A 57,671-nucleotide genomic window follows, 5' to 3' on the forward strand; every position below is an offset into this window, starting at 1 on the left:
AACCTGGCGCTGTGCGTGTACGGCGGCAACGACCGGCGCCAGGGCGTGGCGCTCCTCGCCGACCTGCGGGAACGCAGTGAGCGTGTCCTGGGGGAGACCCACCCCTACACATTGATCATCACCACCGGGCACAGCTGTTTCGCCCGTCGCGACGGTGACATCGACGAGGCGCGCGCCGCCAGCGAGTCCGTGATCGCCCGCTACGAGGTGATGCTCCCCGAGGGCCACCCCTACATCGCGGGATCCCGGGCGAACCACGCGCTGATCCTCCACGACGTGGGTGAACGCGAGCAGGCCCACGAACTCGCCGAGCAGGCGCTGGCGGGCCTGACGGCGGCCGTGGGCAGGGACCACCCCTGGACACTGGGCTGTGCCGTCAACGTCTCCGCCGTGCGCAGGACCATGGGCAACTTCGACGGGGCCGCCGAGCTCAGCCAGGCCACCGCGTCCAGGGCCACCGCGGCCCTGGGGCGCACCCATCCGCTGACGCTCTGCGCGCGGGTCGCCCTCGCGGACGACCTGCGGGGACTCAGGAGCAGCCAGCAGGCCGACAAGATCGAGCAGGAGGCACTGACGGACCTGACCGCCACGTTCGGCTCCCAGCATCCCCAGGTCGTGTCGGCCCGTTCCCGCAGACGGCCCTTCTGGGACTTCGAGCCGCACACCACCTGAGCCGGGGAAGTGGGCTCGCCGACGTATACCTTCGAGCGCACCGGGGAATGAAGCCAGTTCCCGTCCAACAGCCGCAGAAATCCGGAGAGTTGAACCGGGGGGACGTGTGGTGATTCTGGTGGGGCCCGTGCCGGAGGGCGCGGACGGGCCGATCCCCGTCCAGATCGAGACGGACCGGGATCAGGGCACCGACGACGGCCTCGGCGCTGTCTACGGTGACGTGAAGGTCAGGGGGCGGGCCACCCAGCGGGTCGTCGCGGTGGCCCATGACGCGTACACGGACGGGCTGGAGCTGGCCAGACGATGCGCCGCGCAGGCCGTCAGCCGGTTCGGTGAACTCACCGACGACCTGCGCCCCGACGAGATCGAGATGCAGTTGTCGATCAAGATCGACGCGGGCATGGCGGCGCTGGTCACCAGCAAGGCCGAGGCACAGCTGCAGGTCACGTTCCGGTGGCGGACCGCCCCCGAGACCGGGACGTCGCCGGACAGCGGAGGGGGAACCGACTCGTGAGCCGTACGACCGGAGCCATACGCATCCTTCCCTACAGCCGCGTGGTGGGGCAGAACGACCTCAAGCTGGCACTGGAACTGAACTACGTGGCACCGCGCATCGGCGGTGTCCTGATGGCCGGGGCCCGGGGCACCGCCAAGTCCACCCTGGTGCGCGCCTTCGCCCTGATGGCACACGCGGAACTGCCCGTCACCCTCCCCATCAACGCCACCGACGACCGGGTGGTCGGCGGCTGGGAGCTGGAGGCGCTGATGCGCGGCGAGGCCCGCCCCCAGCCGGGACTGCTCGAAGAGGCGGCGGAGAAGGGGCTCCTCTACATCGACGAGGTCAACCTGCTCGACGACCACCTCGTCAACGTCATCCTCGACGTCGTCTCCACCGGGGTGCTGTCCGTGCAGCGCGAAGGGCTCGCCACCGCCAAGCACGTCTCCTTCGGCCTGGTGGGCACGATGAACCCCGAAGAGGGCTGGCTGCGGCCGCAGTTGCTGGACCGCTTCGGGCTCATGGTCACCGCGCAGCAGCAGGACACCGACACCCGGCATCGGACGATCAAGACGGTGCTCACCTTCGAGGAGGAGCACGAGAAGGAGCAGTCGCCCTGGCTGGAGGACGCCGAGCGGGACAACTCCGCGACCCGTGACCTGCTGGAGCGCGCCAGGAGCCGGGTGGCCACGATGAAGGTGCCGGACGAGGTGGTCCAGCTGTGCGCCCAGGTGGCCCAGCGGGTGGAGGCCGTCGGACAGCGCGGCGAGATCGTCGCGACCCTGGCGGCCCGCGCGCTCGCCGCCCTGGAGGACGCGGACGGCGTGGAGCCCGGCCATCTCCACCGGGTCATGCCGATGGCGTTCCGGCACCGCAGGCCGGAGACCGCCCACGGCGGCGCCTTCGACTGGACCCCGGACGACGAGGCCCGTGTCAGGGACCTCTTCGACGCGGGCTGAGCCACGCCATGTCCGAGGAACCTCCGAGCGACGTCGTCCCGGGCGCCGACGCCGGCGCCGTACCGGATCCCGGTGTGTCCCGCGCACCGCGGGAGGAGCCGCCGGATCTCGCGCTGCGCCTGTGCCGGGCGCTCGTCTGCGCCGCGGTCGACCCCGCTCTGGGCAGCGTGCTGCTGTTCGACCTGGAGCCCCAGCTGCTCGATCCGGTGGCCCGGCTCTTCGGCCGGATCCTGGCCGGGCCCCGGCAGCCGGCCGCCCCCCTGGTCATGCTGGGCGCCACCAGCAGGGACGAGGACCTGTGGACCCGGCCCGTCCTGCGGCAGGAGACCGACGGCATCGCGTTCCGCGTGGAACCGGGCCCGCTCATCCAGGCGGACGACCGGCCGGGAGCGGTGCCGCCCGTGGTCGTCGTACCGGACCTGTGCCGGCTCAGCGTCGCCGGAATGCGCGGAGCCGTCCAACTGCTGGGCGCCGACGTGGCCGTGGTCGAACAGGCGGGACTGCGCCAGGAGGCCAGGCCCCGGGCCCGCTGGCTGGCCGCCTGCGGTTCGGCCGAGGCGGGCCGGCTCAGCAACCACCTGCTCGACCGGTTCGCGATCCGGCTGCCCGTCGGTGACCTGCGGACCTTCGGACCCGAGCGGCTGCTCGCCGCCTTTCCGCCGGCCTGGCTCGACGCCGCCGCCCGCGCCGTGGACGGCACCGGCGCCCCGGCCGTCACCGTCACCGACGAGGCCGTCACCCGCGTCGGCCGCCTCCTGGGCCCGGACACGGGGGTCCGCAGACAGCTCGCCCTCGCCCGGCTCGCCCGTGCCCTCGCCGCACTGGAGGGCGAGCACACGGCGACAGCCGCACACTGCGACGCGGCAGCCCGGCTGATGGGGCTCACCGTCGTCGAGACACCCCGGGCCTTCGAACCGGCTCCGGACACGGCGGAACCCGCACCGCCGCCGCCACGCGTCGCTCCGAGTCCGCGCCGTGACGCCGCCCGGCGCGGTCCGGGCGACCAGGCCGAACGCCGCCGCGCGGAAGCCGGACAGACACTCCTGGAGACCGAGCCGGCCGAAGGCATCGGCAGCGCGCCCGGCGGCGCCCCCGCCACCCCGGCCACCCCCTACCCCGAGGACCGCGCCGACGTGCTGCGCGACTTCGCCCCGCTGCGCAGCCCGTGGCAGCGGACGGCGGGAACCAACTCCCAGCGCGGAGTGGTCATCGGCTCGCGGCGAGCCAGGGACCTGAACGACCTCGCCTACGTGCGCACCGTGCGCGAGGCGGCCGTACGGCAGCGGGTACGCCGAGCCGACCGCTTCACCGTCTCGGCCACCGATCTGCACGGCTACGTCCGGACCGGAGCGCCGGAGCACATGCTCGTGCTGGTCCTCGACCACACGTGCCGGGGCGGCTGGGACTGGGACTGGCAGGACACCCTCGACCCGTACCTGCAGTGGGCCTACACCGCGCGGGCCGCCGTCCACGTGGTGGAAGTGGGCGGCGCGCGGACGGCGGACGAGCGGCGGGCGGAGTCCTTCGCCCTGCGCAGCGTCCGCGACCAGCGGCTCCTCGCGGCGCTGTACCGGCCGGCGGGCCGCGCCAGCCCGCTGGCCCACGGCATCGAACAGGCGGCGCGTGCCCTGCGCCGGGCCTTCCGGCAGCACGGCAGCGGCCTGGCCGAGGCCTGGCTGGTCGTGATCACGGACGGCCGCGGCAACATCCCGCTGCGGGCCAGCCACACCGGGCGGCTGACCGGCCCGGTCGGAGCGGCGGGCGTGGAGGACGCGCTGCTCGCCGCGGCGGACATCCGAGCCATGGACCGGACCCGGCTGCACGTCGTCGTGGTGGACGCGGGCCGCGAGCCGTACGGGACCCTGCCGTTCACCCTGGCGGAGACGCTGGGCGGCATCGTGATCGACGGACGAGGCGGGGGCCCGGACGTGGACGGAGGAGGAGACAGCGGTGAGTGGTGAGCCGCAGCGCGGCCCCCGCTGGCTGACGGGAGCGGGCAACGTGATCCGCCGGGCGCCCCTGCCCCGCCCCAAGACGGCCATCCGCCAGGAACTGCCCGCGCTGCTCCACCTGCTGCGTCCCCAGGAGGGCCCGACCGGGACGGGCCGGGTCGAGGCCAGGCTCCACGAACGCCTGGAGGAGGGGTACGCGCTGCTGCGGGTGTTCCGGGCGGCCGGGGTCGGCGGACAGGACGGCTACCGCTTCCAGGGCTGGTGCGGCGACCTCAAGGTCGCCTGCGCGGCCGGGCCGACCCGGCTCACGGCCCCCGCCGTGGGACTCGGCAACCTCGCCCCGAGCGGCGAGTTCCCCTCCGAGATCCTGCGCGGGATCCAGCACTGGTCGGGCAACCAGGGCGAACTGGCCGACTGGATCAACCGGGCGCGCGCCCGGCACGGCGACGTGCTGCGCCTCATCGTGTGGGACGACACGGGGTACGAACTGCCGTGGGAGGCGTTCTGGGTGCCACCGGACCATGAACACGGCCTGCCGGGCGGCCTCCTGGGCGCCCTGCTGGTCCTGACCCGCTGGACCACCGTGCACGAGGGCAGCCAGGGGCTGCCGCGCGCCACCGGCGAGTGCCGGGGCAACGTCCTGGCCTACCTCCACGAGGACATGGCGGACGACTCGCACATCTTCGCGCCGTACGTCCACCGCACGCATCCCGAGATGACGTCCTTCCTGCGGGCGCTCGACGCCACGGAGCAGGAGGACCCCACCGGCCTCGTCTACATGGGCTGCCACGGCACCTACGGCGACGCCGTCATGCGCCTCACGCTGGCGCAGCGCACCTGGGCCGAGTACAACGGCCAGGCCATGCACGTCCTGAACAGGGACCGCTCCATCGTGTGCCTCAACGCGTGCCACTCGGGACGCTTCGTGGACAACCGGAGCCAGGGCGAGAACGTCCTGCGCGGATTCGCCGAACTCTTCCTGCGCAAAGGCGCGAGCGGCTGCATCGTCACCGCGGGGGAGGTCGGCGACCACGAGGCGCGCGTACTGATCCGGCGCCTGGTGCGCGAGGTGACCGGCCGTCCCGACCACCCGGTCCCCGAGACGCTGCGGGCCTTCCGGGCGGGCGCCCTCCGGGACTTCGGCCCTCTGGCGGCCATCCCGACAACGCGCAACGATGACGGTCAGGTGGACGAAGTCGGTCAAAAGCGCGTCATGAGGTTGCTGTACGCCTTCGCCTTCCAGTACTACGGACATCCGCTCACCACACTGCGACTCATGACCGAGAAAGGGCACAACGCCTGGGGAGGGAGTCCGTGACGAACCTCGACGACCACACCCTCCTGATCGAACCCGTCGTGGCCTGGCCGCGGACCGCCGAGACGGAGTGCGAGTACCTGGTCACCGTCGACCTGCGAGGTCCCCTCCCCGAGGACGAGGACACCGCCGGGAGCTGGCCCTACCCGGACGAGGAGTTCACCTTCACCGTCACCCTCGACGGCTCCCCCTACTTCGTCTGCACCGCGCTCGACGAACCGAGCGTCGTCCTGCACCGGTTCGGCGGCACGTACGGCCCCGCCCACTTCCGGGTGTCGACCGGACGCGCGACCGGCCACGCGTCGCTGTGGCTGACGGTCAACAACCAGTGGGGCGTGCCGGTCCGCAAGGCGGAACTGCACTCCGAGATCCGGGAACGCGTGTCCGGCAGCGCACCCGCCGCGCGCCTCGCGGAGGTCATGCGCCAGCGGGCCGCCACCGCCGACCACGTGCTCACCCCCCGGACGCCGGAACGCCTCGGCGACCTGCCGGGGGACGCGGAGCGGCGGGCCGTGGACCACCGCACGTCGGGCCGGCAGGCCCCGGACGGCGGTCTGCCGGAGCTGGTCCCGCGGCGCAGCCCACCACGGCGGCTGCGGACCGGACGGCAGACCGTGACCCTCAGCTTCGCCGGGGTCCACCGGGCCTGGGCCGTCTGGATCGGCCACCACCTGGAACTGCGCGGTCACCGTGTCGTGCACCAGCGGTGGGACCCGCCGTCCGGCGCGTCGGTCGAGGAATCGCTCCGTGACCTCCTGCTGGCCCCGGGACCCGTCCTGCTGCTCCTCAGCGACCAGTACTTCCGGCTGGACGCCCATACGGCCCAGGAGTGGAGCCAGGCCCTGCACCGGGTCGTCGCACCGAACCTGCGGCGGATCGCGGCGGTGACGGTGGCGCCCTCCGTCCCGCCCCCTGCGGCAGCGGCCGTGCTCGACGCGGTCACCCTGCACGACGTGGGCGCCGAGGAGGCGGAGCGCCGCTTCCTGGACCGGCTGGACCTGCCGTCGGAGCCGCTTGCGGAACAGCCGAAGGACACCCGGCCGGGCCCGCCCTTCCCGGTGCACACCCTGCGCGTCTGGGGCCGGGTGCCTGAGCGCAACGACCGCTTCACCGGCCGCGTACCGCTGCTGAACACGGTCTACGAAGGGCTCCAGCGCGAGAGCCGGATCATCCTGTACGGCATGTCGGGCGTCGGGAAGACCCAGCTGGCCGCCGAGTACGCCTACCGCTTCGCCTCCGGATACCACGTGGTGTGGTGGGTGCACGCGGGCAACAGGGCGGCGTTCCGGCAGGGCCTGGCGGAGCTGGCCCCGGCCCTGGGACTGCCGACGGGGCTCCAGTACGGCGAGCGGCTGCGGGCCGTCCGGGACGCGCTGGCGCAGGGCGAGCCCTACCCGCGCTGGCTGCTCGTCGTGGACGGCGCCGACGAACCGGACGAGATCAGGGACCTCCTGCCGACGGGCACCGGGCACGTCCTCATCACCTCCTGCAACCCGGACTGGAACCCCGTGCCCGGCGCGCTCGTGGAGGTCTCCGGCTACGACCGTGCGGAGTCGATGGCGTTCATCCGGCGCCGCGCGCCCCGGCTGACCGAGGAGGACTCCTGGCAGCTGGCCGAGGCGCTGGAGGACCTGCCGCTGCTCCTCGACCAGACCGCGGGCTGGCTGGAGGAGTCCGGCATGCCCGTGGCGGAGTACCTCAGGGAACTCCTGACGGGAGACGTGGACCGGGACGCCCTGGTCCAGGTGTCGGCGGACTTCCCGATGACCTTCCGTACCGCCTGGGCGATCCTGCTCGACAAGTTCCGTACCACCTCGCCGGAGTCCGTGCGGCTGCTCAGGCTGTGCACGTTCTTCGCCCCCGACGCGGTGCCCGTGCGGCTGCTGAGGGGGGCACCCGCCGAAGGACTGCCGCCCGCCGTGGCGCACCTGCTGGGCGACGACGCGACCTGGGACCGCGCCGTGGAGCAGCTGCGGAAGTACTCGGTGGTCCATGTCGAGCACCCGCCGCAGGACCCGTCGAGCGAGTTCCTCTCCCTGCACCGGATGGTCCACCGGACGGTCCGGCACGACATGACCCCCCAGGAGTACGAGAGCTGCGCCGAGGCGGCGAGGTACGTGCTCGTCGTCTCCGACCCGGACGACCCCAGCCGTGCCTCCCTGTGGCACCGGTACGCCGAACTCGTCCCGCACCTGGAGCACGCGGACCTGCTCTCGTCCATCGACCCGCCCACCCAGCGGCTCGTCCTCAACTGCCTCCGCTATCTCTACCTCTCGGGCGAGTACGCCACCGGCGTGCGGTTCGCCGAGCGGGCCCTGGCGGCCTGGCAGGGGCGCCAGGACGAGCACGCCGACCTGCTGTGGGACCTCGGCCACCACTACGCCAACCTGCTGCGCAGCATGGGCGCCTACGAGGACAGCGAAGCGGTGAGCCGGGCGGCCGTCGAGGAACACCGCGCGAAGGGCGGCGCCCGCGACGAGCGGTATCTGCGCGCGGTCAGCAGTCTCGCCGCCGACCTGCGCGAACTGGGGCGCTACGAGGAGTCGCTGAGGCTGTCGCAGGAGGTCTGCGACGGATACGCGGCACTCTCCGGCGACCAGGACCCCTGGACCCTCGCGGCGCAGAACAACAAGGCGTCCTCGCTCAGGCTGCTCGGCCGCTACGAGGAGGCTCTGGAGATCGGCCGGCGCGTGCTCGACAGCCGCAGGGACGTCCTGGGGCCGCGCCATGTCTGGACGCTGTACAGCGAGATGTGGTGTGCGACCGACCTGCGGCTCCTCGGCCGCTACGAGGAGGCCCTGGACCTGCAGGCGCGCAGTGTGGCCCGGCACAAGGACGCCCTGGGAAACGATCACCCCCAGACCCTGCAGGCCGACTACAACCTGGCCCAGTGCCTGTACCGCACGGGCGACCGCGAAGAGGCGGGAGAACTCTTCGACACCGTACGGGCCAAGAGCGAACGGGTCCGCGGCAAGCGCAACTCGTTCACCCTGTTGTTCGCCGTCGCGCACAGCTGCTTCATGCGGGAGCACGCCGACATCGACCAGGCCCACGCGCTCAGCGAGCGGGTCGTCGCCCGCTATCTGCGGCTGCTCGGGCCTGCCCATCCGTTCGTCGCCGGAGTACGGAGCAACCAGGCGCTCATCCTGCGCGCGGTCGGCGAACGGACCCAGGCCCGCGATCTCGCCGAGCGGGCCCTGGCCGACATGACGCGTGCCGTCGGGCCCGACCACCCCTGGGCGCTCGGCTGCGCCGTCAACGCCGCGATGGCGCGGCACCTCACCGGCCGCGTCGAGGGGGCCGCCGAGCTGAGCCGGGACACGGTGGAGCGCGCCGGCCGGATCCTGGGCCGGGGCCATCCGCTGGCGCGGGTTGCCCGCCGGGCCCTCGACACCGACCTGTCGGCGCTGCGGGACGAGCACACGCCGGCGCCCGGGGACCGGGCACGCCTCTACTGGAACTTCGAACCCCACACGAGCTGACCGGGGGAACAACACGAAGGGCCCGGTCGTGAGCCGTACAGCGCTCACGACCGGGCCCCACCCGCACAGAGGCGTGGTACTCCGTGTCCGTCCGGGCTACGCGTCGAACACGTCCCGCACGAGCTGCTCCTGCTCGGCCTGGTGGCGCTTGGCGGAGCCCACCGCGGGGGACGAGCCCGCCGGACGCGAGATGCGCCGCAGCCGCTCCCCGTGGGGGACGTCCGCGCCGACCGCCAGGTCCAGGTGGTCGATCAGGTTGAGCGCGATGAACGGCCACGCTCCCTGGTTCGCCGGCTCCTCCTGGGCCCACAGGTACTTCTCGGCGTTCGGGTACTTGGCGATCTCCGCCTGGAGCTCGGCACCCGGGAGCGGGTACAGGCGCTCGATGCGGATGACGGCCGTGTCCGTGATGCCGCGCTTCTTCCGCTCGGCGTCGAGGTCGTAGTAGACCTTGCCCGCCGTGAAGACGACCTTCTTCACCGCCGCCGGGTCGACCGAGAAGTCACCGATGACCGGACGGAAGCCGCCCGTCGTGAACTCCTCCGCCTTCGACGCGGCCGCCTTCAGCCGGAGCATCGACTTCGGGGTGAAGACCACCAGCGGCTTGTGGTGCGGGTTGTGCACCTGCCACCGCAGGAGGTGGAAGTAGTTCGACGGGAGCGTCGGCATGGCGACCGTCATGTTGTTCTGCGCGCACATCTGGAGGAAGCGCTCCGGGCGGGCGGACGAGTGGTCCGGGCCCTGGCCCTCGTAGCCGTGCGGGAGGAGCAGCGTGACGCCGGACGTCTGGCCCCACTTCTGCTCCGCCGACGAGATGAACTCGTCCACCACCGTCTGGGCGCCGTTGACGAAGTCGCCGAACTGCGCCTCCCACATCACGAGGGACTCGGGACGCGCCAGCGAGTAGCCGTACTCGAAGCCCATCGCCGCGTACTCGCTGAGCAGCGAGTCGTAGCAGTTGTAGCGGGCCTGGTCCTCCGAGAGGTACTGCAGCGGGGTGAAGTCCTCGGCCGTCTCCCGGTCGATGAGGACCGCGTGGCGCTGGCCGAACGTGCCCCGCCTGGAGTCCTGGCCCGAGAGGCGCACCGGGGTGCCCTCCAGGAGCAGGGAGCCGATCGCGAGCGTCTCGCCCATGCCCCAGTCGATCGTGCCGTCCTCGACCATCGACGCGCGGCGCTGCAGCTGGGGCAGCAGACGCGGGTGGATGGTGACGCGCTCGGGGATGTTGACCTGGGACTCGGCGATCCGCTTGACGACCTCCTGGGAGACGGCCGTGGTGACCGCCACCGGGAACTCGGGCTGCACGTCCGGGACATGGGCCTCGGACGAGGCGGACGTCGCCTCACGGACCTCCGTGAAGACCTTCTCCAGCTGGCCCTGGTAGTCCTGAAGGGCCTGCTCGGCCTCTTCCAGCGTGATGTCGCCCCGGCCGATCAGCGACTCGGTGTAGAGCTTGCGCACCGAACGCTTCTTGTCGATCAGGTCGTACATCAGCGGCTGGGTGAAGGCCGGGTTGTCGGACTCGTTGTGACCGCGGCGGCGGTAGCAGATGAGGTCGATCACCACGTCCTTGTTGAACGCCTGGCGGAACTCGAAGGCGAGGCGCGCGACCCGCACCACGGCCTCCGGGTCGTCGCCGTTCACGTGGAAGATCGGGGCCTCGATCATGCGGGCCACGTCGGTGGCGTACATGGACGAACGCGAGGACTCCGGTGCCGCGGTGAAGCCGACCTGGTTGTTGATGACCACGTGGACCGTGCCGCCGGTGCGGTAGCCCCGCAGCTGCGACATGTTCAGGGTCTCGGCCACCACGCCCTGGCCCGCGAAGGCCGCGTCACCGTGCAGGGCGACGGGCAGGACCGTGAAGTCCGTGCCGCCCTTGTTGATGATGTCCTGCTTGGCGCGGGCGATGCCCTCCAGGATCGGGTCGACCGCCTCCAGGTGCGAGGGGTTGGCGGCCAGCGAGACCTTGATCTGCTCGCCGTCCAGACCCGTGAAGACGCCCTCGGCGCCCAGGTGGTACTTGACGTCGCCGGAGCCGTGCATCGACTTCGGGTCGAGATTGCCCTCGAACTCCCGGAAGATCTGCGCGTACGACTTGCCGACGATGTTCGCCAGGACGTTCAGCCGGCCGCGGTGGGCCATGCCGATGACGACCTCGTCCAGACGCGACTCGGCGGCGGAGTCGAGCACCGCGTCGAGCAGCGGGATGACGGACTCGCCGCCCTCCAGGGAGAAGCGCTTCTGGCCGACGTACTTCGTCTGCAGGAACGTTTCGAAGGCTTCCGCCGCGTTCAGCCGCCGCAGGATGCGCAGCTGCTCCTCGCGCTCCGGCTTGCTGTGCGGGCGCTCGATGCGGTCCTGGATCCACTTGCGCTGCTTCGGGTCCTGGATGTGCATGAACTCGACGCCCGTGGTGCGGCAGTACGAGTCGCGCAGCACACCGAGGATGTCGCGCAGCTTCATCAGGGACTTGCCCGCGAAACCGCCGACCGCGAACTCGCGCTCCAGGTCCCACAGGGTGAGCCCGTGCTCGGTGATGTCCAGGTCGGGGTGCTTGCGCTGGCGGTACTCCAGCGGGTCGGTGTCGGCCATGACGTGGCCGCGGACCCGGTAGGAGTGGATCAGCTCGAAGACGCGGGCGGCCTTCGTGACGTCGTCGTCGTGCGAGGCGTCGATGTCCTTGAGCCAGCGGACCGGCTCGTACGGAATGCGCAGGGCCTCGAAGATCTCGTCGTAGAAGCCGTTCTCGCCGAGGAGGTAGTTCGCGACGACGCGCAGGAACTCGCCGGACGCGGCGCCCTGGATGACCCGGTGGTCGTAGGTCGACGTGAGCGTCATGACCTTCGCGATGCCGAGCTTGTTCAGGGTGTCCTGGGACGTGCCCTGGAACTCCGCCGGGTAGTCCATCGAGCCGACGCCCATGATGACCGACTGTCCGGGCATCAGACGCGGCACCGAGTGGACGGTGCCGAGGCCGCCCGGGTTGGTCAGGGAGACCGTGACGCCCGAGAAGTCGTCCATCGTCAGCTTGCCCTCGCGGGCCCGGCGGACGATGTCCTCGTAGGCCTGCCAGAACTCGAAGAAGTTCAGCGTCTCGGCCTTCTTGATGCCCGCGACGACCAGCTGGCGGTCGCCGTTGGGCTTCACCAGGTCGATGGCGAGGCCGAAGTTGATGTGCTCCGGCTTGACCAGGGTCGGCTTGCCGTCCTTCTCCACGAAGGAGTAGTTCATCGACGGCATGGCCTTGATGGCCTGCACCATCGCGTAGCCGATGAGGTGGGTGAAGGAGATCTTCCCGCCCCGGGCACGCTTCAGGTGGTTGTTGATGACGATGCGGTTGTCGAAGAGCAGCTTCACCGGGACCGCGCGCACGGACGTCGCCGTGGGGACCTCGATGGAGGCGTTCATGTTCTTCGCGACCGCGGCGCTCGGGCCGCGCAGCGTCACGTACTGGGGCCCGTCCGAGGACGCGGTGGCCCCGGACGCCGGGGCGGCCTTGGCGGCGGCCGGCTTGGCCGCTGCGGGCTTCGCGGGCGCGGCGGCCGGAGCCGCGGCCTGCGCCTTGGCCGGTGCGGCGGCCGCGGGCTTCGCGGCCGCAGGTGCGGCGGGTGCCGGCGGAGCGGCCTTGACCGGGGCCGGCGCGGCCTGAGCCGGGGCCGGGGACGCGGCGGGGGCGGCCGGAGCCGCCGGGGCGACCGATGGGGCGGCGGTGGTTCCCGCGGCCCCCGCGGCCGCGGCACCTGCCGGAACCGAGGCGGCGACACCGCCTGGCTTGTAGTCGGCGAAGAAGTCCCACCAGGCTCGGTCTACCGAATTCGGGTCCTGGAGGTACTGCTGATAGATCTCGTCGACGAGCCACTCGTTGGGACCGAACGCTGCGGCAGGGTTCTTCCCGGCTTGGTCCTCGGTCGAGACGCTCGATGAGTTACTGGGGGACTGTGGCGACACGGCGGCAACCGCCCTCTTCCGCTTCACAAGGTGATGGACAGCGGGAATAAAGGCTACGCCCCCTGGACCGCGTAGGTCAGTCCGGGCCTGGTCATCGTCGCGTAAGTCACATCGAAAATCGTGTTTCGGCGATAGAAATGGCGGGAAACAAGCGAGGTTCCGATGTGAAGCGGACGCGCCTACTCAAGACTGCGACCCCGAAAGGCCGAGCCTCCGTGCCTGGAAACGCACGATGACACGTGTCCTGCTGCCCCATCACGTGGATCTTGGGCTCTCGCTTCGAACCCTACGTCAACCTGTCCAGCGAAGGCACTCCCGGAAGGGTGACCAGGATCCGGCAGCCTCGCTGGGATTCGGCCACGCCGATCCGGCCACCGTGCAGATCGACCGCCCAGCGGGCGATCGCGAGGCCCAGACCGGTGCCGCCGTCGCTGCCCGGACCGTGCGGCGCGACGACCCCGCCGCGGTTGAACCTCTCGAAGACACGGTGCCACTCCGAGCGCGGAATGCCCGGTCCCTCGTCCAGGACTTCGAGGTCCAGGGACTCGGGGCCGTCCCCGCGGCGGGCCTTCACCGTGACGCGGCCGTGCGGCGGGCTGTGCTTGACCGCGTTGTCGATGAGGTTGGCGACGACCTGGTGGATCCGCTCCGGGTCCGCGTGCGCGGTCAGCTCGGGCGGTGACACGTCGAGGTGCAGGTGGACGTCCGTACGGGTGTGGCTGCCGGACCCCGAGGCGATGCCCGCGCGCGCGGAGGCCACCATGTTGGCCTCCTTCAGCACACCGGACAGGTACGGCCACACCTCGAAGCGGCGCTTGCGCAGCGGTACGACGCCGTTGTCCAGGCGGGAGAGGTCAAGGAGCGTCTCCACCAGCCGGCCGAGCCGCTCGGTCTGCTTCAGGGCCGTACGCATGGTCTCGGGGTCGGCGGCCGAGACACCGTCCACCACGTTCTCCAGGACGGCCCGCAGGCCCGCGATGGGGGTGCGCAGCTCGTGCGAGACGTTCGCCACGAGCTCCTTGCGCTGCCGCTCCTGGGCCTCCAGGTCGTCCGCCATGCGGTTGATCGTCTGGGCCAGGTCGCCCAGCTCGTCGCGGCGGTCGGCGCCCTTGACCCGGCGCGTGTAGTCGCCGTGCGAGATGCCGCGCGCGACGGTGTTCATCTCGTCGAGCGGGGCGGTGATGGAGTGCGCCACGAACTGGGTGATCAGCAGCGTCGCGATCATCGAGAAGACCGTGATGAAGCGCAGCTCCGTCTCGGTGCGCACCGCGATCATCAGCAGACCGGTGGTGATGAAGACCGAGACGACGACGAGCGTGCCGAGTTTCGTCTTGATCGAGAAGGGCCGTACGTCACCCCAGGAGCCCGACCCTCCGGGGCCGGAGCCTGTCCCAGGGCCCGCGCCGGAGGCGGGACCGCCGGTGACTCCGGTGACCCGGGTGGCGGCGCCGGGTGCGGCGCTCGGACCGGGGCTCGGGGGCGTAACAGGACCGGGACCGTGGCCGACGCCGGTGGCCGTCGGGCCGGAAGCGGGGACCTCGTCCCCGGGTGCGGTGCCGGAGCCCGGCCTGTAAGCCGCTCCGGCGGTCGAAGCGGACCCGGAACTCGGCTCGGCGCCCGGCCCGTAAGGCGGACCAGGGGTTGTACCGGGGGGCGTACCGGGGTCGGTCCCGGGACCGGAAGCCGGCTCGGGAGCCGAACCGGAGCCCGGCCTGTGGCCCGGACCCGCTCCGGTGAGCAGCCCCGCGCCCGCCTTGACGCCCTTGCGCAGTACGCCGAGACCTCGCATCACATCCGCCCCCTCGATCAGGGTGCCCGACTCTAGGGCGTCGGGGTCTCCAGCGCGTAGCCCACGCCGTGCACCGTACGGATCCGCTCGGCGCCGATCTTCCGGCGCAGCGCCTTGATGTGGCTGTCCACGGTCCGGGTGCCCGAGGCGTCGGCCCAGTCCCAGACCTCGGCCAGCAGCTGCTCGCGCGAGAGGACCGCGCGCGGCGTGTTCGCCAGGCAGACCAGCAGGTCGAACTCGGTGGGCGTGAGGTGCACGTCCTCGGAGCGCACCCGTACCCGCCGCTGTGCGTGGTCGATCTCCAGCTCGCCGAGGCGCAGGATGCCGGAGCGCGGTGTGGACGCGGCCAGCGCGGCCCGCTCCACCCTGCGCAACAGCACGTGCACGCGCGCGGCCAGCTCACGCATCGAGAACGGCTTGGTCATGTAGTCGTCGGCGCCGACGCCGAGCCCGACCAGCATGTCCGTCTCGTCGTCGCGGGCGGTGAGCATCATCACCGGCACCGGACGGGCCGCCTGCACCCGTCGGCAGACCTCCAGGCCGTCGAAGCCCGGCAGCATGATGTCGAGGATGAGCAGGTCTGGCTGCCATGCCTCGGCCGTGTCCACGGCGGCCGGCCCGTCACCCGCTGTTTGCACGAGGAATCCCTCGGCGCGCAGTCGGGCGGCGATGGCGTCGACGATCGTCGGATCGTCCTCGACCACCAGCACCCGGCGCTGAGCGCCCGGCGTGGCCGCCGTGCCGTTGTGCGAGGTGTGTGTCTGCTCCATCGCCCGCCCCTGAGTGTGCTTTCCGGAACCAGTGGGGTGATCCCATGACTGCGCTTGACGCTTGAATGATCCGCGTCAGAGCAGCAGGGTACGGGCAGTGACCGCCGCTCGGCTATCCAGGTCTTACCGCGAGATGCACCGCGTCCGGAACGCCCCGGGCAACGGGGATCTCTTCGGTACGCACCCGTTGGAACCCGGCATTCCGCAAGGTTCTTGCGAAATCAGGCGAAGGTTTGGCCGACCAAACGGCCAGTACCCCCCCAGGTGTCAACACCCGTGCGCACGCGGCGAGTCCGGCCTGCGAGTACAGGCTCCCGTTGCCCTCCGTGACGGTCCACTCGGGGCCGTTGTCGATGTCGAGGCAGAGTACGTCGTACGTGTCGGATGTCTCATTGACGTACGTGACGAGATCGACCTCGACGACCTCCGTGCGCGGGTCGGTCAGCGCGTGGGCCGACAGCTCCGCGAGCGGCCCCGACCGGTGCCAGTCGATGATCGCCCGCTCCCGCTCGACGACCGCGATACGGCCCCAGCGCGGCTCGGCCGCCGCGTGGGCGAGGGAGAAGCCGACACCGAGGCCGCCGATCAGGACCCGCGGGCCCGTCCTGCCGTCCAGCGCGCCCAGGGCGGCGTCGACCAGCCGCCGTTCCGAGCGGCCGTCGGAGGTGTCCATGAGGAAGCAGCCGTTGGCGATGATCTGCAGCAGTCGGCCGTGCCGGCGCAGCACGACCTCGCCGTACGGGCCTTCGCGGCGGTCGAGGACTTCGGGGAGGCCGTGAGCAGCGTCGTACGGGGTGGTCATGGCCCCATCCTGGCAAGTTCGCCCTGACCGGGCAGCGGATTTGAGCCGCGCCCGGCCGCCCGGCTGTGGAGACGATCGCTCACAGCGAACAGCGCGGGGGGAACAATCAAGGGCTCACGTGCATTGAGTCGACATAGCTCAACTTGAATGCCGAAGGGGAGATCATGACTTTGACGTCCGAACCGCTCACTCTGCCCGTGCTGCCGCTCGACGACGAGGTCGTGCTGCCCGGCATGGTGGTGCCTCTGGACCTCAGCGACGCCGACGTACGCGCCGCGGTGGAGGCCGCACAGGCCGCCGCGCGCTCCAGTGGGGACAGCAAGCCACGGGTGCTGCTTGTTCCGCGGATCGACGGCACGTACGCGAACACGGGGGTGCTCGGCACGGTCGAGCAGGTGGGACGCCTCGCCGACGGCGACCCCGGCGCCCTGATCCGCGGCCGCGACAGGGTGCGGGTCGGCGCCGGTACGACCGGTCCCGGCGCGGCGCTGTGGGTGGAGGGTGTCCAGGTCGAGGAGACCGTCCCGGACCCGCTGCCCGGCTCCGTGACCGAGCTGGTCAAGGAGTACAAGGCGCTGGCCACCAGCTGGCTGAAGAAGCGCGCCGCCTGGCAGGTCGTGGACCGCGTCCAGCAGATCGACGACGTGGCCACCCTCGCCGACAACTCCGGCTACTCGCCGTTCCTGACGACCGCCCAGAAGGTCGAGCTCCTGGAGACCGCCGACCCGGTGGCCCGGCTGAAGCTCGCCACCGAGCACCTGCGCGAGCACCTCGCCGAGCAGGACGTCGCCGAGTCCATCGCCAAGGACGTACAGGAAGGTGTGGACAAGCAGCAGCGTGAGTTCCTGCTGCGGCGGCAGCTGGAGGCCGTGCGCAAGGAGCTGCGCGAGCTGAACGGCGAGGCGGAGGGCGAGGAGTCCGACGACTACCGGGTGCGCGTCGAGTCCGCCGACCTCCCCGAGAAGGTCCGTGAGGCCGCGCTCAAGGAGGTCGAGAAGCTGGAGCGCTCCAGCGACCAGTCGCCCGAGGGCTCCTGGATCCGGACCTGGCTCGACACCGTGCTCGAACTCCCGTGGAACGACCGCACCGAGGACGAGTACGACATCCAGGGCGCCAAGGCGATCCTGGACGCCGAGCACGCCGGCCTGGACGACGTGAAGGAGCGCATCACCGAGTACCTGGCGGTCCGCAAGCGGCGCAACGACCGGGGGCTGGGTGTCGTGGGCGGGCGTCGTGGTGGCGCCGTGCTCGCGCTCGTCGGGCCGCCCGGCGTCGGCAAGACCTCGCTCGGCGAGTCCGTCGCCCACGCGATGGGCCGCAAGTTCGTCCGGGTCGCCCTCGGCGGCGTACGGGACGAGGCGGAGATCCGCGGCCACCGGCGTACGTACGTCGGCGCGCTGCCCGGCCGGGTCGTGCGCGCCATCAAGGAGGCCGGGTCCATGAACCCGGTGATCCTCCTCGACGAGATCGACAAGGTGGGCTCCGACTTCCGGGGCGACCCGGCGGCGGCCCTCCTCGAAGTCCTCGACCCGGCCCAGAACCACACCTTCCGGGACCACTACCTGGAGGTCGAGCTCGACCTGAGCGACGTGGTGTTCCTGGCCACGGCCAACGTCCTCGAGGCCATCCCGGAGGCGCTCCTGGACCGCATGGAGCTGGTGCGGCTCGACGGGTACACCGAGGACGAGAAGGTCGTCATCGCCCGGGACCACCTGCTCCCGCGCCAGCTGGAGCGGGCCGGTCTGGAGAAGGACGAGGTCACCCTGGAGGAGAGCGCGCTGCGCGGGCTGGCCGGCGAGTACACCCGCGAGGCGGGCGTACGGAACCTGGAGCGGGCCGTCGCACGGCTGCTCCGCAAGATCGCCGCACAGCACGAACTCGGCGAGCGGGAGCTGCCGTTCACGGTCGGCGCGGACGATCTGCGCGCCCTGATCGGCCGGCCGCACCACGTGCCCGAGTCGGCCCAGGACCCGGCCGAGCGCCGCACGGCGGTGCCCGGGGTGGCGACCGGCCTCGCGGTCACCGGCGCGGGCGGTGACGTCCTCTTCGTCGAGGCGTCGCTGGCCGACCCGGAGACGGGCGCGGCGGGGCTGACGCTCACCGGCCAGCTGGGCGACGTGATGAAGGAGTCGGCGCAGATCGCTCTCTCCTTCCTGCGCTCCCACGGCGCCGAGCTGGAACTGCCGGTCGCCGACCTGAAGGACCGGGGCGTGCACATCCACTTCCCGGCGGGCGCGGTGCCGAAGGACGGCCCGAGCGCCGGTGTCACGATGACGACGGCGCTCGCCTCGCTCCTGTCGGGCCGCCTGGTCCGTACGGACGTGGCCATGACGGGCGAGGTCTCGCTCACCGGCCGGGTGCTCCCGATCGGCGGCGTGAAGCAGAAGCTGCTCGCCGCGCACCGGGCCGGGGTCACGACGGTCGTGATCCCGAAGCGCAACGAGCCCGACCTGGACGACGTCCCGGCCGAGGTCCTGGAGAAGCTCGACGTCCACGCGGTGACGGACGTCCGCCAGGTCCTGGAACTGGCGCTGGCACCGGCGACCAACGGCGCGGCGACGGAGGTTCCGGTGGCGGCGTGACGGACGCCACCGGTCGAGGAAGGCCCGGGTCCCTCTTCGCGAGGGGGCCGGGCCTTCTGCATGCGTATGTATGCGCATGTATGCGCACCTGTGTGGACGGACGGTCAGCCGTTGGCCAGTGCCACCACCCGGTCCAGGGCGCCGTTGAACTTGTCGTGGTCGCCCACCGTCGGGCCGGACGACGTGTACTGCCACATCGTGTAGAAGCTCCAGCCCGCCGGCAGCGTGCCCACCGTCGAGGCGTAGCGGGCGATCCAGAGCGGGTTGGCGGAGGCGAAGCCGGAGTAGTTCCCGGTGCACTCGGTCCACCAACTGGTGGCCGAGTAGATGACGGCGTCGCGGCCGGTGCGGGCCTTGTACTGGTTCAGGAAGTCACGGATCCAGGTGACCATCGCGCTCTGCGTCTTGCCGTAGCAGGCCGCCCCGTAGGGGTTCCACTCGATGTCGAGGGCGCCCGGCAGCGTCCTGCCGTCCCGCGACCAGCCGCCGCCGTGGTCCACGAAGTAGTTGGCCTGGGTGGCGCCGCCCGTCGTGTCGGGGGTCGCGAAGTGGTACGCGCCCCGGATCATGCCGACGTTGTACGAGCCGTTGTACTGCTGGGTGAAGTAGGGGTTCGTGTAGTACGTCCCCTCGGTGGCCTTCACGTAGGCCCATCTCACCCCGCTGCTCCACAGGGTCGACCAGGCGACGTCGCCCTGGTGGCTGCTGACGTCCACGCCCTCGGTCTGCGTGGCGTCGCCGGGGGTGGGCAGGCCGTCCTGGCCGTCGTGCGCGAGGACGCCGATGCCCAGGTGGGCGGAGCCGCGGGCGGGGACGTCGGCCGCCCGGACGGGGTGGGTGAGGAGCAGGGAGAAGGCGGCGAGCAGGATGCCCACCGCGCTCAGGCGGGTCCTGAGACGGTCGAGTGCGTGTGGGGGGTGGGCCGTTCCGGATCTGTGCACGTACATGTGCGTGCCTCCGAAGGCTTGGCAAGTGTGGCGTGGGCATGCCATGTGGGGTCCGGTGAAGACGCTACGTACGGGGACGGCCGGCGGGGAAGGGGGTCCGGAGGCTGCCGTTGGTCTATTCCTGCGAAATACTGGCTCAGCTGCGGCAACGGTTGTCTTTGGCGGAAACTTTCAGGATCGGGAAAACCGGGTCATGGGTGCTGACGTGCACGAGGGCGGAAACGGCGAGGGGCACGGGGTGGGGGCCGGCGCCACGGGGAGTGATGGGGATCCGGGGGCCGTGGATCCCCGCTCGGTGGATCCGGGCTCGGTGGATCCGCGCTCCGTGGACCAGGAGTTCCTCGCTCTGGAGCGTGAGCTGACCGTTCTGTTGCGGCGGGCGCGGGCGTCCTCCGGCGAGATGGTCCGTGAGGTCCATCCCGACCTGGAGTCCTCCGCGTACGGGCTGCTCGTGCGCCTGGAGGAACGCGGCCGGCAGCGGGCGACCGAGCTGGCCGCGTACATCGGTGTCGGCAAGGCCACGATGTCGCGGCAGTTGCGGGCGCTCGAAGAACTCGGGCTCGTCGCCCGCGAGCCCGATCCTGCGGACGGGCGGGCCTGGCTCGTCCATCTCACGGAGGTGGGGCGGGAGCGGTTCCGTCGGGTCCGGGATGCTCGGCGGGCCCGGTATGTGCGGGAGCTTGCCAGCTGGGAGCGGCGGGAGGTGGCTGAGCTGGCTCGGTTGCTGCATCAGCTGAATCGTGGGGTTGAGCGCGGCTGATTGGGAGCGGGGGTGGGGGCTCGCGGTTGTTTGTCGGGTGCGGGTTGTCTGTCGCTTGGTGCGCAGTTCCCCGCGCCCCTGAGGGGGTGGGGGGTTGTGTGGTGTGTCAGGTGCGGGTTGTCTGTGGCTCGGCGCGCCGTTCCTCGCGCCCCTGAGGGGAGGGGGCTCGCGGTCGTTTGTCGGGTGTGGGTCGGTGGGGGCTTGGTGCGCCGTTCCTCGCGCCCCTGGGGGGGTGGGGGTCACAGTTCTGTGTAGGCCAGGGTTGCGTCGTCGTGGGTTTTGGCTTGGCCCAGGGCTGTGCGGGATGTGTCCGCGCGTTCCAGGGTGCGGACCCGGTCGATCAGGGACCGGGCGCCCTCCTTGCGGATCAGGGTGAACAGGTCCGTCCAGTCGCCCTCGTGGAACTTCTCCACCCAGCGGGTCGCGCCGTCGGTGAGGGCCGCCACGGCGCGGACCTCGGAGCGCGGGAAGGCGCCCGTGACGGCGCGGGCCGCGACCGAGGGGTCCGCCGCGGCCGTGAAGAAGCCGCCCTCCTTGTTGCGCAGGGTCGCGTCCGTCGCCGCGTGCGAGGTCAGAGTGGCGCGCGGGACATGGGAGAGGCGGTCGTCGAGGACGGCGGTGACCGTGCCGGCGGTGGACTCGACGAGGAGCGCCGAGTCGGAGAGGACCAGGTACTCGACGAAATCCGCTGACCAGCGGGTGAGTACCACCGTCGCCTGCGGGGTACGCGGGTGAGAAAGGTCACAGGTTGTCCGATGTGCGTCGGCGGTACGCGCGATGGCGTGCCCCAGGACCTCAGTGAGCGTCAGATCCCGCCGTGAAACGGACAGTTCGCTCAACGCGCCACCGAGCCGCGCGACGAACCAGGGGACGGAATGCAGACAGCCGTCATCCGTCGCGGGAGGCGTCACGCCGTCCAGGACGACGATCGAACCGCCTTGTCCTGAGGCCGGAAGCCCGACCGATACGTAGTCCTCGTCGGGGCGGGCGGGGTCACCGGGCACCGAGATCAGTTCCGAGCGCATCCGGCCAGTCTGCACGAGCCCGTCACACGCTTCGTCAGGGGTCGGTCACGGTCGGTCGATCGACCTGGACGAGCAGGTCAGGCGCCTGTTTCAGGGCGGATACGGCGCCGTGGGCGAAGCGTGGCGGCGCATCCTGCCACCGGTCGCCGTGGACGTCCAACCGACCCGCCACGCAGGGGTGTCGCACGCGCCGGGGGAACTTGCCGGTCCGCTCCCCGGCGAGGTTCACTCCTTCGTGTGGCGGGTCAGGCGATGCGCGACCCCTGCCCAGTGGCACTGGGAGGGTCGGGAGCCGTACCGGGACGACACGCGAGCTGACGGTCAGTCACCCGGGCCCATGGGGACACGAGTCAAGAATGCGAGCACCGGTGCAGAAAAAGCGGCCTCGGCGCAAAGACGGTCAGTCGGCCTCGGGTGAAGCCTCCGGGCTCACACCGAACTCACCGGCACCGCAGGACACTCCGGAGCCCTCGGGACGAGGCCGGCCCGCTCACGTACGCAGCCGGCTGATCGTCGCCGTCGCCGTGGTGGCCGCCGCGATCGCCGGAGCGGGCGCTCCGTCGGTGATCGCCGCCTCCGGACAGCTGAACGACTCCCAGAACCTGGTGACGCTCGCCGAGCGCACCCAGGACACGCTGGCCCTCGCCCATTCGCTGGCCGACGAGCGCGACGAGGTGACCTCCTACCTCGCGGCCGGCCGGCCCAAGGGCGAGGCACCCTCCGAGCGCCGCAGCGCCCGGGTGGACCGCCAGGTCGACGAGTTGCGTGTCGACGCCGTCGAGACGGACGCCCCCGCGTCGTTCCTCAAGGCGCTCGACGCGATCGCCGTCGTCCGCCGGGCGGCGCTCACCGGAGAGGGCAGCGCTCTCGAAGCGCACCAGGCGTACTCGGCCGCCCTCACCGAACTCCACGCCCTCGCCGAGGACCTGGCGGAGAAGCTCCCGCCCCGCGCGGGCTCCGGCGCGCACGCCCTCGCCGACCTCGACACCGCCGTCCAGCAGGCTGCCTCGACCCGCGGTCTGCTCCTCGCCGCGCTGAACGTGCCCACCACCCCCCGGACCACCACCGACCCGATCACGGGCCTGCCCGTCACGACCCCCACGTCGTCGGCCGCCGAGACCAAGCAGCGCGACGCGCTCACGGCCGCGGCCCAGCAGGGATACGTCCGTGAACGGGCGGCCCTGGCCGACTTCGGCGGCGCGGCACCCGCGGCGGACCGTGCCTCGTACGAATCCACGGTCAACGGGCCGGACGTCACGGCGGCCGAGAAGTACCTCGCGGACCTGGCCGACCAGCCCACGCTCTCCGACGCCGAACTGGCCACCAGCACCAAGAAGCTGGACGCGGCGCTCTCCGCCCGTGTCGAGCTGATGCGCGGTGTCGAGGCGTCCCTCAACACCCGGCGCGTCAAGGACCTCGCGCAGCTGCGCGACGACGACGTCACCGCGCTGGAGATCCGCGTCGCGGTCCTCGGCGCGCTGATGCTGCTCGCCGTCGGCGTCTCCACGGGCATGGCCCGTTCGCTCACCCGCCCGCTGTCCGTCCTGCGCCGCGGCACGGCACGCCTCGCGGCCGAGCCCGGCACCGGCGAACCGGTCAAGTTCACCGGCCGCAACGACGAGTTCGCGCAGGTGGTGCGCTCCGTCAACACGCTCCACACGCACGCCCTCGGGCTCCAGGAGCGGCTGGCCACGCTGGAGGGCGACCGCAAGCACCTCATCGGCCAGCGCCAGAAGATGGCCGACGAGCGCGACACGTTCCGTACGGAACTCACCGAGGCCGCCGCTCACCTGGAGCAGGTCAGACAGAGCATCCACGGCACGTTCGTCAGCCTGGCCCTGCGCACCCTGAGCCTGGTCGAGCGGCAGCTCGGAGTCATCGAGGGCCTCGAAGAGCGCGAGCAGGACCCCGACCGGCTCGCCACGCTCTTCAAGCTTGACCACTTCGCCACCGTGATGCGCCGCCACAGCGAGAACCTGCTGATCCTCGCGGGCGCGGACAACGGCCACCAGCACCCCGGTCCCGTCCCGCTGGTCGACGTCGTCCGGGCGGCCGTCAGCGAGGTCGAACGGTACGAGCGGGTCCGCATCTCGGCGCTGCCGCCGCACGCGCATCTCGCCGGGTTCGCGGCGGACGACGTCAGTCACCTGGTGGCCGAGCTCCTGGAGAACGCCTCCTCCTTCTCGCCGCCCGACGTCCCCGTGGAGGTCTCCGGCTGGCTCCTGGAGAGCGGCGAAGTCATGCTCTCGGTCCAGGACGAGGGCATCGGCATGACGAGCGAGCGGCTGGAGCGGCTCAACACCCGCCTCACCGCCTTCGACCCGCAGGACGCGTACGACGAGGAGAGCGGCGAGGGGCTCGGGCTCGGCCTGTACGTGGTGGCGCGGCTCGCCCACCGGCGGGGCGTACGGGTGCAGTTGCGCGAGCAGAAGCAGGGCGGCATCACGGCCGTCGTGGTCCTGCCCAAGGCGCTGCTCGCCGCCGGGCCCGGCGTGGCCGTCCCCCAGGTGGCCACCGCCCGCACCCCCTCGGGCGCGGCCGCGCTGTCCCTCCCGGGCGCGGACGCCGAGGTCAACTCCAATGTCCTGTACACCCGCCCCGGCCGGGACCCACTGATCACAGCGGCGGAGGACAGCCTGCGGGAGTCCGCCGACACCGGCGCGACCGGCGCCGCAGCCGACTCGGGCGCCGAGGAGGCGCCCGCGCCACCGACGGACGGCGCGACCACGGCCGAGCCCACCGCCGCCCCCGCTCTCGCCGCCGCCCCCACGTCCGCGACCGGCCCGACGGACGCCTCCGGGCCCGCGGAATCGGCGGAGCCGGCAGAGACCGTGGAACTCCCCGGGTCCGCAGAGCAGTCCGAGCCCGCGGCTGCGGCTGCGGCCGCACCCGCGGACCCGACGGAAGCCGTGGAGCCGGCGGATGCCGTGGGACTGCCGGGGGCCGTGCAGCAGCCCGAGTCCGCGGCTGCGGTCGAACTTGCGGAACCGTCCGTACCCGCGGAACCGACGGAGGCTGTGCAGCCGGCGGAACCGGCGGATGCCGCAGAACTGCCCGGAGCCGCGCAGCAGCCCGAGTCCGCGGCTGCGTCCGAGCACGCGCCTGCGGACGCCTCCGTACCCGCGGAACCGGCGGATGCCGCGGAACTGCCCACCCCTGCGCAACAGCCCGAGCCTGCGGCCGAGGCCGCGGTCGCACCCGCGGAGTCGGCTGAGCCGGTGGAGGCCGTGGAACTGCCCGCATCAGCGGAGCATCCCGAGCCCGCGGTTGCGGTGGCGCCCGTGGACGCGTCCGGGCTCATGGGACCGGCGGAGGCCGTGGAGCTGCCCGAGCCCGTGCAGCACGCCCACGCCCCCGAGCCGGTCGGATCCGGTGACCCGGACGAGCACGCCGGGCCCGAGACGACCATGGTGCTCATGGCGCCGGTGCCCCCGGCGGACCTCCCCGCGGACGGTCCGGAGGACACCCCGGCGGTCCGGCTTCCCGCTCAGGCCACCACGGACCACCCCGCCCGCCCCGGCGCCACCGACCCGTACGCCATCGGCCCGGACGCCCACGAGCGCGTCCCGGACGCCGTGCGGGGGTCCCAGGGACCGGCCGAGCGGGTCACCGAGAAGGGGCTGCCCAAGCGGACCCCGAGGATCTCCGACCCCGCGCCGGCCGAAGGGCCGCACAAGGCGGCCGTCGACGCCGAGGCGCTGCGCCACCGCCTCGGCGGGTTCCACCGGGGAGCCAGCGAGGGCCGCCGTGACGTCGAGGCGGAGATCACCGAGAACGCCGCGAGTCCGGACGCCGGGAACGCGGCCGAACAGACGTCGGAGCTGCAGACGACCGCCGCACATGCCGTAGAGACCAAGGGGGACACCGTCGAGGAGGAGAGCAGTTGACCGCGACCTTCGGACTGAGCCGTGAGGCCCGTAATCTCCACTGGCTGCTGACGAACCTGGTCGAGGAGGTCCCGGGCATCCTGTCGGTCGCGGTGGTCTCCTCCGACGGTCTGCTGCTGCTCTCCTCCGACCCCGGGAGAAACGCGCAGGCGCGCCAGAACGAGCGGAGACCCACGAGCCCCCGGGGCTCCGCGGCGGACCTGGCGGCCATCGTCTCCGGTATCGGCAGCCTCGCCATCGGCGCCGCCCGGCTCATCGACGGCGGCGCGGTCAAGCAGACGATGGTCGCGATGGAGGAGGGCGGCCTCTTCGTCATGTCGATCAGCGACGGCTCGCTGCTCGGTGTGCACGGCGCCCCCGACTGCGACATGAGCGTCGTCGCGTACCACATGGCGCTCTTCGTGGGCCGTGCGGGACACGCCCTGACCCCCGAAGTCCGCAGTGAGCTGCGCCAGTCGCTCGAGACCACGACGACGGAGAGCGCGAAGTGAGCGACGCGAGCGGCACGACCGGCACGACCGAACTGCCGGTCCGCGGCGCCGCGCGTCCCCGCCCCGCCCGGTCCCGCTCGCGCGGGGCGACCTCTGTGCCGGCCCGGGTGCGCCCCTACTCGCTCACCGGCGGCCGTACGCGCTTCGGACACGTGCTGCTGGTCGAGACGTTCGTGGCCGCCCTGGAGGCGCCCGAAGAGCGTCGGGAACTCGACGGGAGCACCCCCCAGGCGCTCGGCTCCGGGGGAGGCCCACTCTCCGCCCGGGTGATGCCGGAGATGGCGGCCATCGTCGAACTCTGCCGCCGGATGCGCACGGTGGCCGAGGTCGCGGCCCTCCTGAAGATGCCGCTCGGCGTGGCCCGGGTGCTCCTCAGCGACCTGGCGGACCAGGGAAAGATCCGTGTGTACGGAACAGGCCACGGCCCGGGACAGCCGGACCGTGCTCTGCTGGAAAGGGTGCTGAGTGGACTCCGTCGTCTCTGACGTCTCCCGCGTCCAGGGCGGCTCCCGGTCGTCCGGCTTCCCCGAAGTCATGGAGCCCGACGAGGAGTTGAGGGCCTGGCAGCAGGACCGCACGCGCGCGCCGATCGCCACCAAGATCGTGGTGGCGGGCGGTTTCGGAGTGGGCAAGACCACCCTGGTCACCGCCGTCTCCGAGATCACGCCCCTCCAGACGGAGGCGTTGATGACGCGGGCGAGCGAGGACACCGACGACCTCACGTCGACCCCGGAGAAGCTCACCACCACGGTGGCCATGGACTTCGGCCGCATCACGCTCGACGACGACCTGGTGCTGTACATGTTCGGCACGCCGGGACAGCGGCGGTTCTGGTTCATGTGGGACGACCTGGTGCGCGGTGCGATAGGCGCCGTGGTCCTCGCCGACACCCGGCGTCTGAAGGACTGCTTCCCGGCGCTCGACTACTTCGAGAGCTGCGCTCTGCCGTACGTCGTCGCCGTCAACCACTTCGACGGCAGCGAGCGGTTCGAGCCGGGCGATGTCCGGGAGGCCCTCACGATCCCGCCGCATGTACCTGTCATGATCATGGACGCGCGCCATAGGTTCTCGGTCATCGAGACGCTGCTGGCGCTGGTGGCGCACGCGCTCGACGTCAGCCCCGCATAGCGCGACGCCGGCCCGGAGCGCGGAGCGGACGGCGCCGGCCCCGCACAAGACATAGGCAGAGTGAGGACCCGTATGCGGAAGATACTCGTCGTCGGAGCCGGCCAGTCCGGACTCCAGCTCGCCCTCGGACTCCAGTCGAACGGGTACGAGGTCACCCTGATGTCCAACCGGACGGCGGACGAGATCCGTACCGGCCGCGTGATGTCCACCCAGTGCATGTTCCACACGGGACTGCAGCACGAGCGCGATCTCCAGCTGAACTTCTGGGAGTCCCAGGCCCCGAGGATCGAGGCACTCGGCCTCTCGGTCGCCGTCCCCGGCTCCTTCGACCCGGGCCCCTCGCAGCGCGCCATCGACTGGGTGGGCAGGCTCGACGGGTACGCGCAGTCGGTGGACCAGCGCGTGAAGATGGCCGGCTGGATGGAGACGTTCGCGCAGCGGGGCGGCCAGCTCGTCATCCACGGCGCCGCGGTCTCCGACCTCGACTACTTCGCCCGTACGTACGACCTGGTCCTCGTCTCGGCGGGCAAGGGCGAACTGGTGTCGATGTTCGACCGCGACGCCTCTCGCTCCGTGTTCACGGAGCCGCAGCGCGCCCTGGCCGTCGCGTACGTCCACGGGGTCGGCCCGCGCCCCGAGCACCCGGGGTTCGACGCGGTCCGCTGCAACCTCGTGCCGGGCGTCGGTGAACTCTTCGTCATGCCCACGTTCACCACCTCGGGGCGGGCGGACATCCTCTTCCTGGAGGGCCTGGTCGGCGGCCCGCTGGACGTCTTCCGGGGTGTGAAGGACCCGGCCGAACACCTCTCCCTGACCCTGGGGCTCATGGAGCGGTTCGTGCCGTGGGAGTACGCCAGGGCCACGAACGTCGAACTCACCGACGCCGGCGGCACGTTGGCCGGCCGGTACACGCCCGTCGTGCGCGACCCGGTCGGCCGGCTGCCCGGCGGCGGCCTGGTCCTCGGCGTGGCCGACGTGGTCGTGGCGAACGACCCGACCACCGGACAGGGCTCCAACTCGGCCTCGAAATGCGCGGCTTCCTACCTCGACTCGATACTCGCCCACGGGGAGCGGGAGTTCGACGAGACGTGGATGCGGAACACCTTCGAGCGCTACTGGGACACCGCCCGGCACGTCACGAAGTGGACGAACACGATGCTCGGCGAGCCGCCCGAGCACGTCCTGGACCTGCTCGGCGCGGCGGTGGAGCACCCGCCGGTCGCCGAACGCGTCGCGAACGGCTTCAACGACCCGGCGGACTTCGAGAACTTCTTCTACGAGCCCGAGAAGACGGCGGCGTACCTGACCTCCGTGACCGGACGCTGAAGACTCCTCGCCCCTGCGGCGCCGTGGGGGCCGAGGGAGGCGAGCGGGCGGGCTGGGATCTGGGTGCTCCTACGGGGTGTCGTAGCCCTCGTCCGAGCCGTCCGTCGCGGCCTCGGGGAGCCGCGGGGGCGTGTACCGGCTCAGGGGCTCGGCGGACGGGTCGGGGCGTACCGCGCCGAGGACCGGGTTGGCCGCGACCGGGGAGACCTTGATCCTCGTGCCCGGCCTCGGGGCCTGGACCACCATGCCGTCGCCCAGGTACATCGCCACATGGGTGGCCTCGGGGAAGTAGATCACCAGGTCCCCGGGGCGCAGCTCGCCCAGGTCGATCCGGGGGAGCCGGGCCCACTGCTCCTGGCTGGTACGGGGGATCGGGCGGCCGGCGCTGCCCCAGGCCCGCGACGTGAGCCCCGAGCAGTCGTACGTGTCCGGGCCCTCGGCGCCCCACTCGTACGGCTTGCCGATCTGCCCGACGGCGTAACGCAGTGCCTCGCCGCCCGCCGCGGAGGGGCGTCGCGTGCTGCTGAGCGCGCCCGACGCCACCAGTTCGTCCTGCGCCTTCGCCACCCCGGACCTCTCCAGCTCGGCCACCCGGGAGAGCTGCTCCGCGGTCAGTGAGGCGAGCAGCTCCTCGACGTCCTTGAGCCGCTCGCGTACGAGGTCGCGGTCCTTGCGCTGCCGCTCGGCGAGGGTGAGCCTGCCGTCCAGGGCGGTGCGGGCCCGGCGTGCCAGGTCGTCCGTCCGCTGCTCGCTGCCCGCCAGGCGCCGCACCGTGCCGGCCCGCTCCTTCGAGACCTGCCCGATCACATGGCCCTGGTCCAGCGCGTGCTGCGGATCACGGGCGAGCAGCAGCCGTACGTACGAGGAGATCTCGCTGGTGCCCTGGTACTGCTGCCGGGCGAGCCGGCCGGCGGCGCCGCGGCTGTCCCGGAGCGTGCTGCGGGCCGCCGCGAGCCGGCCGTTGAGCCTGGTGACCTCGGTCCGCTGCCGTTTCAGCCGCTCCTCGGTCGCGTTGTACGTCTCGGTGGCCTTCTCGGCCTCCCGGTACAGCCGCTGAAGGTCCGTCAGCAGCTCGGCCACGGAACGCTCGCCCGGAGCGGTGGTCGCCGTGGGCGTCGGCGTGGGCGTGGGCGCGGGGACGGCCGCGGCTGCCGACGGGGCGGGTGCGAGGGTGGCGCCGGCCGCGATCGCCGCCGTACAGACCAGTCGCAGAAGCCTTCCTGACACGTCATCACCTCCGGTGCGGGGCGGTACCTCCGCTCCTCCGCACCGTGAGCATCAGACGCCCGCGCCGGCCGCGCGCGCCGAGCGTGGGCGGTCCGGCCCAACGACGTCACTCGTGGGTGTCCTCCGGCTTGCCGTCCGGCGTGGCGTCCGGCCTGCGGTCCGGCCCGGCGACCGGTTCGGTCTCCGGTTTGGACCACGGCCACTTGAGCTTGTCGATCCTGCCGGTGGGGTCGTACTCGTACTTCCAGCCCTGGTGCAGGCCGAGCCTCCTGCTCGCGCCCGCCTGCACGCGGCGGTAGACGAGGACCGTGGGCGGGCCGCCCGCGCCGTCCGGCACGGGGACGCGGTACGTCTTCGGGGGATGGCCGGTCGGGCCGAGCAGGATCGGCAGCACCCGGCCGTCCAGGGGGCCGCCCTCGAAGGGGGTCTCTTCGCTCTTCACCGGGCCAGTGTCACAGCAGGTGCGCCGCGTCGCTCACCACGGGCAGGACGCGGCGGGCCAGCGAGCCCATCGGCCCGTCCTTCGGCTCCAGCGCCAGCGCGGCCCGCACGGCGGCCTCCGCCTGGGCGTCGCGGGCGGCGGTCGCCACCAGGCACGCCACGAACTGCTCCACGAGCCAGTCGCGCAGCTCGTCCAGCGGGGGTTCCTTCTCCTCGTCCAGCCAGATCAACGAGGCGGCCTCGACCGCCGTGATCCACATCCGGACGGTCATCCGCAGCCGGGGGGCCGGTTCCTCGACGTCCAGATGGCTCATGATGTGCTCGGCGGCCGCCCGTCGTACGCCGTCCACTATGGCCGTGGTCCTCGACGTCTCGACCACGCTGCCGCCCTGGAGGAGGGCGCTGAACCCCGCGTCGTGCTGGTCCACGAAGGCGAGGTAGCGGTCCAGGGCGTTGGAGAGCCGCCGGGTGAGGGGGCCGTCCGGCGGTTCCGCGAAGCAGTGCTCCAGCTCTTCCGCGGCCGAGCGCAGGGCCGCCTCGTACAACTGCTGCTTGCCGCCGGGGAAGTAGCGGTACACCAGGGGGCGTGAGACGCCGGCTGCCTCCGCCACGTCGTCCAGGGAGACGTCTTCCGGTGCCCGCACCGCGAACAGCGACAGCGCGGCGTCGAGGAGTTGACTGCGTCGTTCCTCGACGCTGAGGCGTCGGTATGCGCGGGTGGGGGCCTCCGAGGTCATGTCTCGAAGGGTAGTCCGTCCCGGGGGGTGTGGGGTGAGGTGGGAGTTTGCTGGGGGTTTGGGGGTCGGGAGGGGGGAGAGGGCGCGGGGCCGGTGGGGCTGGGCGCGCAGTTCCCCGCACCCCTGAAAGACGGGGCTGCGCGCCCCTGCCTCTCAGGCCAGGAGGCCCGATGATTTCCACAGGCGGCGGCCTGTGCCGCGGAGGACTCCTATGTCGTCCAGGAAGTCCGTGAGGCGCTTCGAGCCCGTCTGCATGATCTCCCTGCGGTGGGCGCTTGCCTTCACCTGGGCCAGGGCCTCGCGTTTGTCCAGGCCGATGTTCGTGTAGACCTCGGGGTTGATGAAGGCGACCGAGAAGACGCGCGCGAACTCGCCGGAGGTGATCCGGGTGAACTCCTTCGACCAGCGCGGCGCGGTCTGCATCTGGCGGCGGAGCTCCTCACGCGCGTACCGGACGTGCCGTGCCTCCTCCGCCACGTGGATCCGCGTCACTCCCCGGACGAGGGGCTGGACCCGCTCGTCCGGGAACGTCAGCCGCTGCATCCAGTCGAGCACCTCCTCGCCCAGCAGCGTGGCCGTGAACGAACCGGGGGTCGTGGAGATCGTCTTGAAGAGGCGGCCCAGGTTCTGGTGCGCCCGGCTCACCGGGTAGTGCGGTGTGCCGCCCCTGCTGATCAGCCGCGCGAACATCTTCGAGTGCCGGCACTCGTCCTCGATCTCGGTCAGCGCGTAGCGCACGTGCGCGCTCGTCGCCGCCTTGTCGTAGATGTGCCGCACCAGCAGCTGCATGAGGATCAGCTCGAACCAGATCCCCAGCGAGGCCAGCGCCGCGGCCTCGTGCGCCGAGAGCAGGATCCGCTGCTCCTCGCTCATCCGCTTCCACAGCGGGGTGTCGTAGAGCGACACCAGCTCCGGCGGCCAGAACCACTTGCCCTCCTCGAAGGGCGCGTCCCAGTCCAGTTCCTTGTCCGGGTCGAAGGAGCGCTTCGCCGAGGCGGCGAGCAGCCGCTCGGCCACCTGCTCCCGGTCCTTCAGCAGGCCGAGTGCGTCACGCAGGGCCTCGGCCTCCGTCACGGTTGTCATCGCTGTGCCCACCTCGTCGTACTCGTCGTACCTCGGTGTACGAAAGTGATCAGGGTTACCGCCGGTCACGTCTTATGAGACTGCTTGTCAGCAAGCTCGTCAATCCCTCATGCGCAACTTGTTGACCGCTCGTCCACCCCGTGTGAGCCTGCGAGACATGCCGACCTACGACCTGTACGCCACGGACCCCGGAGCTCCCCTCTGGCAGGTGCCCGCGACCGGCGCGGCACGGTTCAGCTGGGAGTACGACGAAGGGCGCGACCGTCTGCTGGCCCTCTACCAGAAGGGCAAGGACAAGCAGTGGGACGGGCAGAAGAGGATCGAGTGGGACCTGGAGGTGGACCCGTGCGACCCGCTCGGCACCCCCGACGAGGCGATCGCGATCCACGGCACCCCGCACTGGGCGAGAATGAACGACCGCGACAAGGGCGAACTCCGCAAGCACATCGCCTCGTGGCAGTTCAGCCAGTTCCTCCACGGTGAGCAGGGCGCCATGGTCTGCGCGGCCCGCATCGTGGAGTCAGTGCCCGACCTGGACGCCAAGCTCTACTCGGCGACCCAGACGATGGACGAGGCGCGGCACGCGGAGATCTACGGCCGCTTCCTGCACGAGAAGATAGGCATGCTCTACCCGGTCGACGACAACCTCCGGTCGCTGCTCGACGACACCCTGCGCGACTCACGCTGGGACATGCCCTACCTGGGCATGCAGGTGCTCATCGAGGGGCTGGCCCTCGCCGCGTTCGGCATGATCAGGGACACCACGGACAAGCCACTGCCGAAGCAGATCCTTGCCTACGTCATGCAGGACGAGGCGCGGCACGTGGCCTTCGGACGCATGGCGCTGCGCGACTACTACAAGCAGCTGTCCGACGCCGAACTGCGCGAACGCGAGGAGTTCGTCATCGAGGGCTGCTACCTGATGCGGGACCGCCTGCGCGGGCTGGAGGTCCTGGAGAACTTCGGCGTTCCCCGGGCGGAAGCCGCGGAGTGCACCGAGCGGTCGGAGTACCTCGCCCTCTTCCGGCAGCTGCTGTTCTCCCGCATCGTGCCGTGCGTCAAGGACATCGGCCTGTGGGGCAAACGCCTCCAGCAGGCCTACGTCGACATGGGCGTCTTCGGCATGGGCGACTCCAACCTCGACCTCCTCATGTCCCAGGACGAGGAACTCGCCGAGAAGCTCGACGCGGAACGCTTCGCGGGGGAGGAACAGGCGCGTGTCGCCGAGGTGGAGGAGGCGATCCGGGCGGGGGCGGGCACGGGCGCGGGCGCGGGGGCGGAGGAGGGGGAGACGCAGCCGTAGACACAGGCCGGATCAAGGCCAGGGACAGGGCCAGGGGCAGCGTCAGGGCAGCGCAGGGCCGGGGCCGGGAGGCGAGGGTGCGGGTCGTCTGTGGCCGGTCGCGCGGTTCCCCGCGCTCCTGAAGAGCGGGGCGGTGGCCCGGTGCGCCCGGCTCACCGGTCGAGCACCGCCTCCATCACCGCTCGGGCGATCGGCGCCGCGTCCCCGCCGCCGCTGATGTCGCCCCGGTCGGCCGCCGCGTCCTCGACGACGACCGCGACCGCCACCGCGGGCTCCATCGCGTCCTCGGCCTGCGCCCAGGAGATGAACCAGGCGTACGGCGTACCGGAGTTGTGGAGGCCGTGCTGGGCCGTGCCCGACTTGCCGCCGACCGTGGCGCCGGGGACGGCGGCGTTCGTGCCCGTGCCCTTCTCCACGACGTCCGTCATCAGTTCGCGCAGCCGTACGGCCGTGGCGGGGTGCATCGCCTGGTGCAGGGTGCGCCGCCCGGGGACGGACACCGTGTCGCCGTCGTCCGTGGTCGTCCGCTCCACCAGATGCGGCGTACGCACCGAGCCCTGGTTCGCCACCGCCGCGGAGACCATCGCCATCTGCAGCGGAGTGGCACGGGTGTTGTACTGGCCGATGGAGGACAGCGCGAGCTGCGCCTGGTCCACCCGGGTGTCGAAGGTGCTGGGGGAGACCGGGAACGGGATCCCCAACGACCGGTCGTTGAAGCCGAATCCGGCCGCCTCGCTCCGCATCGCGTCCCGGCCCACCCGCACGCCCAGCCCGGCGAAGACCGTGTTGCACGACCACTGGAAGGCATAGCGCAGCGACGCGTCCGCGCACCCCTCCACCTCGTTCGTCAGCCGCGCCGTACTGCCCGGCAGCCGGTACGGGTCCGGCGACTCGGTCGGCGCGTCCACATCGCGCACCACGCCCGAGTCCAGCGCCGCCGCGGCCGTGACCACCTTGAACGTCGAGCCCGGCGGATACGTCTGGTGCACCGCCCGGTTGAGCATCGGGCGGTCGGCGGCACCGTTCAGCCGCGCCCAGGCCCTGGCCACCGCCGAGTCCGTCCCGGAGAGGTTCTCGGGGTCGTAGGAGGGGGTGGACACCAGGGCGAGGATCCGGCCGGTGGACGGTTCGAGCGCGGCCACCGCGCCCCGTCGCGAGCCCAGCCCGGAGTACGCCGCCTGCTGTGCCTTCGCGTCGAGGGTCGTGACGACGTGGCCGCCGGGGCTGCGGGCCCGGGTGAAGTCGTTCCACAGCGGGAAGGGCGAGAGCATCGGATCGGTGCCCGACAGGACGCCGTCCGCGGCACCCTCCAGGAGGGTCGTCCCGTAGACCTGCGAGGCGAAGCCGGTGACGGGCGCGTACAACGGGCCGTTCTTGTAGGTCCGTTCGTAGCGGAACTGCTCCCCGGTGTCCTTCGAGCCGGTGACCGCCCGGCCACCGACGAGGATGTCGCCGCGCGGCTGGCCGTAACGGGCGATCGTGGGGCGGCGGTTGGCCTGGTTCTCGTCGTACGTGCCGGCCTGGACGATCTGGACGCGGGCGGCGTTCACCAGGAGGGCGAGCAGGAGCAGTGCGCAGAAGGCGGCGGCGTGGCGGATGTACCTGGTCATGGGGCGGCCGTTGCCCGTCATGGCGTCGCCTTCCCGCCGCGCCGAGGGTGCGTCTGTGTCTGTGCCTGCGTGTGCGTCTGTGATTGCGTCTGTGCTTGCGCCTGCGTGTCAGGTTCCTGCTGCTCCTCCGACCGGCCGCGTGCCGAGTCGCTGAGGCGGATCAGCAGGGCCACGATGATCCAGTTGGTGACGACCGACGAACCGCCCTGCGCGAGGAACGGCATCGCCATCCCGGTCAGCGGGATCAGCCCCGTCACACCGCCCGCGATCACGAAGACCTGGAGCGCGACGATCGAGGCGAGCCCGACCGCGAGCAGCCGGCCGAAGGGGTCGCGCAGGCCCAGTCCCGCCCGGATGCCGCGCTCGACCAGCAGCCCGTACAGCAGGAAGATCGCGCAGAGCCCGGCCAGGCCCAGTTCCTCGCCCGCCGTGGCCAGGATGAAGTCCGACTTGACGGCGAAGCCGATGAGGATGGAGTGGCCGAGGCCGAGCCCGGTGCCCAGGAAGCCGCCGGCGGCGAACGCGAAGAGGGACTGGGCGAGTTGGTTGGGCCCCTGGCCCGCCTCGATCGACGCGAACGGGTGCAGCCAGTCCTCGACCCGGCTGTGCACGTGCGGCTCCAGCCAGCCGACGGCGACCGCCCCGCACGACGCGAGCAGCAGCCCCACCGCGATCCAGCCGGTGCGGCCCGTGGCGACGTACAGCAGGATCACGAAGAGGCCGAAGAAGAGCAGCGACGTGCCGAGGTCCCGTTCGAGGACCAGGACGCCGACACTCAGCAGCCAGACCGCGAGGATCGGGCCGAGTACCCGTCCGGTGGGCAGCTGGAGCAGCCAGACGCGCCGGCCCGTGTAGGCGAGGGCGTTGCGGTTGGCGGCGAGGTAGCCGGCGAAGAACAGCGCGAGCATGACCTTCGCGAACTCGCCCGGCTGGATGGAGAATCCGTCGACCCTGATCCAGATTCGGGCGCCGTTCACCGCGGGGAAGAAGATCGGCAGGACGAGGAGGGCCAGCGCGGCGACGACGGACACGTACGTGTATCGCTGGAGGACCCGGTGGTCGCGCAGGACCACCACGACCGCGATGAACAGGCCCACGCCCAGCGTCGACCAGACGAGTTGCGTGGGCGCCGCCCGGTCGGCGGGGGTCTCCAGGTCGAGCCGGTAGATCAGGACCAGGCCCAGCCCGTTGAGCAGGACCGCGATCGGCAGCAGCAGCGGATCCGCGCAGGGGGCGCGCAGGCGCACCGCGAGATGCGCGACCAGCGCGAGCACGCCCAGCCCGGCGCCGTAGCCGAGGGCGCCGGGCGGGACGGATCCGGTCCTGGCGAGGCCGACATCGCAGTAGCCGTACCAGGAGAGGAGGACGGCCAGCACGATGAGGGTGAACTCGATGCCACGGCGCCGGGGGAGGCGTACAACGGGAGCCGGCGGGTCCGCCTGCACGGTCGTTCCGGGCGAGAGCATGTCCGGAAGTTAGCAAGATGATCGCCAGATGTCCTGTTATACCGAGACAATCGCGGCGGTCGCGGCGATCACCGCGACCGGGGTGACCGGGGTGACCGGGGCCGCAGGGCGCCGGCCCTCGGAGGAGTGCTCAGCACCAGCGCGGGGCCGGGCCGATGTTGTCGATGTAACGGGCCGCTCCCCAGGCCCAGGTGCCGTCCGCGAGGAGGTACCAGAGGGGGTTGCCCTGGACGGTCTCGCCCGGCGTCTTGCAGTAGATGGAGACGACCTCGCCGTACGCCGCGAAACCGATGACGGCGCCGCCGCGGGTCGGCTTGTCGCGCAGGTTCAGTCCGCCGGCCGCGCTGACGCGGCCCTTGTAGTACTGGGGGTGGCCGCTGTCGTGGTGGCCCCGGTCGTCGCCCGCGAGGGCGGGGCTCGCGGCGCCGACGATGAGGGCGCCGCCGGCGGCGGCTATGCCGAGGCGGGTGAGGGCGGTACGCAGGGACATGGCGGGCTCCTCCGGAGATCGGGGACAGAGGTGGACTCATCGCCACATTAAGAGCGCGTTTCGGCGCGCGCCCGCCATGCTGAGCCATCGGGGCCGGGTCCCGGCGGGACCGCTCCGGCTACTCGGCGAGTTCCTCCAGGAGCCGGGCCGTGACCAGCCCCGTCCGCAGGTACTCCACGAAGAGGTCGTTGTGCAGGGCCCACGGGGAGCGGTGGGAGCGGATCAGCCGGATCGCCTCGTCGGCCGGGCGTCCGGCGAGGACCAGGGCGTGGGCGACGACGAGACCCGAACGGTTGTAGCCGTGGTAACAGCGGACCAGGACGCGCCGGCCGTCGTCGAGCGCCTCCCTCGCGGTCCGGGCGAGCCGGATCACGCCCGCCAGCTGGGTGCCGTCCAGGGGCCCGTCGGGGATCGGCCACACATGGTGCTCCACGCCCGTGTCGGGCCCGTGGCCGGGCAGTCGCAACAGGGTCAGCACCAGGTCGAACTCGTCGTGCACGACGGCGAACTCCGGTTCTCCTGACCGGCCCGTGTACTCGTGCCCGCCCATCCACAGGCCGGGCACTATCTCGCTCCACGGGCTGTCCGGGACCGGCACATCGGGTTGCTTCCTGCGAGCCCGCAACGGCGCCTCCCCCTCAACTGTCCCTAAAGGTAACCGCCTTCTTGCCCGGGGAGCACCCCGCCTGTTCCCATGGTCGTGGGGTGGTGGTGCATGAACGGACTGCGCGTCGTACCGACTTGGCGGCACGGTCAGGAACGGCTCTACGTCTGCCGCACGGACGGCAGGAACGTCGCCTGGTACGACAGGGAGGCGGGCCGGGTCAACCTGCTGAGCGAGGAGCGGCGCCAGGACGTGCTCGATGTGCTCGGACCGTTCCTGAGCGGATCGGTGACGGTCGGGCCGCCACCGGTACCGACCCCCGCCGAGCTGGCGCGGCTCTCCCTGCACCCGGACGAGGACCTCGCGCCGAACCGGCCCGGAGAGGCCCTGCAGGCCGTACTCGACCACGATCCGGGCCCGCAGCGGCGACTGCGGGCCGACCCCAGGCGGCGCGCGCTCGCGGCGGAACTCGCGGTGGGTGAGGCGCTGGACCGGCTGGAGGGGGCCGGGTGGCACACCCTGCACTCCGTGCCGCTGCCCGGCGGGGACCGCCTGCACCACCTGGTGATCGGCCCGGGAGGACTGTTCGCCGTACACACGCTGTACGCCCGTAAGCAGCGCGTTCTCGTCGCCGACCCCCTGGTCACGGTGGGGCGCCGGCAGGCCCGGCCGGTGCTGCGGCTGATCCGCGCGGACGCGGACCGCGCCTCGTACGCCCTCACCGCCGAGGTGCGCCCCGTACTGGCGCTCTTCGGGCCCAGGGACGTGGCGGTGACGGCGCCGCTGCGCGAGATGCGCGTCCTGCTGGACACGGATGTGACGTCGCTGGCCCGGTTGGGTGGCGTCCTCAAGCCGGCGGACGTCGAGGCGCTGCACGCGATGGCCCGGGACCGGGAGACGTGGGCGCGGGTCTAGAGGCGCGGGTCTCAGGGCAGTGATCCCGCCCGGCCGGGGTCGAGCAGGGGCTCCAGCAGATCGCCGTGGCGCTCCAGCCGGGGCGCTATGTCCTCGGCCCGGAAACTCAGTCCGGCCGGGGTGGTGCAGGACTCCACCTCGTCCCAGGTGACCGGGGTGGAGACGGTGGGAGCGGTGCGGGCCCTGAGCGTGTAGGGGGCCGCCGTGGTCTTGCGGGCCGCGTTCTGGCTGAAGTCGACGAAGACCTTGCCGGGGCGCAGGCTGCGCGTCATGCGGTGGACGACCAGCTCGGGAAGGTCGGCCTGGGCCTCCACGGCGAGGGCCTTGGCGTAGGCGGTCACCTCGGCGGAGGGGGTGGGCTCCAGAGCGGCCAGCAGGTGCAGGCCCTTGGAGCCGGAGGTCTTCGGCCAGGCGGTCAGACCGTCCGCCGCGAGCCGGTCGCGCAGCCACACGGCGACGCGGCAGCACTCCACGACGGTGGCCGGAGCGCCGGGATCCAGGTCGAGGACCAGCCGGTCGGCCAGGTCCGGCGCGTGGGCCCGCCACTGCGGGGTGTGGAACTCCGCGACCATGTTCGCCGCCCACATCAGCGAGGGCAGGTCCTGGACCAGGACCATCCGGGCCGGGCCCTCCGAACGGGGGACCTCCGTCGTGCGGACCCAGTCGGGCGTACCGGGCGGGACGTTCTTGGCGAAGAAGACCTGGCCGTCGGGGCCGTCCGGATAGCGCAGGAACGAGACGGGACGGTCGCGGAGGTGGGGGAGCAGCGCGGGTGCGGCCGTCGCGTAGTAGTGCAGCAGCTCACCCTTGGTGAAGCCCGTCGCAGGGTGCAGCACCTTGTCCAGGTTGCTCAGGGCCACCCGTCGCCCCGCCACCTCCGTGATCGGCGTCATAAGATGAGAATCCCACGCATTGACGACAATAGTGACAAATAATTTGGAACCTGCCTGAAGGGTGTCGAAACGTGAGATCCATATGGAACGGTGCCATCTCCTTCGGCCTGGTCAGCATCCCGATCAAGCTGGTGAACGCGACGGAGAACCACTCGATCTCCTTCCGTCAGATCCACACCGAGGACGGCGGCCGCATTCGCTACCGCAAGGTGTGCGAGGCGGAGGAGCGCGAGGTGACGTCCGCGGAGATCGGCAAGGCGTACGAGGACGCGGACGGCACGATGATCCCGATCACGGAGGACGATCTGGCCTCCCTGCCGATCCCGACCGCCCGGACGATCGAGATCGTGGCCTTCGTGCCGGCCGACCGGATCGACCCGCTCCAGATGGACACGGCGTACTACCTGTCGGCGAACGGGGTGCCGGCGGCCAAGCCGTACACCCTGCTGCGGGAGGCTCTGAAGCGCAGCCAGAAGGTGGCCATCGCGAAGTTCGCACTGCGTGGGCGGGAGCGGCTCGGGATGCTGAGGGTGGTCGACGACGTGATCGCCATGCACGGGTTGCTCTGGCCGGACGAGATCCGCGCGACCGAGAGTGTCGCGCCGGACACGAGTGTCACCGTCCGTGACAAGGAACTCGACCTGGCCGACGCGTTGATGGACACGCTCGGGGAGGTCGATCTCGCCGACCTCCACGACGACTACCGCGAGGCGGTGGAGGAGATGATCGCGGCGAAGGCCTCCGGCGAGCAGGCGCCGGCGGCTCCCGCCGCGGAGAAGTCCGGGGGGAAGGTCATCGACCTGATGTCGGCGCTGGAGAACAGCGTGCGGCAGGCTCGGGTGGCGAGGGGGGAGGGGTCCGAGACCGGGGTCGGGGCCGAAGCAGAGGTCAAGCCGCTCCGGAAGGGCTCGGCACCGAAGGCGGCGGCGGGAAAGAAGTCGACGGCGACGACTACGGGCACGGCGAAGAAGACGGCGGCGAAGAAAACGGCATCAACGGCGTCGACGACCAAGAAGGCATCGACCACGAAGAAGAAGACCACCCCCAGAAAAAAAGCCTCAGCCTAACCAAAGCACACCCCCACCCCCCGACGGCCCGCGCCCCTTCAGGGGCGCGAGGAACTGCGCGCTCAGCCGAGGACGGCGCGCGCGTGTGTGTGATCGGGGGCGTGCCCCTTTCAGTGGCGCGGGGAACTGCGCGCTCGGCCGAGGGCGGCGCGTCCCTCATCAGTGGCGCGACGGAGTGGGCGTGCGAACTGGGAGCCGTGCCCCTTCAGATGGCGCGACGCGCGCCTGCGATCCGGGGCGCGCCCCTTCAGGGGCGCGAGGAACTGCGCGCTCAGCCGAGGACGGCGCGCGCGTGCGTGTGATTGGGGGCGTGCCCCTCTCAGCGGCGCGGCGGCGCGCGTGTGAACTGGGGTCGCGCGCCCGAAGGGGCGCGGGGAACTGCGCGACCAGCCCCCACCGGCCCGCAGCCCGGGCGACGAACCGCACGCCCCCCCCCGGCGAAGGCCCCAGCCAGGACGCGCGGCGTCAGCCGAGAGACTGCCGCCGCAGTGCCAACACCGCGTTGTGGCCCCCGAAACCGAACGAGTTGCTCAACACCAGATCCCCCGCCAGGGGAAGCACCCGGGCCGCCCCGATCACCAGATCCACCCCCAGCCCCTCGTCCACCTCGACGCAGCCGATCGTCGGCGGGATCAGACCGTGCTGAAGCGTGAGGACCGCAGCCACCGCCTCCACACCCCCCGCCGCCCCCTGCAGATGCCCCAGATGCCCCTTGAGCGCGGTCACCGGAACCCGCCCCACCCCGAACATCCCCGCCAGGGCAACCGCCTCCGCGTGATCCCCGTCGACCGTCGCCGTCGCATGGGCGTTGATGTGGACCACGTCCACAAGACGCGCCCCCGCGTCCCGCACGGCCAGCCGCACCGCCCGAGTGATACCCGCCCCGCTCGGATCGGGCGCGGCCACATGATGCGCGTCGGCCGACAGCCCCCACCCCGCCGCCTCGCAGTAGATCCGCGCCCCACGGGCACGCGCGTGTTCCTCCGCCTCAAGGAGCAGGAACCCGGCACCCTCCCCGTTCACGAAGCCGTCCCGGTCCCTGGCGAACGGCCGCGACGGCGTCACCCCGGACGCCACGCCGAGCGTGGACAACGCCCGCATCGACGCGAACGCGGCCATCAGCGCCGGCGTCACCACCGCCTCCGTGCCCCCGGCGAGCGCCACGTCCACATGCCCGTACCGGATGCGGTCGATCGCCTGCCCTATCGCCTCCGTACCGGAGGCGCACGCGCTCGTCACGGTCCGCGCCTCCCCGGTGATGTACAGCCTGAGCGACACCTGCGACGCGGCCTGCGAGGGCACGGTCATCGGGGTGGTGAGGGGCGAGACCGACCGAGGCCCCTTCTCCCGCAGCCGCCGGTCCCCCTCCACCAGCACGGGCGCCCCGCCGATGATCGTGCCGACCGAGACCCCCACCCGCTCCGGGTCGAGCCCGCTCTCCCGCGTACCCGACGGGTCGAACCCGCCGTCCTGCCAGGCCTCCAGCGCGGCGATCAGCGCGAGTTGGGCGGACCGGTTCATCCGCCGGGCCCGCTGCCGGGGCAGCAGATCCGTGAGGTCCCCCGGCACGAGCGCCCCGGTCCGCACCGGCAGCCCGTCGAACTCCGGCCCGTCCAGCTCACGTATCCCGTGCCGCCCGTCCAACAGGCCCTGCCACAGCTCCCCGACGCCGACCCCGAGCGGGGTGATCGCTCCCAGCCCGGTGACCACGACCCGGCGCGGCCCGGCGGGAACGGGGCCGGGGGAGGAGGCCCGGCCCGACGCCGTCGCCGCGGGCCGCGGGTGATCCGGCCGCGCGTGATGGCGTACGAGGCACTCCTGTTCCAGCCGTTCCGTGGCCCAGGTCCGTAGCTCCGGGTCCTGGAGCGGCACTTCGGAGGGGCGGTCCAGGTCCTGGCGCCAGACACCCCACCTCCGGGTGTACGACTCCTCGACGGCGAGCGGGCCGACGGTGCGCAGCGCGGTGAACCGGTCGCCGTCCCGCAGCTCGACCGAGTGGATGTCGGCGGCGGTGACGGTGGTGACGGCGAAGGCGGCGAAGGAGGTGAGGGTGGCGGCAGTGGTGGAGTGGGGGGAGAGGGGCGCGTCGTCGTGCGAACGGTCCATGTGACTGCTGCTTCCTTCGCTCGGTGGCGTGGCACTTCGGTAGCAAGGAACAAACTCCAGTGTCACTCGCCCGAGTTGTGAACAACTCTCCCGCGGCCCGCGGCCCGCGGCCCGGGATCCGCGGCCCGGGATTCGGGATCCGAGGGGGGAAGGGCGTCAGCGGGTCCCGGCCCGCATCTCCCGCGGGCTCACCCCGTACCGCTGCTTGAACGCCGTGCTCAGCGCGCTCGCGGAGGAGAAGCCCGAGGCGTACGCGAGATCCGTGATCGTCATGTGCTCGCACCCGCCGCACCGGAGCCGGTCGCGGACCAGCCGCAGCCGTTCCTCGCGGATCAGTTCCCGGGGAGTAGTGCCCGCGTGTCGCAGGGCCAGCTGGATCTGCCGCAGGGACCAGCCGAGGGCCCGCGCCATGGAGGTACCGGTCAGACCGGGTTCGGCCGCGTGCGCGCGCACATGGCGGCGGACCACCGCCTCGACCTCCGTCAGATGGCCGGGCGCGTCCGGCCGGTCGTCGCCAACAGCGAGCATGCACAGCAGCTCGACCACGCGCTCGGAGACGGCGTTGAACTGGGGATCGGTGAGGACCTCACGCTCCTCGTGCAGGTCGTTCAGCATGGAACCGATCACCCGCCCCAGGCCCCTGCTCAGATCGAGCGAGGTCACCAGCGGGGACTTGCGCCGCAGCGGGCCGTCCAGCTCACGCGCGGGAATGGTGAAGACGAACGCTCGGGTGGACGCGTCCTGGAGGCACTCGAAGGGCTCCCCGAAGGTCAGCAACGTTCCCTGCCCCGGCGTCAGTCGCGCCTCCCGGCCGTCCTGCCGCAGTACGAGCTCGCCGGAGAGGGGGAGCAGTAGGCGGTAGTCCTCGTCGGGATCCTCGCGCACCTGGTGCCGGGTCCGGCTGTACTCGATCCCGTCCGAGCGGAACTCGACCAGCTGGTAGGCATCGGTCCGCTCGTGCGGAGCCACCTCACATGTCGTCTGCGACTCCACGATGTAGGTCCCCGCGGGCACTGTGCTTCCTCCGCCTCCATCAACTGGATTGAACGCAAAGGTAGTTACGGGCCGTAAGCGTAGTACAGACCCTCTGTTCGCGTGGTGCGGGAGACGAAAGGCGGGTGTGGTGCGTTCGGTGCATGCGATGCGTGTGGTGTGCCTGTTGTGGGTGGTTCGTCTGCGGGCAACTTCCTTGCGCGCTCGGGAAAGCGCGCGTCCCGCCCCGCCGGTACCGTCGGGCGCCGCGACCTCCGTCCCGGCTCACCTGCCCCTGGGGACCTCATGAAGGAACAGATACCGGAGGCGGTGTTCTGGTGCGCGGCCCTCGCGCTGCTCGCCGTCACCGTGCTGCTGATACGCCAGCGAGGCATCACCGCCCGGCTGCGCCGGCACAGCGCCGAGCTGGCCGAGGACCTGCGGACCCGGGAGGACGAGATACGGCACCTCGTCGCCGTACGTCTCCCGGCACTGGAGGACCACGGGCCTCAGCGGCAGGCCCCCGGCCCCGGGCTGCTCGACGCGAGGCTGGCCGGCAGCGGTTTCGCGAAGTGCCTCGACCATGTCCTGGCACGGTTCGACAGCGCCGTGGAGCACGCGCGGGCCCGCGCCGACCGGTCCGCGAAGGCCGCCCTGAAGGCGTCGATGGGCTCGATCCAGGCGCTGGCCAACGAACAGCAGGTCGCCATCTCCGACATGCAGGACCGGCACGACCGCCCCGACGTGCTGCGCGACCTGCTGGCGATCGACCACTGCAACGCCCAGTTCGGCCGCCGCGCCCAGGCCGTCGCCGTACTGTGCGGGTCCTGGCCGGGCCGTCAGCGTTCCACCTCGGCGGTGATCGAGGTCGTCCGCGGCGCCACCTCCCGCATCCGTGACTACCGGCGCGTCCAGATCCACGGACAGGCCGACACCGCCGTGGCGGGCCGGGCCGTCGAGCCGGTCGTCCTCACCGTCGCCGAGCTGCTCGACAACGCGGCCCGCCACTCACACCCCGACACCAAGGTCGAGGTCGACGTCCAGGCCGTGCACAACGGCGCCTGCGTGGTCATCGACGACGCGGGCGTGGGCATGGACGCCCAGGCGACGGAGCGCGCCACCGCCCTGCTGTCCGGCCGGCACGCGGTGGACGTCACCCGGCTCGACGACCCGCCCCAGTTCGGTTTCCCCGCGATCGGAGCACTCGCCGCGCGCTACGGGTTCAGCGTCTCCGCCGACACCCGGTCCCCGTACGGCGGGGTCCGCGCCGTCGTGTTCCTGCCGTCCGTGCTGCTCACGCCCCGGGACGCGACGGAGGCGCTGCCGCTCGTGGGCGTGGGCGTGGGCGCGGGGGCTGCTGGGGGCTCCGGTGGTACGTCGGACGCGTCGACCTCCGTGACCGCGTCTGCCGGTTCGTCCGACGCGGCGTCCGGCGATGGGGTCGTGACCACGGCGGGTGGGTTGCCCAAGCGCAGGCGGCGGGTTCAGGAACCGGGTCAGGAACCGAGTCAGGAGGCGGAATCCGGGTCCGTGGCCGGGTCCGGGTCTGGGTCTGGGGCCGTGTCCGAATCGGTCGAGGTGCCCGTCGTGCGGTCGGCCGAGGAGTCCGCCCGTCGGATGGGCGCGTTCGCGCGCGGCACGCTGCACGGCCGCGCGGCACAGCGCACCACCCCCTACGAAGACGAAGGGAACATCCAGGGATGATCGAGCCTGCGAACGACGAGTTGAGCTGGATGCTCGATGAGGTCCTGAAGGTTCCTGAGGCGCGGCACGCGATCCTGCTCTCCGCCGACGGCCTGCTCCGCGCCCACTCCGCGGACATCGGCAGGGACGACGCCGAGCGGTTCGCCGCGGGGCTCTCCGGTGTGCAGTCGATCAGCCGCAGCACGGCCGAGTTCTGCGGCAGCCCGCAGACGCCCTGGCGGCAGACGCTGATCGAGTTCGCGCACGGCTACGTCTTCCTCGTGGCCGCGGGCGAGGGCGCCCACCTGGCCGTGTCCACCACCGAACACGTGGACATGGAGGCCGTCACGTACCGCATGCACAGACTCGTCGACCGGCTCGGCGCCGAACTGAGCAGCCCCGCGCGTCGGGACGCCGGCAGTCCGGCATGACACCGCCCGGACGTCCCGGAGGGAGACTGGTGCGGCCGTACGTCGTCACGGACGGCCGTTCCCACCCCAGTCGCAACACCCTGGACCTGGTCACGCTGCTGATCGCCGTGGACGGTCCGCCGTCGGCGGGACTGAGCCCGGAGAAACGGGTGCTGCTGGAGTTGTGCCGGCCCGGGGCGCTGTCGGTCGTCGAGGTGGCCGGACATCTGTCGTTGCCGGTCAGTGTCACCAAAGTGCTGATCGCCGACCTCATGGACAGCGGCCATGTCGTCACCCGCGCGCCCGTTCCGTCCGCCCTGCGGTCCGACGCCCACATCCTCCAGGAGGTCCTCGATGGGCTCCGTGCCCGCCTCTGAAGACGGTCCCGGCAGCCCCTGTGGGGGTGTTCGTCTCGCGGGTGGCGTGCGGATCGCTGTCGAACTGCTGATCGTGGGGCACTTCGCCGTCATGGACCTCCTGGAGCATGCGTGACTCCTCCCGAACCCCCGTCCGGTGGCGGGTGTCCCCTTCGCCACTCCATGTACGGGGCCGAGTTCACGGCGGATCCCGGTGCGCTCTACGACAAGCTGAGGGCGCACGGCGCGACCTCGCCCGTCGAGCTCGCGCCCGGTGTCCGTGCCACGCTCGTCACCGGGTACGAGGCCGCGCTGCACGTGCTGCGCAGCCCGGAGACGTTCTCCAAGGACCCGCGTCGCTGGCGTGACCTCGCCGAGGGTGCCGTCGCACCGGACAGCCCCGTCGTGCCGATGATGATGTACCGGCCGAACGCGCTGTTCACCGACGGCGAGGAGCACCGCAGGCTGCGCGGCGCCATCACCGACAGCCTGGCCCGTGTGGAGGCCGGCACGCTGCGCGGGTACGTCGAACGCAGCGCCGACACACTCATCGACCTGCTCGCTCCGCGTGGGTGCGCGGACCTTCTCGGCGAGTACGCCCAGGTGCTGCCCCTGCTGGTGGTCAACCGGCTCTTCGGTTGTCCGGCCGAGCTGGGGGAGCGGCTGGTCGAGGGCATGTCGGGGATCTTCGACGGAGTGGACGCGGAGCGGGCGAACGAGTTGCTGACGGCGACGTTGGGGGAGTTGGTCGCGCTGAAGCGGGCGCGGCCGGGGGCGGACATGACCTCGTGGCTGATGGCGCATCCTGCCGGGCTGACCGACGAGGAGATGATCCATGAACTGGTCGTGCTCATGGGGGCGGGCACCGAGCCCCAGCAGAACCTGATCGCGAACAGCTTGCGGTTGCTGCTGTCCGACGACCGGTTCGCGGGCGGTCTGGGGGGTGGCGGCCTGCCGGTCGAGGACGCGCTCGACGAGGTGCTGTGGACGGATCCGCCGATGGCCAACTGCGCGGTGCACTACCCGGTTCGGGATGTCGTGTACGAGGGGATGCTGCTGCGGGCGGGGGAGCCGGTCGTGGTGAGTCTGGCCGCCGCGAACACGGATCCGGCGCCGGCGAACGAACAGCGGGCCGGGAATCGGGGGCATCTGGCGTGGAGTGCGGGGCCGCACACGTGTCCTGCGCGGAGTACGGCTCGGCTGATCGCGGGGGTGGCGGTCGAGAAGCTGCTCGACCGGTTGCCTGATGTGCGGCTGGCGGTGGGGGTGGAGGAGTTGGAGTGGCGGCCGGGGCCGTTTCATCGGGGGTTGGTTTCGTTGCCGGTGCGGTTTGCGGGGGTGGCGGCGGGTTCGGGGGAGGGGGTGCGGCGTCGGCGGCCGCGGCGGCCTGTGGCTGAGCCGTTGGGTTCGTCGGATCCGTCGCCGGTTCTGGTGTCCGTCCGTCCGGGGGGTGGGTGGGGTCGGCTGAGGGCGTGGTGGCGTGGGGAGTCGGGGGGATAGGGATAGGGATAGGGGGAGTGGAGGGTGCGGGTTGAGTGTGGCTGGGCGCGCAGTTCCTCGCGCCCCTTAAAAGCGCGCCTGCGGGTGCGTGTGGGGTCGGGGCCGGCCCGGGACATCCGACCGCCGCTCTCTGGCCTACAGGTGAACGCATCTTGCCGCGACGCCCGGACATCCCGACCCACCCCCTACCGCCGCCCAGCGCCCGCCCCCCGGTGGATCCCCCCCCACACACACAACGAGGGGGCCGCCGCGAGGAACTGCGCGCTCAGCCCAGGACGGTCCGAGTGTTCGTTCAGGGGGTGCGCCCCGTCAGGGGCGCGGGGAACTGCGCGCTCAGCCAGGGACGGTCCGAGTGTTCGTTCAGGGGGTGCGCCCCGTCAGGGGCGCGGGGAACTGCGCGCTCAGCCAGGGACGGCGCGCGCGTTCGATCCGGGGGTGTGCCCCGTCAGGGGCGCGGGGAACTGCGCGCTCAGCCAGGGACGGCGCGCGCGTTCGATCTGGGGGTGTGCCCCGTCAGGGGCGCGGGGAACTGCGCGCTCAGCCCAGGGCGGCGCGCGCGTTCGATCCGGGGGGCGTGCCCCGTCAGGGGCGCGGGGAACTGCGCGAGCAACCCCCACCGGGCGGACGGGAGAGAATCAGCCGGTCATCCCCAGCCGTACCGGCAGTGCACGGTGACCGTTCGATATGGGCGACGCCACCGGCTCCAACCCCGCGCCAGGGACGGCGAGTCGAACGTCCGGGTGCCTTTCGAAAAGCTGGCCCGGCGGAGCACCGAGACAGAAATGCACCCCGTGCCCGAAGGCAAGAGGCTCCGAGCCGAGTCACGTCGAACCGGTCGGCGTCCACCGCGAGAGTCGCCTCCCCCTTCCGGATCACCCACCTCCCCGAGAACCAACTCCTGGAGTGACGCTACGCGGCCGTGCGCGAGCCACTGCGTCTGTCGGCAACTCCCTCCGCATACAGGTAAGTTGAGGTCTAGAGTCCGCTCTGGTGTCATGATCGCGGGCGAGGGGCGGTGGCGGCAGAACCATGTCGAGCAGTGATGTGCCGAGGTGGCTGCGGCCACTCGGCCCGGAGGTGCGGACCCTCCCGGCCGGCCAGTGGTGGGACGCGGTACGGGTCCCGTCGGCCACCGGTGTACGCATCCTCGAACATCTGGGCTCACGCACCGGCGCGGTGATCGAGGACAGCTACGGCGGCGTCCTCTACTGGCTCGTCCCACCGGGCGAGGCCGCCGCCTGGGACGTACCCCCGGCCCAGATCCTCGGCCTCGGCTCCCACGTGGCCGTCCCGCCCCGGCACCGTACGTACGCCCCCGGTCTGCACTGGCGGGTACCGCCCACCAGAACCCGCCACTGGACGGACCCGGTCCACCTCCACGCCGCCCTGCGAGCCGGCACGGCCTGAACCCTCGCATCATCATCCTGGTCGTCCTGGCGCGGGATCTTGACGGCTTAAGTTACCGGTAACACCATGGGTCTCGTACTGTCGAGTCGAAGGGACGCAGCATGCCCATGCCCGCTCTGAGTACGTCGTCCGACGGTTTCCTGCTCCATGGAGAGCCCTTCCGGATCATCTCCGGTGCGATGCACTACTTCCGCGTCCACCCCGACCAGTGGGCCGACCGGCTCCGCAAGGCCCGGCTGATGGGCCTCAACACCGTGGAGACGTACGTCCCTTGGAACCTCCACCAGCCCGAGCCCGGCACACTCGTCCTCGACGGCTTCCTGGACCTGCCGCGCTACCTCCGGCTGGCCGAGGCCGAGGGCCTGCGCGTCCTGCTGCGCCCGGGACCGTACATCTGCGCCGAGTGGGACGGCGGCGGTCTGCCCTCCTGGCTCACCACGGACACCGACATCCGGCTGCGCACCAGCGACCCGCGCTTCACGGACGCCCTCGACCGCTATCTCGATCTGCTGCTGCCCCCGCTCCTGCCCCAACTGGCCGCCAACGGCGGCCCGGTGATAGCGGTCCAGGTGGAGAACGAGTACGGGGCGTACGGCGACGACACCGCGTATCTCGAACACCTCGCCCAGTCCCTGCGCACCCGGGGCGTCGACGAGCTCCTCTTCACCTGCGACCAGGCCGACCCCGGGCACCTGGCGGCCGGCAGCCTGCCCGGCGTCCTCGCCACCGGCACCTTCGGCAGCAGGATCACGGAATCCCTGGAACGGCTGCGGGCCCATCAGCCCGAAGGGCCCCTGATGTGCGCGGAGTTCTGGATCGGCTGGTTCGACCACTGGGGCGAACCGCACCATGTGCGTGACGCCGCGGACGCCGCCGCCGACCTCGACCGGCTGCTCTCCGCGGGCGCCTCGGTCAACATCTACATGTTCCACGGCGGCACCAACTTCGGGTTCACGAACGGCGCCAACCACGACCACGCGTACGAGCCCATCGTGACCTCGTACGACTACGACGCGGCCCTCACCGAGTCCGGCGACCCGGGCCCGAAGTACCACGCCTTCCGCGAGGTCATCGCCCGCCACGCCCCGGTGCCCACCGAGCCCGCCCCCGCGCCGTCGCCCAAACTGCCGCGCACGGTGGTGGAGTTGGAGCGCCGCGTCGCGCTGCTCGCTCACGCGGACACCCTGGCCAAGCCGGTACGCGTCGACGCCGACCCGGTGACCATGGAGGAGCTGGGCCTGCGGGCGGGGTACGCCCTGTACCGCACCACGGTTCCCGTGTCCGGCGACGGTGTGCTGCACTTCGCGGGCGGTGTCGGCGACCGCGCCCAGGTCTTCCTGGACGGCGCCCCCGTCGGCGTACTCGAACGCGAACGCCATGAAGAGGCCCTGCCCGTACGGGTCCCGCGCGCCGGCGCCGCGCTGGACGTGCTCGTCGAGAACCTGGGCGGTGTCAACTACGGCCCTCGCATCGGCTCCCCGAAGGGGCTGCTCGGGCCCGTCACCTTCGACGGCACCCCCCTGCACGGCTGGGACTGCCATCCCCTGCCCATGGACGGCGTCGGCGAGGGCGCGGGCACTGGTGGCCCGGTGAGCGGGGCGGAGGCCGAGTCGGCGGCCTTGGACGTCGGGCCCGCCTTCCACCACGGGACCTTCGAGGTACTGACACCCGCCGACACCTTTCTCTCCCTGCCGGGCTGGACCAAGGGTCAGGCCTGGATCAACGGCTTCCACCTCGGCCGCTACTGGAACCGCGGCCCGCAGCGCACGCTGTACGTGCCCGCGCCCGTCCTGCGCCCCGGCACCAACGACCTGGTCCTGCTGGAGTCGCAGGCCACGACCGAACCGCGCGCCCTGCTCACCGACACACCCGACCTCGGGCCGGTGAAGCCCTGATGCCCCTTCGCCTGAGGGTGTCCACCCCGGCGGAGCCGCCGCTCACCGGACATCTCCCCTTCGCCGACGCGCCCGGCGTCCCCGACCCGATCGAGGTGACGAGCCGCTGTCTCACCCGGGGCGGCCGGCCCTGGTTCCCGGTCTCCGGCGAGTTCCACTACAGCCGTTACCCGGCGGCGCAGTGGGCGGAGGAACTCCTGAAGATGAAGGCGGGCGGGGTGACGGCCGTCGCGAGCTACGTCATCTGGATCCACCACGAGGAGACGGAGGGACACATCCGCTTCGACGGCGACCGGGATCTGCGGCGCTTCGCCGAGCTGTGCGCCCGGCACGGGCTGGACTTCGTCCCGCGCATCGGCCCCTGGTCCCACGCGGAGGTACGCAACGGCGGCTTCCCCGACTGGCTGTCGGCCCGCACCCGCAGCCCGCGCACCGACGACCCGGCCTACCTGGCACCCGTACGCACCTGGTTCGAGGCGATCGCCGGACAGTTGCGCGGGCTCGACCGTGCGCACGGCGGCCCGATCGTCGCCATCCAGATCGAGAACGAGCTCTATGACCGGCCCGGCCATCTGCTGACCCTGAAGCGCATGGCCCAGGAGGCCGGGCTGAGCGCCCCGCTCTGGACGTCCACGGCGTGGGGCGGAGTCCGGCTCCCGCCCGACGAACTGGTTCCGCTGTACGGCGGCTACCCGGAGACCTTCTGGACCGAGGCCGACGGCGGCTGGCCGGACACCTGTCGCAAGCACTTCTTCTTCACCCACCAGCGCGACGACGAGGGCATCGGTTCCGACCTGCGTCCGACGACGGCACGCGGCGCGGCTCCGGCGGACCTGACGGCTCCGGCCGACCGGTTCCCTTGGGCCACCTGTGAGTTGGGCGGTGGCATGGCGGTCTCCTACCATCGCCGTCCGCGCGTCGACGCGGCCGACGTCGGCGCGCTCGGGCTCACGAAGATCGGCTGCGGTTCCGTGTGGCAGGGCTACTACATGTTCCACGGCGGTACGAACCCGGCCGGTGAACTGACGACACTTCAGGAGTCCCACGCGACCGACTACCCCAACGACCTCCCCGTCCGCACGTACGACTTCCAGGCCCCGCTGGGCGAGTTCGGCCAGTACCGGCCCTCGTACGACGAACTCCGGCTCCAGCACCTGCTGTTGGCCGACTTCGGCCGGCTCGTCGCCCCGATGGAGTCCTTCCTCCCCGAACAGCAGCCGACGGGGCAGGACGACCGGGACACCCTGCGCTGGGCGGTGCGGAGTTCGGGGGACGCCGGCTTCCTCTTCGTCAACAACCACCAGCCGCACGAGCCGTTGCCGGACCACCCGGAGACCTCGTTCACGGTCGAGTTCCCGCAGGCGCCCACGCTCACGCTCCCCAGTACGCCGGTCACCGTCCCGTCGGGCGCCTACTTCTGCTGGCCACTCCGCCTCGACGTGGGCGGTCTGCGCCTGGACTGGGCCACCGCCCAGCCCGTATGCATGATCGACGACCACGGAGGCAGTGGCAGTGGTGGCGATGGTCGTACGGTTCTGGTGCTGGCCGCGACCGAGGGCATTCCCGTCGAACTCGCCCTGGACGCGCGGACGGTGGCGTCGGTGAGCGTGCCCTCCGGACAGTGCGCCACGCTCGGCGACCGCCTCCTGGTCACGGGGCTGCGTCCCGGCACCGACGCCCTGGTCGAGGTGGACACGGCGGACGGCGCACGGGTCGGCCTGCTGGTCCTGGACGCCACGACGGCCCGTACCGCCTACCGGGGTGTCGCCTGGGGAGCCGAGCGGCTGGTCCTCTGCGACGGAGGTGCCGGTGCCGGTGCCGGTGTCGTCTTCGACGAGCACGCGCGGGGCGGGCGAGGAGAGGTACGGGTGCACAGCCCGGCCGGTGAACCGTCGTTCGCCGTGCTGCCCGCGCCGCGACGGCCTCCCGTGGTGGAGGGTGCCGGTGTGCTGGAGTCGATGGACGGGGTGTTCACGCGTTACAGCGTGCAGGCCGTGCAGGAGGGCGTGGGCGTGCGTCGTGATGGGTTTTCTGAGGGGGTGGCGGTTCGGAAGGTCCGGGCCGCCGGGCCCGCGCCCGAGCCCGTGACGGGTGTGCTGGGGCGGGCGAGTGCGCCCGCCGACAAGTACTACGACACGGCGGCGGCCGAGTACGTCGTCGACGTCCCGGACGGACTGCCGCTCACCGGAACCCTCCTGCGCGTCCACTGGATCGGAGACGTGGCGCGCGCCTACGTGGGCGACACGCTCGTGGCGGACCAGTTCCAGGCGGGGCGGGTCTGGGACATCGCCCTGGACCGGCTCCCGGAGAGGGCCCTTCGCGAGCGGGGACTGCGGCTGAGGGTGCTGCCGCGGCACGAGGACGCCCGCGTGTACGTGGCGGCGGAGGAGGCCGGCTTCGAGGGCGGGCCCGGGACCGGGGCCGAGACCGGCGCCGGGGGAGCCGTGGCGGCGGTCGGGCGTGTCGAGTGCGTGCGGACCCGGACCTGGGCGGTCGGGGCGGGCTGAGCACCACACCCCCCCCGCGTCACCACCCCGCCACCACCGCGTCGACCTCCCGCCCGGCGGCCTATCCTGTGGGCCAGCCGGGCGGGGCACGACCGCCGGGACGAACCCGTACCCGTACCCGTACGAGCACGCGTACCCGCACTCGTACTCGTATCCGTACGCGAACTCGAAGGACGTCACCCGCAATGACCCGAGGTGCCGGTGACGGCGCGCCGCCCCAGGACCCTGCCGGGGACCTCCCCAAGGGCCGCAGCCGGCGCAACTTCGCGGGAGCGCGCCCGGTGATGGACGACGTGGCACGGCTGGCCGGTGTCTCCAAGCAGACGGTGTCCCGCGTACTGAACGAGAACCCGGCCGTCCGCCCCGAGACCCGTGAGGTGGTCCTGGCCGCCATGCGCACCCTCGGCTACCGGCCGAGCCGCAGCGCGCGTTCCCTGGCCAGCGGCCGGACCCGGATGCTCGGCGTGATCTCCTTCGACGCGGCCCGCTTCGGACCTGCCTCCATCCTGACCGCGATCAACACCGCGGCCCAGGACGCCGGTTACCTGGTGAGCTCCATCGCGCTCGACACGGCCGACCGGGCCACCGTCGCACGCGCCGTGGACACGCTGTCGGCCGAGGGCGCGGACGGTGTGATCGCCATCGCCCCGCAGCGCTGGGTGGGCAGGGCGCTGGCGGAGGCACAGCTCGACACCCCGCTGATGGTCCTGGAGAACGACCTCGGCAAGGACGCGTCGTTCGTCACGGCGGACAACTGGGCGGGGGCCCGCAAGGCCACCGAGCACCTGCTGGACCTCGGCCACGCGACGGTCCGGCACATCGCGGGTCCCACGGGATGGCTGTCGGCGGACCGCCGGGTGGAGTCCTGGCGGGCCACGCTGGAGGCGGCCGGGGCCCCGGTCCACGAGCCCCTCGTCGGGGACTGGAGCGCCGACTCGGGGTACGAGCTGGGACGCCGGCTGGCCGGCCGCTCCGACGTCACCGCGATCTTCGCGTCCAACGACCAGATGGCGCTGGGCGTCCTCCGCGCCCTCCACGAGTCCGGCCGCCACGTCCCCGGCGACGTCAGCGTCGTCGGCTACGACGACATCCCCGAGGCCGCCCACCTGCTCCCGCCGCTGACCACGGTCCGCACCGACTTCCCCGAGATCGGCACGCGCTCCCTGCGGCTGCTCCTGTCCCAGCTGGACGGCTCCACCCAGCCGGCGCCGGAGCAGGTGGTACCGGTCGAACTGATCGTGCGCAGAAGCACGGGCCCGGCGCCGGGCCGCTGACCACGCGGCCGGGCCGACCACGTACCCGGATCGTGCGCCGTGCTCATGGACCGTGCTCATGGACCGTGGCCGTCGGCTCGGGGCGTCGGCTCGGGGCGTCGGTCCGGGTCGTCAACTCTGGTCATGGACAGGGAAAATCTGTGGGGATCAGGTGAGTGGGCAGGTGCTGCGGCGAGATAGAAAGGACATATGCCGGAGCGCGAGACCCCTGTCGGAGCCATGGACGACGTCGATGTCATGAGCGGCATGGACGATGTGGTCATGGACGACGCCGCGTTGGACGACGCAGCCATGGACGACGCGGCGATGGAGGCCGTGGACATGGAGGCCGCGGTCGCCTTCAACGATGTCGACGACGTCGACGCGGTGACCCGTGCCGTGCTGACGGCCTCGCGCGTGCTGGTCGCGGTCTCGGCCCGTTCGCTCGCCGAGGTCGAGGAGCGGGTGACACTGCCGCAGGTCCGGATGCTGGTCGTGCTGTCCACGCGCGGCGCCACGAAGCTGGTCACCCTCGCCGAACTGCTCCAGGTCGCGCCGTCCACCGCCATGCGCATGGTCGACCGGCTCATCACCGCGGGTCTCGCCGACCGCCGCACCAACCCGGACAACCGTCGCGAGACCCTGCTCCAGCTCACGGCGGAGGGGCGGCGCACCGTCGAGAACGTGACCGTCCGCCGGCGTACCGAGATCGCCACCATCGTCGAACGGCTCACCCCGCGACAGCGGACGGCGATCGTCGAGGCGCTGACCGCCTTCAACGAGGCGGGCGGCGAGCCCCCGGTCCCGGGCTTCGAGGACGCGGAGCCGCACCCGCTGGGCTGGGTGGACACGACGACGCGGCGCGACATATGACCTGGGGCCCGGCTCGCCCGGCTCCCTCATCCAACGGACGGACTGGGCGTCGGCGAGGTCGTGTTGACGTCGAGTCCCTCCGGCTCGTTGAGGACGAGGACCGGCGCGCCCGGCTGCGGCGCGGGCGGCGTCATCTCGCTCTTGGGGAGCTTCGGTGGGGTGGTCTGCTGGAAGTTGACCTGGTCGTAGTTGACGAGGTCGGTCTTCTCCAGCACCGTGATGTGGTCCAGGACGGTGTCGTTGGCCAGGTCGGCCAGCTCACGGATCATGGAGTTCTTGGTGTTGGCGCGGACCTTGGCGATGACCGGGAAGATCTGACCGTGCGTCACACGCATGATGTTCACGGCGGTCGTGTCGAACTGCTTGCCCTCACTCCCGTCCACGGTCGCCACGAACTGCTGCTGTTGCGGGCTGGCCTGGTTGGGCAGCGTGATGCCCAGCTCGGGGGCGATCTTGCGGCACATCTCGTCGAGCCCGGAGTGCCCCGCGACCAGGTGCTCCCCGGCCTCCTTCATCGCCGGTGTGGTGCCTCGCTTCATGGCCATCAGGCCGAGCGGGTGCTCCCACAGCCCGGCGGCCCGAACCTTCACGACGAAGTCCCGGTCGGCCTCGGTCAGCGGCCCGTACCGGGTGTTGGCGATGATCCGGTCCTGGCTGGTCGACGTCTTCTCCACACCGAGGATGGCGGGATACGCGAGCGCGGCGAGAGTCACGACCAATCCGCCGATCACGAATACGGTTCCTGCCGTGCGTTGCGTCACACGCATGCTGCCTCCTGAGGTGAACGGACCGGTCCACAAGGGGGTACGTACGGGAGGCCCGAGGCAATCATTGCTCAGGGTAAATTTTGCACTCTGCGGTGGGGTGGGACCGTCGGCCGGTGTCGGCACCTGTGCCGGTGCCGACCGCGGTGTCAGCGCCTGACGTCGGTCGCGGTGCCAGTGCCGGTGCCGGTGGCACCGGCGATGTCAGTGGCGGGTGCCAGGATCCTGGTCATGACGGACACGAGCGACGACTGGCGTACCTTCCTGGACCGGTGGAGCCAGGAGTGGGCGGATGCGCAGGCCCGGGACGCGTCGGCCGACGAGGTGCCGGTGCGGTCCGAAGAGGACCTGCGCGCACGCTGGTTGGGGTTCCAGCCGGCGCCCGAGGAGCGTATCAAGGCTCTTGAGGACCGGTTGGGACACCGGTTGCCGCCCTCCTACCGGACCTTCCTGGCGGTCAGCGACGGCTGGCGCGACGCGGGGGGCTTCGTGTGGCTGCTGGCCGGCACCGAGCAGGCCCGGTGGCACGAGGACGCGGCGGGCCTGTCGGAGTACTTTCCCGGGGAACTGGACGACGACTCCACACCCGAGCAGGAGTTGCTCGCCGGGATGTGGCAGCGGGCGCTGCAACTGGACGTGGAGTCGGACATGGTCCACGTACTGCTGGACCCGGGGGACGTGGACGCCGCAGGCGAGTGGGCCGTGTACTCCTGGGCGTCGTGGAGCGGGAGCGAGCCCCAACGGCACGCGTCGTTCCGGGCGTTCATGGAGGCGATGTACCGCCAGTTCCACAGCCTGGAGGCGAGCCGCCCCGAACGCGCCGGGACAACGGCCTTCGCCAACGCCACGACACGCGCCCTGGACGCGTCCGTCGAAGCCGCCAGACTGGACGCCCTGGACGGACGGTACGAGCGGGCCTCGAAGACCCTGGCGGAGGCGATCGAGTACGGCAGGCCACGGGCGAGAGGGCTGCGCGACCAGATCCGCCGGCTGCTCGGGGAGACCTACATGGTGTACTTCCGCGGTCTGACCGCCGACCCGTTGTACGCGCCGGAGGTACTGCCCTTGCTGGCGGCCGGCCACGTGGAACAGCGCCGCGACGACGGGTCGTTGTCCCACCTCCTGGCGGGCGCCTCCGAGGAGATACGGGTGGCGGCGGGTGAACTCCTGCGGCGGATGAGGGCGGGCACCTACCGCTACACGTCCGAAGGCCCGTTCGGCCGCGCCGTGGAGGAGGCGCGTGAACAGGCGCGCTGGGGCGACACGGACGCGGCCTGGCGCACCCTGCGTGCCGCCCTGCCCGAGTGGCGGCCGGTCGGCCCCGACCACCTTGCCCCGGTCGGCCTGTGGGCCGATCCGCTCCTGGGCCCGCTGCTCACTGTGGAGCGGGGCCGGGAACTGCTGGCCACGCCCAGACCCGGACACCGGGGCGACGCGCCGCCTCCCACGCCCGACCTGGATCCGCCGGGCTTGGAATGGCTGGCGGACGGAGATCCCGGCAACTTCCTGACGTCGTACCGCTTCGTCCTCATGGAGGGTACGGAGCCGCACGAACTGCCCGCCCGTATCGGCGCCGACGAGACGGCTGCCTTGAACGGACCGGTGACCTTGTGGGAGGCGTCCACGCGATTGCGTAACCGCAGTGGCAGTGGCAGTGGCAGTGGCAGTGGCAGTGGCAGTGGTGGTGGCGGTGGCAAGAGCGTCCGGTCCGTCTTGCCGTGGGAGGACGAGGTGCTGACGGTTGTCGGCCGGGCGGGTCCGGGCTGGAGCTTCGC

The 57,671-nt window shown here is 71.8% G+C and carries 44 protein-coding genes (2 of these 44 running past the window's edge); 26 read left to right on the forward strand and 18 right to left on the reverse strand.

All coding sequences use genetic code 11. The features are described from left to right. The 6 genes from fxsT (ACLVWQ_RS08685) to fxsT (ACLVWQ_RS08710) all read left to right on the forward strand — a co-directional run. Positions 1–672, forward strand: the final stretch of a protein-coding gene (fxsT, locus tag ACLVWQ_RS08685; protein ID WP_414107645.1) for an FxSxx-COOH system tetratricopeptide repeat protein. 2,346 nt of this gene lie to the left of the window's left edge; only the last 672 of its 3,018 coding nucleotides appear in the window; its start codon lies beyond the left edge, outside the window; its stop codon occupies positions 670–672. Positions 673–778: 106 nt separating this feature from the next. After that, complete coding sequence (locus ACLVWQ_RS08690) at positions 779–1,186, forward strand: CU044_2847 family protein (RefSeq protein WP_414107646.1); 408 nt, start codon at positions 779–781, stop codon at positions 1,184–1,186. Next, on the forward strand, positions 1,183–2,127 hold the full coding sequence (locus ACLVWQ_RS08695) for an AAA family ATPase (protein ID WP_414107647.1): 945 nt from the start codon (positions 1,183–1,185) through the stop codon (positions 2,125–2,127). Before ACLVWQ_RS08690 ends, ACLVWQ_RS08695 begins: the two co-directional genes overlap by 4 nt. An 8-nt stretch (positions 2,128–2,135) precedes the next feature. Then, the gene (locus ACLVWQ_RS08700) at positions 2,136–4,088 is read left to right on the forward strand and encodes a magnesium chelatase (protein WP_414107648.1); all 1,953 of its coding nucleotides are present in this window, start codon (positions 2,136–2,138) and stop codon (positions 4,086–4,088) included. Next, on the forward strand, positions 4,078–5,397 hold the full coding sequence (locus ACLVWQ_RS08705) for a CHAT domain-containing protein (protein ID WP_414107649.1): 1,320 nt from the start codon (positions 4,078–4,080) through the stop codon (positions 5,395–5,397). The genes ACLVWQ_RS08700 and ACLVWQ_RS08705 overlap by 11 nt, the downstream gene beginning before the upstream one ends. Then, positions 5,394–8,876, forward strand: a complete 3,483-nt coding sequence (gene fxsT, locus ACLVWQ_RS08710; RefSeq protein ID WP_414107650.1) for an FxSxx-COOH system tetratricopeptide repeat protein — start codon at positions 5,394–5,396, stop codon at positions 8,874–8,876. The genes ACLVWQ_RS08705 and fxsT (ACLVWQ_RS08710) overlap by 4 nt, the downstream gene beginning before the upstream one ends. Before the next feature lie 96 nt (positions 8,877–8,972). Here fxsT (ACLVWQ_RS08710) and ACLVWQ_RS08715 read toward each other — a convergent pair whose 3' ends face one another. The 4 genes from ACLVWQ_RS08715 to ACLVWQ_RS08730 form a co-directional block, all read right to left on the reverse strand. Beyond that, positions 8,973–12,827 (reverse strand): multifunctional oxoglutarate decarboxylase/oxoglutarate dehydrogenase thiamine pyrophosphate-binding subunit/dihydrolipoyllysine-residue succinyltransferase subunit, encoded by a 3,855-nt coding sequence (locus tag ACLVWQ_RS08715; protein ID WP_414107651.1) that lies wholly within the window; start codon positions 12,825–12,827, stop codon positions 8,973–8,975. A 286-nt stretch (positions 12,828–13,113) separates the two neighbouring features. After that, the gene (locus ACLVWQ_RS08720) at positions 13,114–14,163 is read right to left on the reverse strand and encodes an ATP-binding protein (protein WP_414107828.1); all 1,050 of its coding nucleotides are present in this window, start codon (positions 14,161–14,163) and stop codon (positions 13,114–13,116) included. A 485-nt stretch (positions 14,164–14,648) separates the two neighbouring features. After that, on the reverse strand, positions 14,649–15,386 hold the full coding sequence (locus tag ACLVWQ_RS08725; RefSeq protein WP_055509869.1) for a response regulator transcription factor: 738 nt from the start codon (positions 15,384–15,386) through the stop codon (positions 14,649–14,651). 112 nt (positions 15,387–15,498) lie between these two features. Beyond that, positions 15,499–16,188 (reverse strand): spermidine synthase, encoded by a 690-nt coding sequence (locus ACLVWQ_RS08730; RefSeq protein ID WP_414107652.1) that lies wholly within the window; start codon positions 16,186–16,188, stop codon positions 15,499–15,501. A 164-nt stretch (positions 16,189–16,352) separates the two neighbouring features. On the opposite strand from ACLVWQ_RS08730, the gene lon reads away from it, so the two are divergent. After that, the gene (lon, locus tag ACLVWQ_RS08735) at positions 16,353–18,770 is read left to right on the forward strand and encodes an endopeptidase La (protein WP_414107653.1); all 2,418 of its coding nucleotides are present in this window, start codon (positions 16,353–16,355) and stop codon (positions 18,768–18,770) included. A gap of 104 nt (positions 18,771–18,874) precedes the next feature. Here the strand turns inward: lon and ACLVWQ_RS08740 are convergent, their stop codons facing one another. Beyond that, positions 18,875–19,717: a lysozyme gene (locus ACLVWQ_RS08740; RefSeq protein WP_414107654.1), complete on the reverse strand. Its 843-nt coding sequence runs from the start codon at positions 19,715–19,717 to the stop codon at positions 18,875–18,877. Positions 19,718–19,922: 205 nt separating this feature from the next. Between ACLVWQ_RS08740 and ACLVWQ_RS08745 the strand changes: the two genes are divergently transcribed. Further along, complete coding sequence (locus ACLVWQ_RS08745) at positions 19,923–20,477, forward strand: MarR family winged helix-turn-helix transcriptional regulator (RefSeq protein WP_414107829.1); 555 nt, start codon at positions 19,923–19,925, stop codon at positions 20,475–20,477. A gap of 239 nt (positions 20,478–20,716) precedes the next feature. Here ACLVWQ_RS08745 and ACLVWQ_RS08750 read toward each other — a convergent pair whose 3' ends face one another. After that, positions 20,717–21,502: a protein phosphatase 2C domain-containing protein gene (locus ACLVWQ_RS08750; protein ID WP_414107655.1), complete on the reverse strand. Its 786-nt coding sequence runs from the start codon at positions 21,500–21,502 to the stop codon at positions 20,717–20,719. 368 nt (positions 21,503–21,870) lie between these two features. Between ACLVWQ_RS08750 and ACLVWQ_RS08755 the strand changes: the two genes are divergently transcribed. The 5 genes from ACLVWQ_RS08755 (at position 21,871) to ACLVWQ_RS08775 (ending at position 28,334) form a co-directional block, all read left to right on the forward strand. Beyond that, positions 21,871–25,389: a nitrate- and nitrite sensing domain-containing protein gene (locus ACLVWQ_RS08755; protein ID WP_414107831.1), complete on the forward strand. Its 3,519-nt coding sequence runs from the start codon at positions 21,871–21,873 to the stop codon at positions 25,387–25,389. After that, positions 25,386–25,880 carry a roadblock/LC7 domain-containing protein gene (locus tag ACLVWQ_RS08760; RefSeq protein WP_414107656.1) on the forward strand — a complete coding sequence of 165 codons (495 nt, stop codon included), beginning with the start codon at positions 25,386–25,388 and terminating at the stop codon, positions 25,878–25,880. Before ACLVWQ_RS08755 ends, ACLVWQ_RS08760 begins: the two co-directional genes overlap by 4 nt. Positions 25,881–25,912: 32 nt before the next feature. Then, positions 25,913–26,365 (forward strand): DUF742 domain-containing protein, encoded by a 453-nt coding sequence (locus tag ACLVWQ_RS08765; RefSeq protein WP_414107832.1) that lies wholly within the window; start codon positions 25,913–25,915, stop codon positions 26,363–26,365. Further along, the gene (locus ACLVWQ_RS08770; protein ID WP_414107657.1) at positions 26,346–27,008 is read left to right on the forward strand and encodes a GTP-binding protein; all 663 of its coding nucleotides are present in this window, start codon (positions 26,346–26,348) and stop codon (positions 27,006–27,008) included. Before ACLVWQ_RS08765 ends, ACLVWQ_RS08770 begins: the two co-directional genes overlap by 20 nt. 72 nt (positions 27,009–27,080) lie before the next feature. Then, on the forward strand, positions 27,081–28,334 hold the full coding sequence (locus ACLVWQ_RS08775) for a styrene monooxygenase/indole monooxygenase family protein (RefSeq protein WP_414107658.1): 1,254 nt from the start codon (positions 27,081–27,083) through the stop codon (positions 28,332–28,334). Between the two features lie 69 nt (positions 28,335–28,403). Here the strand turns inward: ACLVWQ_RS08775 and ACLVWQ_RS08780 are convergent, their stop codons facing one another. The 4 genes from ACLVWQ_RS08780 to ACLVWQ_RS08795 all read right to left on the reverse strand — a co-directional run bounded on the left by ACLVWQ_RS08780 (position 28,404) and on the right by ACLVWQ_RS08795 (position 31,822). Then, positions 28,404–29,561: an NlpC/P60 family protein gene (locus ACLVWQ_RS08780; RefSeq protein WP_414107659.1), complete on the reverse strand. Its 1,158-nt coding sequence runs from the start codon at positions 29,559–29,561 to the stop codon at positions 28,404–28,406. Positions 29,562–29,667: 106 nt separating this feature from the next. Continuing rightward, on the reverse strand, positions 29,668–30,003 hold the full coding sequence (locus ACLVWQ_RS08785; RefSeq protein WP_414107660.1) for a hypothetical protein: 336 nt from the start codon (positions 30,001–30,003) through the stop codon (positions 29,668–29,670). Between the two features lie 10 nt (positions 30,004–30,013). Beyond that, complete coding sequence (locus ACLVWQ_RS08790) at positions 30,014–30,739, reverse strand: TetR/AcrR family transcriptional regulator (protein WP_414107661.1); 726 nt, start codon at positions 30,737–30,739, stop codon at positions 30,014–30,016. A 153-nt stretch (positions 30,740–30,892) separates the two neighbouring features. Then, positions 30,893–31,822, reverse strand: coding sequence for an AurF N-oxygenase family protein (locus ACLVWQ_RS08795; RefSeq protein WP_414107662.1), 930 nt, complete (start codon positions 31,820–31,822; stop codon positions 30,893–30,895). A gap of 157 nt (positions 31,823–31,979) precedes the next feature. Between ACLVWQ_RS08795 and ACLVWQ_RS08800 the strand changes: the two genes are divergently transcribed. Continuing rightward, entirely contained in the window at positions 31,980–33,125 is a 1,146-nt protein-coding gene (locus ACLVWQ_RS08800; protein ID WP_414107663.1) for a ferritin-like domain-containing protein, read from the forward strand. 152 nt (positions 33,126–33,277) lie between these two features. Here the strand turns inward: ACLVWQ_RS08800 and ACLVWQ_RS08805 are convergent, their stop codons facing one another. The 4 genes from ACLVWQ_RS08805 to ACLVWQ_RS08820 all read right to left on the reverse strand — a co-directional run bounded on the left by ACLVWQ_RS08805 (position 33,278) and on the right by ACLVWQ_RS08820 (position 37,316). Beyond that, on the reverse strand, positions 33,278–34,735 hold the full coding sequence (locus ACLVWQ_RS08805; protein ID WP_414107664.1) for a peptidoglycan D,D-transpeptidase FtsI family protein: 1,458 nt from the start codon (positions 34,733–34,735) through the stop codon (positions 33,278–33,280). A gap of 17 nt (positions 34,736–34,752) precedes the next feature. After that, entirely contained in the window at positions 34,753–36,201 is a 1,449-nt protein-coding gene (locus ACLVWQ_RS08810) for an FtsW/RodA/SpoVE family cell cycle protein (RefSeq protein WP_414107665.1), read from the reverse strand. A 130-nt stretch (positions 36,202–36,331) separates the two neighbouring features. Continuing rightward, positions 36,332–36,691, reverse strand: coding sequence for an SH3 domain-containing protein (locus tag ACLVWQ_RS08815; protein ID WP_414107666.1), 360 nt, complete (start codon positions 36,689–36,691; stop codon positions 36,332–36,334). 118 nt (positions 36,692–36,809) lie between these two features. Then, entirely contained in the window at positions 36,810–37,316 is a 507-nt protein-coding gene (locus ACLVWQ_RS08820) for a protein phosphatase (protein WP_414107667.1), read from the reverse strand. A gap of 90 nt (positions 37,317–37,406) precedes the next feature. Between ACLVWQ_RS08820 and ACLVWQ_RS08825 the strand changes: the two genes are divergently transcribed. Then, the gene (locus tag ACLVWQ_RS08825; protein ID WP_414107668.1) at positions 37,407–38,210 is read left to right on the forward strand and encodes a nuclease-related domain-containing protein; all 804 of its coding nucleotides are present in this window, start codon (positions 37,407–37,409) and stop codon (positions 38,208–38,210) included. A gap of 11 nt (positions 38,211–38,221) precedes the next feature. Here the strand turns inward: ACLVWQ_RS08825 and ligD are convergent, their stop codons facing one another. Next, a complete protein-coding gene (gene ligD / locus ACLVWQ_RS08830; RefSeq protein ID WP_414107669.1) occupies positions 38,222–39,103 on the reverse strand; it encodes a non-homologous end-joining DNA ligase in 882 nt (293 codons plus the stop codon). A gap of 71 nt (positions 39,104–39,174) precedes the next feature. On the opposite strand from ligD, the gene ACLVWQ_RS08835 reads away from it, so the two are divergent. Continuing rightward, positions 39,175–40,170, forward strand: a complete 996-nt coding sequence (locus tag ACLVWQ_RS08835; protein WP_414107670.1) for a Ku protein — start codon at positions 39,175–39,177, stop codon at positions 40,168–40,170. Between the two features lie 465 nt (positions 40,171–40,635). On the opposite strand, the gene ACLVWQ_RS08840 is transcribed toward ACLVWQ_RS08835, so the two are convergent. Together ACLVWQ_RS08840 and ACLVWQ_RS08845 are read right to left on the reverse strand one after the other, a co-directional pair. Then, the gene (locus ACLVWQ_RS08840; protein ID WP_414107671.1) at positions 40,636–42,276 is read right to left on the reverse strand and encodes a beta-ketoacyl-[acyl-carrier-protein] synthase family protein; all 1,641 of its coding nucleotides are present in this window, start codon (positions 42,274–42,276) and stop codon (positions 40,636–40,638) included. A 156-nt stretch (positions 42,277–42,432) separates the two neighbouring features. After that, the gene (locus ACLVWQ_RS08845; protein ID WP_414107672.1) at positions 42,433–43,290 is read right to left on the reverse strand and encodes a helix-turn-helix domain-containing protein; all 858 of its coding nucleotides are present in this window, start codon (positions 43,288–43,290) and stop codon (positions 42,433–42,435) included. Positions 43,291–43,554: 264 nt separating this feature from the next. Here ACLVWQ_RS08845 and ACLVWQ_RS08850 point away from each other — a divergent pair, with 264 nt between their 5' ends. The 9 genes from ACLVWQ_RS08850 to ACLVWQ_RS08890 all read left to right on the forward strand — a co-directional run bounded on the left by ACLVWQ_RS08850 (position 43,555) and on the right by ACLVWQ_RS08890 (position 55,132). Next, positions 43,555–44,952, forward strand: a complete 1,398-nt coding sequence (locus ACLVWQ_RS08850) for an ATP-binding protein (protein WP_414107673.1) — start codon at positions 43,555–43,557, stop codon at positions 44,950–44,952. After that, entirely contained in the window at positions 44,949–45,362 is a 414-nt protein-coding gene (locus ACLVWQ_RS08855) for a roadblock/LC7 domain-containing protein (protein ID WP_414107674.1), read from the forward strand. The genes ACLVWQ_RS08850 and ACLVWQ_RS08855 overlap by 4 nt, the downstream gene beginning before the upstream one ends. Beyond that, entirely contained in the window at positions 45,359–45,718 is a 360-nt protein-coding gene (locus ACLVWQ_RS08860; RefSeq protein ID WP_414107675.1) for a DUF742 domain-containing protein, read from the forward strand. Before ACLVWQ_RS08855 ends, ACLVWQ_RS08860 begins: the two co-directional genes overlap by 4 nt. Positions 45,719–45,880: 162 nt before the next feature. Then, positions 45,881–47,197 carry a cytochrome P450 gene (locus tag ACLVWQ_RS08865; protein WP_414107676.1) on the forward strand — a complete coding sequence of 439 codons (1,317 nt, stop codon included), beginning with the start codon at positions 45,881–45,883 and terminating at the stop codon, positions 47,195–47,197. Positions 47,198–48,226: 1,029 nt separating this feature from the next. Continuing rightward, entirely contained in the window at positions 48,227–48,604 is a 378-nt protein-coding gene (locus tag ACLVWQ_RS08870) for a hypothetical protein (protein WP_414107677.1), read from the forward strand. Positions 48,605–48,711: 107 nt separating this feature from the next. Further along, on the forward strand, positions 48,712–50,499 hold the full coding sequence (locus tag ACLVWQ_RS08875; RefSeq protein ID WP_414107833.1) for a beta-galactosidase: 1,788 nt from the start codon (positions 48,712–48,714) through the stop codon (positions 50,497–50,499). Then, a complete protein-coding gene (locus ACLVWQ_RS08880) occupies positions 50,499–53,006 on the forward strand; it encodes a beta-galactosidase (RefSeq protein ID WP_414107678.1) in 2,508 nt (835 codons plus the stop codon). Before ACLVWQ_RS08875 ends, ACLVWQ_RS08880 begins: the two co-directional genes overlap by 1 nt. A 185-nt stretch (positions 53,007–53,191) precedes the next feature. Further along, positions 53,192–54,280 carry a LacI family DNA-binding transcriptional regulator gene (locus ACLVWQ_RS08885; RefSeq protein WP_414107679.1) on the forward strand — a complete coding sequence of 363 codons (1,089 nt, stop codon included), beginning with the start codon at positions 53,192–53,194 and terminating at the stop codon, positions 54,278–54,280. Positions 54,281–54,601: 321 nt separating this feature from the next. Continuing rightward, on the forward strand, positions 54,602–55,132 hold the full coding sequence (locus tag ACLVWQ_RS08890) for a MarR family winged helix-turn-helix transcriptional regulator (RefSeq protein WP_414107834.1): 531 nt from the start codon (positions 54,602–54,604) through the stop codon (positions 55,130–55,132). A gap of 26 nt (positions 55,133–55,158) precedes the next feature. Here ACLVWQ_RS08890 and ACLVWQ_RS08895 read toward each other — a convergent pair whose 3' ends face one another. Continuing rightward, a complete protein-coding gene (locus ACLVWQ_RS08895) occupies positions 55,159–55,899 on the reverse strand; it encodes a DUF4142 domain-containing protein (protein ID WP_414107680.1) in 741 nt (246 codons plus the stop codon). A 228-nt stretch (positions 55,900–56,127) separates the two neighbouring features. Between ACLVWQ_RS08895 and ACLVWQ_RS08900 the strand changes: the two genes are divergently transcribed. Then, positions 56,128–57,671 carry the 5' portion of an SMI1/KNR4 family protein gene (locus tag ACLVWQ_RS08900; RefSeq protein ID WP_414107681.1) on the forward strand. 400 nt of this gene lie beyond the right edge of the window, so the window shows 1,544 of its 1,944 coding nt (coding positions 1–1,544); it begins with the start codon at positions 56,128–56,130; its stop codon lies beyond the right edge, outside the window.

It is taken from the genome of Streptomyces sp. CWNU-52B (assembly GCF_047444975.1).
GTDB lineage: Bacteria > Actinomycetota > Actinomycetes > Streptomycetales > Streptomycetaceae > Streptomyces.

Excerpts from the sequence above, each read along its gene's own strand:
- ACLVWQ_RS08795 (WP_414107662.1), bottom strand. The coding sequence starts at position 31,822 with ATGACAACCGTGACGGAGGCCGAGGCCCTGCGTGACGCACTCGGCCTG.
- ACLVWQ_RS08790 (WP_414107661.1), bottom strand. The coding sequence starts at position 30,739 with ATGACCTCGGAGGCCCCCACCCGCGCATACCGACGCCTCAGCGTCGAG.
- ACLVWQ_RS08860 (WP_414107675.1), top strand. The coding sequence starts at position 45,359 with ATGACACCGCCCGGACGTCCCGGAGGGAGACTGGTGCGGCCGTACGTC.
- ACLVWQ_RS08870 (WP_414107677.1), top strand. The coding sequence starts at position 48,227 with ATGTCGAGCAGTGATGTGCCGAGGTGGCTGCGGCCACTCGGCCCGGAG.
- ACLVWQ_RS08865 (WP_414107676.1), top strand. The coding sequence starts at position 45,881 with ATGTACGGGGCCGAGTTCACGGCGGATCCCGGTGCGCTCTACGACAAG.
- ACLVWQ_RS08805 (WP_414107664.1), bottom strand. The coding sequence starts at position 34,735 with ATGACCAGGTACATCCGCCACGCCGCCGCCTTCTGCGCACTGCTCCTG.
- ACLVWQ_RS08825 (WP_414107668.1), top strand. The coding sequence starts at position 37,407 with ATGAACGGACTGCGCGTCGTACCGACTTGGCGGCACGGTCAGGAACGG.
- ACLVWQ_RS08815 (WP_414107666.1), bottom strand. The coding sequence starts at position 36,691 with ATGTCCCTGCGTACCGCCCTCACCCGCCTCGGCATAGCCGCCGCCGGC.
- ACLVWQ_RS08725 (WP_055509869.1), bottom strand. The coding sequence starts at position 15,386 with ATGGAGCAGACACACACCTCGCACAACGGCACGGCGGCCACGCCGGGC.
- ACLVWQ_RS08850 (WP_414107673.1), top strand. The coding sequence starts at position 43,555 with ATGAAGGAACAGATACCGGAGGCGGTGTTCTGGTGCGCGGCCCTCGCG.
- ACLVWQ_RS08750 (WP_414107655.1), bottom strand. The coding sequence starts at position 21,502 with ATGCGCTCGGAACTGATCTCGGTGCCCGGTGACCCCGCCCGCCCCGAC.
- ACLVWQ_RS08890 (WP_414107834.1), top strand. The coding sequence starts at position 54,602 with ATGGAGGCCGCGGTCGCCTTCAACGATGTCGACGACGTCGACGCGGTG.
- ACLVWQ_RS08700 (WP_414107648.1), top strand. The coding sequence starts at position 2,136 with ATGTCCGAGGAACCTCCGAGCGACGTCGTCCCGGGCGCCGACGCCGGC.
- ACLVWQ_RS08810 (WP_414107665.1), bottom strand. The coding sequence starts at position 36,201 with ATGCTCTCGCCCGGAACGACCGTGCAGGCGGACCCGCCGGCTCCCGTT.
- ACLVWQ_RS08730 (WP_414107652.1), bottom strand. The coding sequence starts at position 16,188 with ATGACCACCCCGTACGACGCTGCTCACGGCCTCCCCGAAGTCCTCGAC.
- ACLVWQ_RS08840 (WP_414107671.1), bottom strand. The coding sequence starts at position 42,276 with ATGGACCGTTCGCACGACGACGCGCCCCTCTCCCCCCACTCCACCACT.
- ACLVWQ_RS08895 (WP_414107680.1), bottom strand. The coding sequence starts at position 55,899 with ATGCGTGTGACGCAACGCACGGCAGGAACCGTATTCGTGATCGGCGGA.
- ACLVWQ_RS08775 (WP_414107658.1), top strand. The coding sequence starts at position 27,081 with ATGCGGAAGATACTCGTCGTCGGAGCCGGCCAGTCCGGACTCCAGCTC.
- ligD (WP_414107669.1), bottom strand. The coding sequence starts at position 39,103 with ATGACGCCGATCACGGAGGTGGCGGGGCGACGGGTGGCCCTGAGCAAC.
- ACLVWQ_RS08800 (WP_414107663.1), top strand. The coding sequence starts at position 31,980 with ATGCCGACCTACGACCTGTACGCCACGGACCCCGGAGCTCCCCTCTGG.
- ACLVWQ_RS08880 (WP_414107678.1), top strand. The coding sequence starts at position 50,499 with ATGCCCCTTCGCCTGAGGGTGTCCACCCCGGCGGAGCCGCCGCTCACC.
- lon (WP_414107653.1), top strand. The coding sequence starts at position 16,353 with ATGACTTTGACGTCCGAACCGCTCACTCTGCCCGTGCTGCCGCTCGAC.
- ACLVWQ_RS08885 (WP_414107679.1), top strand. The coding sequence starts at position 53,192 with ATGACCCGAGGTGCCGGTGACGGCGCGCCGCCCCAGGACCCTGCCGGG.
- ACLVWQ_RS08740 (WP_414107654.1), bottom strand. The coding sequence starts at position 19,717 with ATGTACGTGCACAGATCCGGAACGGCCCACCCCCCACACGCACTCGAC.
- ACLVWQ_RS08855 (WP_414107674.1), top strand. The coding sequence starts at position 44,949 with ATGATCGAGCCTGCGAACGACGAGTTGAGCTGGATGCTCGATGAGGTC.
- ACLVWQ_RS08875 (WP_414107833.1), top strand. The coding sequence starts at position 48,712 with ATGCCCGCTCTGAGTACGTCGTCCGACGGTTTCCTGCTCCATGGAGAG.